We start from the raw sequence: 57671 nt of genomic DNA, 5'->3' as shown, positions 1-57671 counted from the left end.
CCGATATCGTGAATATTGATGAGGATGATGAAGAAGGTATAATGAGAGGTATTTCTCAATTTCAAAACATTCTAGGTACAGGTCGCATACACAACCAAGTGCATACAATGACCTCTTCTTTAAGAGAATTATCCACTACAACTACAGAAGAGGAAAACTCTTAAAGAAAATCTTAACAGTCTTTTAGATAGCACCTTTAATGATTCTATAAGAAAACTGAACCTCTTCTCCTGTATTACCCTCTTATAAACTACAAAATATAAGAGAAGAGACTTTTCTTCGCGTCCACAGGAAACTCAAATCTATCTTTTTTTACTTCCCGATAAAATCAATAGGCAAGAAATAGCGCAAAATGCCAATGCTGATGCCATGGGAATCGTAATGAACCCAAAGATAAATAATTTTGTTGAGCAAGAAACTCTGCCACAAATATCTATTGTCATTCCAGAAATCTCCTGAAGACAAATCTGATAAACGGCAGTTATCATGCCTATAATAGATAAAGGTAAGGCGTAAATCTTTATCGTATTATCTTCACGATATGTAGCAATTCCCAAAATAATCGATAAAGGAAATAAGCAAATTCTTTGATAATAACATAAAACACAGGGCTCTATGTTTAACAGATAACTGTAATAAACACTCATTACTGTCCCTGTACAACAAATCAACCAAGCAAAATATAAAGCATAATTACGAATGAATCTAATCATCGTTTTCCTCTGTAGCCTGTAAATGGCGGATTTGTCGAATGACACGTTCTAGCTCATCAAATGTGGGATCCTCAATCAGATAGTCTCCAACTACAGCTGTTGGTGTTGCTAACTGCCCCCCAAGAACCTGAGAGCCATAAATATTGTTCTTCTTAATTTGCTCTTCATATTGCTGAGAATCCACACACTGTATTAATCCCTTAGGATTGATACTGCGACCTGAATGCGTTTTCAAATTCTCAGTAAGCTTAGTTAATACTTCAGGAGTTGCCCAACGTTTCCCCTCTTCCTTAGGATAAGTAAGTAACCTATGAAAATACTCAATATAAGCCTCTATATCAGGCTGACGTGGATCATGATGGTAAACACAAAGTAATGCTTGAGCAGCCGGCATCGATCCTCGAATAAAACATACAGGAATTAACGTAAATGACACCTCACCGGTATCAATGTAGTTTTTCTTTAATAGGGGGAAAACCTCAGTGCTGAACTCCGCACATGCGGAACACGAAGGTTCTTCAAACACTGTAATGTTAATCGGTGCATAAGGATTGCCAAGAGTTGGAAAATGCTTAGCATTCGTAGGGATATGAGCTTTAGGAGGCAATATCGTCTGCTTTTTATAAATCATTAATCCAAAGCATAGTATGAAAAAAGCACTGGTAACTATGGCTAATATCTTTTTATTCAATGATCGTTCTCTTCTCTTGTAAGGCTCACACAAAACTAAGAAATAGAATAAAAAAATAAAAATTTAAAACTATTTTTTTACACAAAAAGTCTAGAGCATCCTCTCTTTGTCTTTCATTTATATATTGAAATGATATGAATTTGATAAAAAACCTTTTAGTTTTATTATTCTCATTCTATTTAGAAAGAAAGATCCCAATGTTTTTCTTTTTATGGATAAAGAAACCTTAGCAAATATTTATAAGCACTTCCGTTATCGATTTTTTAAATTAAGTATTCTTCCTGCATTTTTAGGACTACTGCTTATATGCACACCAAATACTTTGAACTATCAAGCACCAAGTGTCATCCTTTCCGATAGAGTTTGTGGAAGCCTGTTAATCATTTTAGCTCTGATATCTTTTTATAGACGTTCTGTACTTTGGTTTGGTGTATTCATAGGTATTTGGGTAACTCTTTTCCCTTGTTTCCCAGAACGTTCCTCTATTGTTTTTGCCAATGATACGCTCATAGGGTTTGCTATCTTTGCGGTTGTTTGTATTCCTCCTACACGACCAGAAGCTTTGGAAGTTGGTCCCACTCTTCCTGAAGGAATGACTTATAATCCATCTTCGGGGGGACGAAGAGCTGCTGTCTTAATATTAAGTTTATTAGCTTGGCTGCAGTCACGCTTTTTAACAGCATCCGCATTAGGAATCTCTAGAACTGCTTTTGAATGTGATTTTCTTGTCTATGCAGCAATGATGACTGCTTATTCGCTACTTGTTGTACTGTCTTTATCTGGAGGAGAACGTCGTTGGCATACACGACCAAAAATAGTATTAGCCACCGCAATCACCTTACTATCTGCTATTATCCTAACCTTTATCCCTATTGTATCAAAACAGATGACCTTAGATTGTTGGATATGCTTATCTCTAACAATACAACCCGCTCTAGCCTTTGTTTTTGCTTATGATGAATTTAGAGCAACATTCACATATCTAGGACAATTTGTTGGGAAAAAACGCGAGCTAATTCGCATATCACTATTTGGATCAGAATACTATAGAGATTCATTGTTTTGGGAAGAACGCACTGTTCTTCCTTTTATAAAAGCGTGTAAGCAAGCTTTCCAAGGGATTTCCTTTCCTATTAATCTTCTAGTCGCTGTTTGCATAGCGATAGGATTTATCAAAGTAAGTGATGAGTTTGCTGTTACAGATAAACTGAGAAATTATATCGATATTTGCTGCTGGTTTATCATCGTATTAGCCATCCTATCTTTCGCTAACAGTCTTCGCCATCTTAGATGGTTATGTGTAATTTTCTCAGCAGCAATTCTACTTTCTCCTGTATTCTTCCATATTCCTCTACACTCTCCTATATTGATTCCAACAATCGCAATAGGAATTGCTCTGATTTTTCTATCTGTAGGAAAAATAACACAGAAAAAATAAACAGCCTTCACTAAGTTAGTACCGAACTAATTCCCGATAAGGTTTCTCTTTGCTCCACATCAGCAGTTTGATCCTCTTCTTCTTCAGCTTCTAGACGATCTCGTTTTTCTTTGTCATACTCACTTGCATAAATATCATCTCGAGCACGATCTATGCCCTCAGCAATAACAGCATCATGAACAGAAGTATGCGGAGAATCCTTATCAGGAATAACCTTTATAGTCTGTAATAAGGTAACATAGGAAAATCTCTGAGGATATTCAGGAAGTAGCACTTGAGATTCAATAAACGCCGCAACCTCTTTTTTCGTAAATTTGCCTCTTTGACTATTACAGTAATTCAAAATTTGCAGATAATTACTCTCTGCTAGTTGTTTGTGTTTACTTAATGCTCCTTTATGATGCTGGAAGGCATACATAATTAAAGGCACGGAAATCAATACTGAAGAAAGAATTCCAGGAAGAATGAAAGGAAGAAATACATCTAAAGCAAAAGAAAATCCCTCTAAAGGATATCCAGCTAAAAGAGATCCTATCAATAACAATACTGTAGAACAAACAAAAACAATCGTAGCGACAACTACAAGAGGTGAACCTTTGCAACGATGAGAATGAATACCGCTATAGAGAGAGAGCTTTTCATTTGAGGAAAGTAGGGTATAGTCTAACTGTGAAGATTGTAAATTAGCAAGCGGTAACGTCATGTTAAAAGACACTCCCGGATATCCTCTACAAGCATATGGACATTACCGGAAGAACGCGTTGAATCATTAAAGAATACAGGAACAAGTCCACGATTTTTAAGTACATAAAATGTATCTCCAAGAAAGGCTACATCACGAAAATCATGAGTAACAAGCACCACAGTTTTATAGTCTTTTCTTGCCAGGCGGAGAATGTATTTATACAATAATTCCTTAGTCGTAATATCTAAAGAAGAAAACGGCTCATCTAAAAGTAATATTGGTTTAGGAGATAAACATTGACAGGCTAAAGATACTCTTTGTTTTTGTCCTTCAGATAATTCATCAGGATAACAATCCAATAAATTACCTATATTAAAGCTCTCTACTACTTCAGCCAACTTCTCAGAAAATATAGAGAAACGTTTGTTCTTTACTCCCAATTCAGAACCGAGATAAATATTTTTCAATACGGTTCTCCACGGAAGTAAAGTTTGCTTTTGCTGCATATAAGCAACATCTGTTTGCTGAATAGGCTGGCCAAGCCACAAGATTTCTCCTTCTGAAGGAGATAAGAAATTAGCAATTAAACGAAATAGGGTAGTCTTCCCTATTCCAGAAACGCCTAGAATAATAGAAATCTTTCCTGGATGCGCAGTAAAAGAAGCTTTTTTAAAAATCAACTTATTCGAATAAGAATAGCTAAGATCTTTGACTTCTAACATGTAGAAACCATGATTTTTGGGAGGAAGACGGCTTGCGGTTACCAAGACTTGAACTTGGGACCTCGACATTATCAGTGTCGCGCTCTAACCAACTGAGCTATAACCGCGAGTTTGGAGACTAGGAGAGTCGAACTCCTGACCTTCTGAATGCAAATCAGACGCTCTACCAGCTAAGCTAAGTCCCCGTTTATTCTTCTCTTATTACTATAGAAAAACAAAAAGTTATCTTAATGACTAAGAGATTTAACCTCAACCAAAGAATTATGAAAAAAATGAATCAATGGCTTAAACAAATTTCTTTGAGGACACTTTTTAAAAGAGAATCCATGTAAAATTTACTTGTTTCACTTTGAAGTTGTAGCCAGCTTGTATTACTTGACGACTCAAGAGGATGAGGAATAAGAATATTGACCCCTAAACAAGGAACATCAAACTCATAACACACCTGAGAAACAGCTCCTCCAGCACTATCAAAACCTTGAATGTCGGAATGAACTTTTTGAAGAGAAAGAAAATAATTCTTAGACATTGTAAACGCCTCTCCAGTAGCTATTAAACCCTCAGTAAGATCGTGTTCTGTGGACGTCATAGGTTTCAAGTAACCGTGCATCTTTAATAAATCTTCTATAGCTTTTTTATGAGCAGCAATAAACTGTCTTCCTCCATTCTTTGCGGCTTCTCTATAGGCTTCGCTTGTGGCGAAAATGCATTGATTGATATCTGGTATTTCGAATCTTTTGAAAAACGGACGAACGTCGGAATCGTAATTAACATAACCATTCGAAATTAAAACATTTCCAAAACGACCAGTTTCCGAACGTGAATAGCATGTGCCAATAATTAAAATAAGCTCTACACGATGCTTTAGAATCATATTACAACTAATCATAGCTGCAGAAACTTTATTAGGCCAGAAAGAAGACATCACCAGATACTTTCCAAAATAGTCTCCAGAATAATATGTCCTTCTTCCTTCCACAGTTTTCTTGCTATTGGCAAACCACGGTATAGGACATTCTGCGTCAGAAGACTCAGAAATTTCAGGAAGGGCGAAAATGATTCCTATACGAGATAAAGGAGCATTCTTTTCATTAAAAATATCAATAGGTTCTGCTTTTAAAGAGATAAAAGGACAACAAAGAATTGAGGCAAAAAAAATGCGAAGAACCATAAAAATTCCATCTATAGAATCTTGGTTCCTTATAGAAAAACGAATTGTTAAAGAGAATGAAAAAGCTAAAAGTGAAGATAGCCCTTTCGACTCTAGAGGTAGCGAAAAACTAGACTCGAAAGAGCAAACCTTCTATGAATCTTTATTCATAACAAAGAGAAATACTCGTTTTTCAAAGTCTAACTTTCTTTTTTAAATCTATAGTTCTTGCTTCGCGCACTTTGGTAATCTTAAATGATTTCGTGAACGTTTCGTATTCTTTATCCAAAGCTTTAGCATCTTTATTTTTATAAACCATGAACACTTGATAGAGAGTATGGTTTACTGAAACTAACATCCCTCTAAAATAGATATCCTCACAAGATATCCAAAATTCTAAAGCTTTATGTCCTTGTACCTCTTTTGCCTGCATGAATAGGACTTGAGACTCTGGTAGAGCCTGTAGCATTCCTGAAAATCCTTCCTGAAGATTTAATTCTGGACGACTGACATCAACTTTCTCAGGATATTCCCATACAGACACAACATATACAGTATTGTCTGATTGTGTTTCTGTAACGTATGTATCATAGCGTATGGTAAGTTCAGATTGAGGTATTTCTATGATCTGACCAGAATGATCTGGATCTCCTGGAAACTCTGCAGAAAATCCACAATTTTTCGTATAGTCGTATCGTTTCCACTTGAGACTATCTTTAATTTGAGAAATGGAGACATCTCGGTCTTTGATCTCTTGATTAGAGAACCAGTTCTTCATCTTAGAGAGGAAACCAGTCTTCGATTCCCCGGCAACTAATGAAGCTGGGCATAAGGCTTGAAGAGACATTAATACGGTTAATATGAACTTACTTAATTTTGAAAGCATAATAAAAATAAAATACGTTTATTAATTTAATAATATAACTTCCTCGACTTTTTATTATAAACAAAACACAAAAAATCAAAATCATCAAAAAACCTTGTGTTTTATAAAATCCATAATGATAATCCTGCTTGTTAAAAAATCTTAGAAATTAAGAGTTATAGCGCATATGGAAGAGCAAGTATTTGCTAGTAAGAAGGTTGGAGTTTTGCCAGCACGGTGGGGTAGCGTCAGATTTACTGGGAAGCCCCTAGCAAACATCCTCGGAAAGTCTTTAATACAAAGAACTTATGAGAACATTAATCAAAGCACAACACTAGATATGGTGGTTGTAGCTACTGATGATCAACGCATTATGGATCATGTCTTAGAATTTGGTGGTCATTGCGTAATGACAAGTCCAGAATGTGCTAATGGAACAGAACGTACAGCAGAAACAGTAGCGCGTTATTTCCCTGAAGCTGAGATTATAGTGAATATCCAAGGAGATGAGCCGTGTTTGCAGCATACCGTTGTTGACGCTCTTGTCAGAAAACTCGAAGAGTTCCCTGAGATTCAAATGGTTACTCCAGTTGCTAAAACTACGGATTCACACGAGATCTTAACAAATCAAAAAGTGAAATGTGTTTTCGATAAAAATGGAAAGGCTTTATATTTCAGCAGAAGCCCTATTCCACACATCTTAAAGAAAGAGACACCGATTTATCTTCATATTGGCGTATATGCATTTAGAAGGAATGCCCTATTCAATTATATTGCATCTTCCCCTACACCGCTAAGCCAAGCTGAAGATCTTGAGCAACTACGTATACTCGAACACGGTGGGTCTATTCACGTATGTGTAGTGGAAGCTAAGAGCCCCTCAGTTGATTATCCAGAAGATATAAATAAGGTGGAAAAATACTTAACATGCCATTCAAGTGCATCTTTTTAACAGGAGGGGTTGTCTCTTCCTTAGGCAAAGGATTAACCGCTGCCTCTTTGGCTCTATTATTGGAGCGTCAAAACCTTAAAGTTGCCATGTTAAAACTGGATCCTTATCTTAACGTTGATCCGGGAACAATGAATCCTTACGAACACGGTGAGGTCTATGTTACCAACGACGGCATAGAGACGGATCTAGATCTTGGTCACTATCATCGATTTTCTTCAGTAAACTTATCTAAATATTCTACAGCGACCTCAGGACAAATCTACGCTCGCGTGATTAAAAGAGAACGCGAAGGGTTCTATCTAGGAAGCACTGTTCAAGTTATCCCTCATATTACTAATGAAATCATTGAAGTAATCCTAGAGTGTGCTAAGGAAAATCAGCCTGACGTATTAATCGTAGAAATCGGTGGTACCGTTGGTGATATAGAATCCCTACCCTTTCTTGAAGCTATTCGACAATTCCGCTATGAGCATGCTGATAGTTGTTTCAGCATTCATATGACCTATGTCCCTTATTTGAGAGCTGCTGGAGAGGTTAAAACAAAACCTACCCAACATTCTGTTCAAAGTTTGCGAGGTATTGGAATTATTCCAGACGCTATTCTCTGTAGATCCGAGACTCCCCTAAGTAGCGAAGTAAAAAAGAAAATTAGTCTGTTTTGTAACGTGCCTAATAACGCAGTTTTTAACGTTATAGATGTTGAACATTCAATCTATGAAATGCCCCTGATGCTCTCTCAGGAAAAGATCTCTACATTTATTACAGAAAAATTAGGGTTATTCACAAAACAAGAAGATCTAAATGATTGGAAAATCTTAATAGAGCGTCTACGTAATCCCCTTCCAAATAAAGTGCGCATAGGTTTAGTGGGTAAATATGTACAACATAAAGACGCCTATAAATCTGTTTTCGAATCAATTACCCACGCTGCATTAAGCTTAAATTATTCTGTGGAAATTCTTCCTTTAGATTCTGATGACCCTTATTTCCTCGAAACCTTAGAACAATGTGATGGTTGCCTAGTTCCTGGAGGTTTTGGAGCTCGTGGATGGGAAGGAAAAATTAAAGCAGCTAAGCTCTGCAGAGAAAGAGGAATTCCTTACTTTGGTATTTGCCTAGGTATGCAAGTTCTTGTTGTGGAATATGCTCGCAATGTTATGCACTTAGAAAAAGCAAATTCGACAGAAATGGATAAAGATACACCTGATCCTATTATCTGTATGATGGATGGACAAGCATCGCTAGTCGCTACAGGGGGGACAATGCGCCTTGGAGCTTATCCTTGCACATTATCTCCAGGGACCAAGGTATACGAGGCGTACGGAAAATCAGAAATTATGGAACGTCATCGCCATCGTTACGAATTGAATTTTAACTATGTGCAGCAATTAAAAAACTGCGGTCTGAATATTGTAGGTATATGTCCACAACAAGGACTTTGTGAAATCGTAGAAATTGAAGATCATCCATGGATGGTCGGCGTGCAATTCCATCCAGAATTTCTGTCGAAATTGATAGCTCCTCATCCACTATTTGTAGGTTTTATTCAGGCAGCAATTCTATATTCCAGGAATAAAAGCTATGTCTAATCCTCAAACAACAAAAATCTTCCTGGGCATAGACTATGGACAGAGGCGTATAGGCCTTGCTTATGCAGCCTCTCCTTTACTCATCAGCTTGCCTATAGGATTTATAGAAGCAGGAAAAACACTAGAAGCAACAGCAAAAATTCTCGCTAAAGTTATTCAAGAACGCAATGTCTCTTGCGTAATTTTAGGGAATCCTATTCCTATGCAAAAAGGTCAAAAATCTGTTCTACAAGAAGAAATCATCAAACTTTCTTCTTTAATTCATGAATCTTGCTCTGTTGAAGTTATCCTTTGGGATGAAAGACTTTCATCAGCACAAGCAGAGCGTATGCTAAAAGGTGATTGCGGATTAAATAGGAAACAAAGAAAAGGGAAAGCTGATAGTATTGCCGCGACTCTGATCCTCACAAGTTTTTTAGAAAGTTCACCTCAAATATCCTCCTAACCATCCCCTCACTACAGCACTCATTGATCATATTGATAATTCCTTAAGAATTAAGAATTAAAATCTATTTAGATAATTAATTAAACAGCTTATGTATATAAATTATTTCAATTGGATAATGAATAAATTACTTTGAACAAAAAACTAAAAAATCTTAACCTCCTAGCTTTGAAAATCTCAGTCCCACCTATAATCTAAAAGATTTTCAAAGTTGCCAATCTGACACGACCTGATAAATTATTGTGTCTCTTCTTTAAAAAAATACAATAAGGATGTTTGCCTTTTATATGATGTACACATGGTGGCTGTTTGCTGTTGTCTTCGCGTCTTCAATTTTAGGAGGCTGTTTTCCAACAGCTTTGAGATCGTCAAAAACTCTCACAATTGCCATTCATGATGATCCCGCATCTTTGTCTCCAGAACAAGCAAAACGCGCCTTAGATCTTTCTATCTCAAAACTCATTTTTGAAGGGCTCACAAGAGAGAATCCTTATAAAAACGATCATGTGGAATTTGCGCTAGCAAGCCATTATACAGTATCAGCTGACGAGAAAACCTATACATTTTTCATAAAACATGATGCGTTATGGAGTAATGGTACTCCAATTAGATCTCAGGATATTGCTAGAGCCTGGGAGCACGCAAAAACATTTTCTCCTCATCATCAAGCTTTTGAGGGAATTAATTTTAAAATCTGTTCACCATCCAGTATCACTTTAACCCTAGACTCCCCAAATCCTAAGCTATTACAATTATTAGCATTTCCAGCATTTTCTGTTTTTAATCCTGAAGATTTAAATATATCCAGTGGACCTTTTCACTTAATAACTCATAATCCTGGTCACTGCCTGTTATTAGAAAAAAATCCGCACTATTATGATAGAGAGAAAGTCAATATATCCTGTGTTAGTCTACTAGTTATTCCAGACTTATATACTGGGGCACTTTTACTAAATCGAGGTAAAATTCATTGGTTAGGACAACCCTGGCATCAAGGACTAACTAAAGAACTAAAAGAAACTACACCCTACCACTATACTAGTTATCCTGTAGAGGGAGCTTTCTGGCTTATACTCAACACAAAAGATCCTGTCCTATCTCAAATCCATAACCGCTATAGATTAGCAGCAGCTATTAATAGAGAAGAAATTATCGATTATGCTCTGCAAGGAAACCAAGAGCCAGCCTATACATTATCAAGAAATACTGCTCCCTACTATCAATATAAAAAACAAAAACTCATTACTCCTACAGAAAAGCTGACCCTGACATATCCTTCAAACATTTTAAGATGCCAACGCATTGCAGAAATTCTTAAAGAACAATGCAAATCTGTAGGTCTTGATCTATTTTTGGAGGGGTTAGAGTACCATGTTTTCCTAAGCAAAAGACAGATGTGTGATTTTACAATCGCTACAGCAACAGGAGTAGCTTACTATCCCAACGCCTCACTCCTTCCTCAAGCTGAAAGGCTTATGAAAAATTTGGAAATCGTTCCTATCTACCACATGAGCTATGATTATATTACACTATCTCCAATAGAAAAAATCCTTCACAACGCCTCTGGAGCCGTTGATCTTAAATACGCACGTTTGCCTTAAAACTTGTTAATAGGATGAAGGAGAAATAAAAATCTTGGTTTTATAGATCCAAGATTGGAAATTATTTTTTTAATCAGTAATCTAACCTTAATCTACTATTCAACTTCAGGACAACCTCATGACGAATAGATTCAGAAAATACTATGCTATTTATTTCCTATCTCTTGTTAGTGTGTTTCTAATTAGCTGTCATGAACAAGCTCCCCAAGATACGGCGAAGTGCTTAAGAATCGGCATAGCATATGACCCCCTTTCATTGGATCCTAGATGTACCTATTTAAAAAAAGATATCTCATTAGCGAAAGCTCTTTATGAAGGTTTAACTCGAGAACGCATTTCCAATGATCTTGTGATCTTGGGAATAGCTAAAGATTATAAAGTGTCTCATGAAGGCACTGTGTATACATTTAATCTGAAAAATACAAAATGGAGTAATGGAGATCCTGTAACAGCTTACGATTTTGAAAAATCAATCAAACAAATTCATACAAAAAATCTTCCCATATCCTATCACAACCTTCTCTATATTATCAAAAACTCCAAAGCGATTATGGAAGAGCAATTGCCCATAGAACAACTAGGAATTAAAGCCCTAGATTCGAATACACTAGAAATCACTTTGGAGCATCCCTCATCAAATTTTATAGAGATTGTTTCCCATCCGTTATTTTTCCCTGTCCACAGATCTCTTAGGGAATATTATAAAAATCCAAAAATCAAGCCTGTCTATATCTCTAATGGACCTTTTACATTAGATGAGTTTCAACCACAAAAACATCTGATAATGCGAAAAAACACTCACTATTATGATATTGATAAGGTGAAAATCGATACTCTAATCTTTAAAGTCATGTCCGATTCGCATACAGCAGCCAAATTCTTCAAAAATAATCTCCTTGATATTCTTGGAAATCCTTGGATATCTAAAATCCCTCAAGAGATGTTAAATAATACTCCCACGGAGATAAAACATATATATCCCGTATGCTCAACTTCTATACTTATCTATAATCTAGACATGCCTGTGCTGCAAAATAAAGCCTTAAGAAAAGCTCTCGCCTATTCCATTGATAAAGAATCTCTAATCCCTCTACTCAATTCAGCAAGAATTGCCAATTCCTTTCTACCACCAGAACTATCTGAAATTCATGATCGAGACGTGCTTAAAAAAGAGCAACGAGAGAAAAAAGCCCAGGAATACTTCCAAGAAGCAAAAACTACTCTATCAGAAAAAGAAATCTCCGAACTTTCCCTTATTTATCCTCAAGAATCTGGAATTTTTTCTCTTATAGTTCAAGAACTTCAACAACAATTCAAAAATGTTCTCGGTATTCATATACCTATTCAAGGTATCGAATACTTCTGCTTCTTAGAAAAAAGAAGTAAAGGCGATTTTTATTTATCCATGGGGGGATGGATTGCAGAATACCTCAATGCTAGAAATTTCCTCACAATACTTGGAAATCCAGAAAACAAAGAAACAAGTCATCAATTAGGGAAATGGAATAATAAACAATTTGATGAGATCTTAGGCAAATACCATACCCAAGCATTTACAAGAGAAGATCAAATATTAGCAGAAAAACTTATTGAAGAAGATATTCCCGTATTTCCCCTATACCACTTTAACTATATTTATATTACACAACCACGAGTAAATAATCTCTACGCTTCTCCTTTAGGACATGTAGACCTTAAAGAAGTGGAGCTTCTCCCCGCCATGTAATGTAAATTACATCAAAATATTTCTTAGAAATGAAAAAGTGTACAAATCAAACATATAGCTTTAAAATGTCTAATGAACCCATTGATTCAGCGACTCTAATTACATAATTGAGTAAAATGAAACCGGGATCAAAAACTTCGAATAAGCATGCGAAATGCTTCTTAACCATATGACAAGAAAACTGCATAAGCTTCTAACACTTACTCTATCAGCCCTCCTTTTTTTAGGAACTTTTCCGTTATGCACAAGTTGTCACGCAAATATTTCTAAAAATCAAAATTCTTTAAAAATAGCGATTAGCCATGATCCCATGTCTCTAGATCCGAGAAGTGCTTGCTTAAGTAAAGACATTTCAATAGCTCAAGCACTTTATGAAGGTCTTGTAAGAGAACGTCCAGGGAACCCCGAACTTGCTTTAACAAAATGCTATACAATATCTGATGATCAGACTGTCTATACTTTTTACCTTAAAGATGCCTTATGGAGTAATGGGGACCCTGTAACAGCTTACGATTTTGAAGAATCAATCAAACAAATTCATAAACTTGAAGTCACCTTATCTTCTAATTTCCTTCCTCGGGTGATTAAAAATTCCCAAGAAGTAATAAGTAAGAAACTACCTATTGATACTTTAGGTATTCGAGCATTAGATAAATCAAAATTAGAAATCACTCTAGAAAAGCCTGTCCCCCACTTCTTAGAACTTCTTGCTTATCCTATTTTCTTTCCAGTACACAAATCCTTAAGAAATTTTTATTCCTCCGGAGGAATGAAACTTCCTAATATCTCTAATGGACCTTTTGTCATTCAAGATTACCAACCACAAAACCAATTAATTATTAAAAAGAATCCGTTATATCACGATAAATGTTCGGTTCATCTTGATACCATTATATTTCAGATTGTTCCTGATACACATACAGCAATGCAACTTCTACAAAAAAATCTTATTGATTGGGTAGGCTCTCCATGGAGTTCTCCTATTTCTAAGGAAGATCAGCATCATATTCCTAAGGATAAGCTTCATAATTATCCAGTACTTGGAACAACAGCACTAATATGCAATTTAAAAAATAGCCCTATAAATAATATAGCGCTGAGAAAAGCTCTAGCTTTTGCTATTGATAAAACAACTTTGCTACAGTTTATTAGCCATGGGAAGGTTGCTGAGCATTTTTTACCCCCAGAATTATCAAAAATCTCCAAACGGTCTTATCTATCGCAAGAAGCACGCCAGGAATATGCTCGGGAATGTTTTAAAGAAGCACAAAAAGAGCTATCTCAAAAATATATCTCAGAATTATCTATTATCTATCCTTTAGAGTCCGCTTGTTTAAATGCCGTTGTTCAAAAAATACAACAACAAATCAAAAATGTCTTAGGGATCCATATTACAATCCAAGGCATGGAATATCATTGTTTTTTAGATAAAAGACGACGTGGAGATTTTACTCTAGCTACAGGACGATGGGTGGCAGATTATCCAAGGCCTACATCCTTTTTGGCAATTCTTGGAAACTTTAAAAGTGATGAACCTACAAAATCTCTAACAAAATGGGAAAACGAAAAATATAACCATATTCTCGACTCCCTTCTTTCTCCAGGAGAAAATTCTCTAGATCAAATTCTAGCTGAAGAACTTATTGAAGACGAGCTCCCTATTATTCCTCTATATCATTTCGAATACACTTATGCAGCCAATCCTAAAATTCAAAATTCCTATACCTCATTATTGGGGCATATTGATTTGAAGGAAACAGAACTTTCAAAATAATATTCACTGTTTAAAGCCTCTAAAAACTTCTCCAGACTTTAACCTAAGTCAAACAAAATATTGACTTAACTTGAAAAAAAATGCCTTAAAAGCGACTCTCCACACGAATCAATGAATTATTTTATATTGAAGCTACGATAAATCAGAGATATAATATTTTAGTTTGGTCAAGATTCTAAATCAGGAATCCTTGCCAACTTATCAAAGACATTAAGGGTGTAGATAATGTTCCGTTATATAAAGAAGCGCCTAATATTTAACTTGCTTTCTTTATGGATCATCCTAACCTTAACTTTCCTTGTAATGAAAACTATTCCCGGCGACCCATTTAATGATGAAAGTAGCAATACTTTGTCGCAAGAAACTTTGCAAATTCTTAAGTCGCGCTATGGATTAAATAAACCCCTGTACCAACAATACATTCATTATTTAAAATCTTTAGTAACTTTAGATTTCGGGAATTCTCTTGTTTACAAGGACCGCAGCGTAACAAGTATTATCTCTACAGCATTTCCCGCATCAGCTATACTCGGACTTGAAAGCCTTATTCTTTCTATCTCTGGAGGAATCTCGTTAGGAACCCTAGCAGCATTAAGAAAGAAAAAACAAGGACGCTATATCCTGCTCTCCTCTATCTTACAAATTTCTATTCCTGCATTTGTCCTGGCAACTATGCTACAATATATTTTTGCAGTGAAAATACCTATTTTCCCCATAGCCTGTTGGGGGAATTTTTCTCATACAATTTTGCCATCTCTAGCTTTAGCAATCACACCTATGGCATTCATAACTCAACTAACTTTTTCTTCGGTATCTTCAGTCTTAAATAAAGATTACGTACTACTTGCCTATGCTAAAGGGTTATCACCAATAAAAGTTGTACTTAGACATATTCTCCCCTACGCGGTATTTCCTACTATTTCCTATGCCGCATTTCTTGTAACTACGGTCATGACAGGAACATTCGCCATAGAAAATATCTTCTGTATTCCAGGTTTAGGGAAATGGTTTGTCTGTAGTATTAAACAACGCGACTATCCAGTGACTCTAGGATTATCTGTATTTTATGGGGCGTTCTTTATGTTAGCCTCACTACTATCAGATCTCATACAGGCGATGATAGATCCTCAGCTTCGCTACTCTTATAAAGAAGTTAAACCAGAGACAAACTTTTCCCAAGAAAGCGAACATCTCTAACGAAATCCATAGAACTTAGGTGACGAATAAACAAAACTAAAAGAAACAAATAAGGCGATCGAAAAACTTCATGGATATTCCTTTAAAATTTTCTCAACCCACTCTTTGGCAACGTATGAAAGGAAATACCATGTTTATGGCAGGAATCTCCATACTTGGGACTTTAATCCTCGGTGCCATTCTTCTTCCATGGATTTATCCTAATTACGAACAAACTTCTTTAGAACATACTTTAGCCCAACCAGGGAAAATGTTTCCTTTTGGAACAGATTCTCTAGGACGTTGTATGTTGGCTAGAACTATTCAAGGTATTCGCTTATCATTACTGATTGCTGTAACTGCAACTCTCATAGATGTCTTAGTGGGGCTTCTTTGGTCTACGGTAGCCCTATCTTCGGGCAAAAAAGTTGCCTTTCTAATGATGCGTATTACAGAAATTTTATTTTCAATTCCTAGAATTCCTGTAATTATTCTTCTTCTTGTGATTTTTGATCACGGGATTCTTCCCTTAATTCTCGCTATGACACTTACAGGATGGATACCCATAGCACGAATTATCTATGGACAATTCTTATTATTAGAAAATAAAGAGTTTGTACTTTCTGCAAAGACCATGAACGCGTCTACATTTCATATTCTGAGGAAGCATCTTCTACCCAATACACTTACTCCGATTATCTCTACGCTCATTTTTACTATTCCTGGAGCAATATATACAGAAGCCTTTATTAGCTTTTTAGGCTTAGGAATCCAACCTCCTCAAGCTAGCTTAGGAACATTAGTAAAAGAAGGTATTAATGCTATTGATTACTACCCCTGGCTGTTTTTCATTCCATCATTTTTCATGATTACACTCTCAATAAGCTTTAACCTAATCGGAGAAGGAGCGAAAGCTCTATTCATAGAGGAAAACTCTCATGCCTAACACGCTACTCAACATACAAAACCTTACGATAGCATCCAATAATCCACGTAGATTGCTAATAGACAATCTTAGTCTTACTATCAAAAAACAACATAGCTTAGCTTTAGTAGGAGAGAACGGCTCTGGGAAAACAACAATTACTAAGGCAATTCTTGGTTTCCTTCCAGACAATTGTGAAATTGTAGAAGGGAATATCTTCTTTGAAGATCAGAATCTAAAAACAATGTCGTATAAAAATTTCCAAAAAATTCGAGGGAGGAAAATAGCTACGGTATTACAAAATGCCATGGGATCCCTCACACCATCTATGCGTATAGGGGCGCAAATTGTAGAAACCTTACGACAACATAATCCTATAACGAAAAAAGAAGCTTATTCAAAAGCTATAGAACTATTAAGAAGTGTACGCATACCTAATCCAGAACGTTGTTTTCATCTCTATCCTTTTGAATTAAGTGGTGGTATGCGTCAACGCACAGTAATCGCTATATCTTTAGCTAGCTCTCCAGAACTTATTCTTGCTGACGAACCTACAACAGCTCTTGATTCTGTATCACAAGCTCAAGTATTGCGTATATTGCGTAAGGTTCATAAAGAGAATAACACAGCGATGTTGCTAGTCACCCACAATCTAGCACTAGTAACAGAACTCTGTGACGATATTGCGATTATTAAAGATGGCCAACTTATAGAAACTGGAAGTGTGAAAGAGATTTTTTCTTCTCCACAACATTCCTATACAAAACGTCTTCTCAAAGCTGTATCGAAAATTCCTCTCACAGCCTCTTCCTCGCCTATTTTAAAAGCGAAGCTTGCAAATTTAAGAAATACAGATACCTTACAGACAATCCATGACTAATTTAGTAACTATAAATAATCTCTCCATTGCGATTAGGAAACAAGTTATTCTTAACGACATCAATCTCCAATTAAAAAAGGGAGAGTGTCTGACAATTGTTGGCGCCAGTGGATCAGGGAAGTCTTCATTAGCTCTGGCTATTTTAGGATTAATGCACCCCAATCAAGGTACTATCACCTTTCATGTTGATCCTAAAACACCAAAAGCAAAAACAGTACAAATTGTTTGGCAAGATGTGCACTCAAGTTTAAATCCTACAATGAGTATCGAAGATCTCATTTTAGAACCTCTGCATATCATAGGAACGTACTCTAAAGAAAAACAGAAAGAAAAAATCCAACGTGTTTTACAACTCGTTAATCTACCGCTATCTGTACTGCGCTTAAAACCTCATAAACTGAGCGGGGGTCAAAAACAACGTGTAGCGATTGCAAAAGCTTTAGTATGTGAACCCGATCTCCTTATTTGTGACGAACCAATATCTGCTCTAGACACCCTGAATCAATCACTCATATTAGAACTTTTTCAAACAATAAAGCAGCAATGCGAAAGTACGCTACTCTTCATCACACATGATATGTCGGCAGCTTACTATATTGCAGATACTATTGCTGTTATGGATAAAGGATCCCTTATAGAATATGGCCCTAGAGATAAAATTTTCTTAAACCCCAAACATGAAAAGACCCAAGAGCTTCTTGATGCCATTCCGATATTTTCTCTAGAAGATACCGAATGCAGCTCATCTTATACATCTCAAGAGAAAGCACTTGTTTAAATTAAACAAAAAAAATTAGACGGGACCTGAATATCTAAAGTTCTTTGTAGTATGTGAAGAGTTATGTATACTGCGATGCATACTCATCTTACGATTTGTCTTAAATTACATGATTGTGAAACAACAATTACAAAGATAAAAATAGTCTTATACATCACCTAGAGAATTGCCTCTCAATAGCATGTAAAAATCGTTATCGAGCGCTTTAGGCGTTATGTGTAAATCATTGACAGGAAGAAGTTGAGCATGCTACGAATCAAACTAACAGCCATTGAAATGGAGCATCATTGACGATGGAAATTTCTCATATCTTGGAAGACCTCGCTTACGACGAAGGGACACTTCCCAGAGAAGCTATAGAAGCTGCTATCGTCAAACATACGCAAATTACTCCCTATCTACTTCAGATTCTTGAAGACGCTACGGAACGCGTACCAGAATTAATCAACGATGGTAGTTACCAAGGGCATCTCTATGCTATGTATTTACTAGCACAGTTTCGAGAAAGCCGAGCTCTTCCATTAATCATCAAACTTTTTTCCTATACTGATGATACACCCCACGCAATTGCTGGTGATGTTCTTACCGAAGATCTTCCAAGAATTCTTGCTAGTGTGTGTGACGATGAATCTTTGATTAAAGAGCTTATAGAAACTCCTAGGATCAATCCTTACGTAAAAGCTGCAGGAATTTCTAGCCTTGTACATCTTGTAGGAACAAAAAAGATCTCTAGAGATACAACTATTCGTTATTTTGGAGAATTGCTAAATTATAGATTAGAAAAAAGTCCTTCTTTTGCTTGGGACAGTCTCATAGCTGCTATATGTGCATTGTATCCCGGGGAATTATTCTATCCAATTAGCAAAGCTTTTAATGCCGGTCTCGTAGATGTAACTTTCATCAGCATGGAAGACGTAACGAACATTATAAATGAAGAAACTATTGAGTCCTGTCTTCAAGAACTTCTATCCTCACCAGAACTCATTAACGACACCCTAGAAGAAATGGAAAAATGGCTCGAAGATTTTCCTATAGAGCCTTAACCCCAAGGGATTTTCCAACAGACCATAACGCAAAGAGGTCCCAAGTGAATAAACAAAAACGTTTCCTATCTCTTTTATTCCTCACTCTCGTACTCTTAGGTATATGGTTTTGCCCTCACCCGGAAGCGATAAACCCTAATGCTTGGCATCTATTCGCTGTATTTACAACGACAATTTTAGGAATTATTCTACAGCCAGTGCCTATGGGAGCCATAGTCATTATTGGGATTTCCACACTTTTACTTACCCAAACCTTAACCCTAGAACAAGGGTTGTCGGGATTTCATAATCCAATAGCCTGGTTAGTCTTCTTATCCTTTTCCATAGCGAAAGGTATTATTAAAACAGGGCTTGGAGAACGTGTTGCTTATTTTTTCGTCAGCATTTTAGGAAAAAATCCTTTAGGATTAAGCTATGGTTTAGTAATCACGGATTTCCTGCTAGCCCCTGCGATTCCCAGTGTAACAGCACGTTCCGGAGGTATTCTCTATCCTGTAGTTATGGGATTATCAGAATCATTTGGAAGCTCTGCAGAAAAAGGTACAGAAAGCCTAATTGGATCCTTTTTAATTAAAGTTGCATACCAAAGTTCTGTAATTACTAGTGCCATGTTTCTTACAGCCATGGCCGGTAATCCTCTAGTAGCAGCTCTAGCAAGTAATGCTGGAGTCGCTCTAACTTGGGCAACATGGGCAAAAGCTGCGGTAATTCCTGGATTACTTAGCTTAGTGCTTATGCCTATAGTACTTTATAAGCTCTATCCACCAACAATTAGTTCCTGTGAAGAAGCAATCCGCACAGCAAAATTACGTCTTAAAGAAATGGGACCTTTGAAAAAAGGTGAGAAAATCATCTTAATGATTTTCATTCTTCTTGTTGTTTTATGGACATTTGGAGACTTATTAAGAATCTCAGCAACAACAGCAGCCCTAATCGGTTTATCCCTACTCATCCTTACGAATATTTTAGATTGGCATAAAGATGTTATGGCCAATACTACTGCATGGGAAACTTTTATTTGGTTCGGTGCTCTAATTATGATGGCATCATTCCTGAATCAACTCGGTTTTATTCCTCTAATTGGTGATTCTGTAGCTGCAGGAGTTGCAGGATTATCTTGGAAAGTAGGCTTCCTAATCCTCTTCCTTATGTACTTTTACTCGCACTATCTATTTGCAAGTAATACAGCACATATCGGAGCAATGTTCCCAGTATTCTTAGCAGTTTCTATATCATTAGGAACAAACCCAATTTTTGCCTGCCTAGTACTTGCTTTTTCAAGTAACTTATTCGGGGGGCTCACGCACTATGGTTCAGGACCCGCTCCCCTCTATTTTGGCTCCCAACTTGTTTCGGTCAAAGATTGGTGGAGATCTGGTTTTGTGCTCAGCATTGTAAATATCGTCATTTGGATCGGTATTGGCAGCTTGTGGTGGAAAATTCTCGGTCTTATCTAAACTGAATATTCCTTAACAACGAGATAAATAAACCTTCTAAAAGAAGGTTTTCTCGTTGTCGATAAAGAAAAACACAACTAACTTACGAAAATAACCGTATCCATTAATTGTTATGCATCCAAACTTTAGCGATCTCAATGGTGTAGTTATTCCAGGCACACCCCCTTTGCCTAGAGAACTACAAAAATTCCCCTCTTTGATTCCCACCAACGATCTACGTTTTTCTCCTAAATTTGATGCTGATGTGGCTAAACTTTTCCCTAATACTTATGACAGCCCCTATTTAAAATTCACCTCAGGAACTGTACCACCTATATATCCATTAAAAGTTGGTGTGATGCTGTCTGGAGGACCTGCTCCCGGTGGGCATAATGTCATTTGGGGATTATTACATAGTTTAAAAAAAATCCATCCAGATAGCTCCCTAATAGGATTTCTAAATAACGGTCAGGGTATTCTTAACAACAACACGGTAGAGATTACCGAAGAATTTATGGAATGCTTTAGAAATTCTGGAGGTTTTAACTGTATAGGAACAGGGAGAACGAATATCATCACCGAAGAAAATAAAGCTGCGTGTTTAAAAACAGTGCAAGCTTTAGATCTTGATGGTTTAGTAATTATTGGTGGGGATGGCTCGAATACAGCAACCGCGATTCTTGCAGAATATTTTTCTCAGCATCACCCTAAAACGTGTGTTGTAGGGGTTCCTAAAACTATTGATGGAGATCTCCAACATTTATTTTTAGACCTTACTTTCGGATTTGATTCAGCAACAAAGTTTTATTCTTCAATCATTAGTAATATCTCCAGGGATACACTATCTTGCAAAGCACATTATCATTTTATAAAGCTTATGGGCCGATCAGCATCCCATATTGCTTTAGAATGTACCCTACAAACCCATCCAAATATCACGCTTATTGGCGAAGAAATCGCAGAAAAGAATGTTCCCTTAAAAACGATCATTCATAAGGTATGTTCTATCATTGCTGATAGAGCCGCTATGGGAAAATATTACGGAATTATTCTTATTCCTGAGGGCATTATCGAGTTTATTCCTGAGATTAATAATCTTGTTAAAGAAATAGAAAGAATCCCCGAAGATATGGATAAATTCTCATCATTATCTCGAGAATCTCAAAAATTATTAAAAAGCTTCCCTGAAGCCATTGCCAATCAACTTCTCAATGATAGAGATGCTCACGGAAATGTCTACGTATCTAAAATTAGTGTAGATAAGCTTCTCATCCATCTTGTAGACAATCATTTAAAAAAACATTTCAAAAATGTTCCCTTTAATGCGATCTCACATTTTCTAGGTTACGAAGGAAGATCCTGTTTACCCACAAAATTCGATAATACTTACAGTTATGCTCTAGGTTATGGTGCAGGAGTTCTAACATTTAACCGCTGTAATGGTTATCTCACAGTTATTGAGTCTCTAATCAATATAGTGGATAAATGGCGGCTACGTGCCATGCCTATTGTGAAAATGTTTACAACAAAGAAAAAATCAGACAGAACCATAAAACCCCTAATAAAAAAGAGCTTGATAGATATAAGTAGCCCAGCTTTCCTTAAGTTTAAGCTATATAGAAAAATCTGGGCTCTTGAAGATTCCTATCGCTTTTTAGGACCCCTACAAATCGATACACCACCAAACGCACATTCCGATCATTTTCCTCCGCTGACCCTACTCCTCAATCATAATGAATGGCAAAAAAGATGCTCAATCTGTATGGAAATTCCTGACTGTGATTACTAATCTCATTATTCCTACGTCCTTAAAATTAGAAAATAAGAAGCGGAGTTTCTTCTCGACGAATTCTTTTTAAAAAATTAAATTAACATTGTGAAAGCCTCCACAAACTTAGGAGAAATATAACCGAATGAGCACTACATGCCACAAACATGAACAACGCCATGTTATAAAATTTAATATTCTCAATAACATCACAACTTTTGGTGTTCTTCATACACCTTTGCAGGCTTGTGCTCCCTACCCATTGGTGATTACTCTTCATGGATTAGCCTCAAGTAAAATTGGCTCCAAACGCACTCATGTGCAGCTTGCTGAAAAACTCACAGAACATGGTATCGCTGTTTTACGTGTTGATCTTCCTGGACACGGTGATGCCGAGGGTTCCCTATACGACTTCTCATTTAGTGATTATATCACTAGTGCAAATGAGATTGTTTCCCATGGTTATGGCTTAAATAATATCGATACGAAAAATATTGCCGTTTTTGGCTCTTCATTAGGAGCAACATTAGCTTTATTAAATATGCCTACTCTACAATATGTAAAAAGCCTTGCTGTATGGGCACCAACAATTCAAGGTGCTATATGGCTACAGGAAGCTATCAATATTCCTAATAATCTTATCGCTCATGCTCCATCCTCTGAAGATATTCTCTATGCAGGGATGCCAATAAACAAAACATTTTGTTCACAATTCATTGAAATGGATGTGACTAAAGAAGTTCCTAAATTTTCTGATTCTCTATCTATACTACATATGCAAGGAGAAGATGATACAACTGTATCTCTGCACCATCAGAAACTCTTTGCCAAGGCTATGAGTCATAAACCGAATCTTTGTGAGATCCGTACATATCCAAATACAGGACATCATATTCCTCGGTCTTGCTCTATGTTACTAGAACTTGTACAATGGTTAAAACATCAACTTATTCCCTAGGAACTACCTATGGAGCTTCTCTCTGTAAATAAAAGTTACTTTGAATTGCAACGCTTGCACTATCGTCCAGAAACTCTAAGTTTTTTAAACGGTATCACATCGCTACATATTATAGATTCTACAGAGCCTCCATCTATCCCTAAAGATCTTCAAGAATATATTCCTAATTTATGTTCTATTCCTGAAGTAACTATAGAAAAAGGAGAAACCTCACCTTCACGACCATTAAAGATTGGTGTTTTACTTTCTGGAGGTCAGGCACCTGGAGGCCATAACGTAGTTATAGGACTCTTTGAAGGCTTACGGGCCTTCAATCCTAAAACAAAGCTCTATGGGTTTATCCAAGGCCCTTTGGGATTAACGCGTGGATTGTACAAAGATCTCGATATTTCTGTAATTTATGATTATTACAATGTTGGTGGTTTTGACATGCTCTCTTCCAGTAAAGAGAAAATCAAAACCAAGGAACAAAAAAGCACAATTCTCACTAATGTGAAAAAGCTTAAGCTTGATGGTTTACTCATTATAGGAGGAAATGATTCTAATACTGACACTGCAATGCTCGCTGAGTATTTCCTTAAGCATAACTGCAATATTCCTATTATAGGAGTGCCTAAAACTATTGATGGAGATCTTAAAAATTTCTGGATTGAAACACCATTAGGCTTTCATACTTCTTGCCGCATCTATTCAGAAATGATCGGAAATTTAGAAAAAGACACTTTATCTATAAAAAAGTATCATCACTTTGTCCGTCTCATGGGACAAAAAGCTTCCTATACAACTTTAGAATGTGGTTTGCAGACCTTACCTAATGTTACTCTCATTAGCGAACATATCGCTATGAGAAAGATTTCCCTACAAAAACTTAGCGAACATATCGCTATGGGCTTAGTAAACCGTTACAGGTCGGGGAAAAATTATAGTACGATACTTATTCCTGAAGGCTTGATCGAACATGTATTTGACACAAGAAAGCTGATTAATGAATTGAATGTCTTATTGTTAGACAACAATCTGAATTTAGATAATATAAATAAAAAGCTTTCTCCAGAATCCCTGAAGACATTTTCTTCTCTACCTACAGAAATTGCTCATCAATTACTCATTGCTAGAGATTCTTATGGAAACGTACGTGTATCTAAAATTGCCACCGAAGAACTCTTAGCCGCATTAATAAAAAAGGAAATCCAGAAAATAGAACCAAGCATGGAATTCCAACCTGTAAACCACTTTTTTGGCTATGAATCTCGAGCAGGATTTCCTTCAAATTTTGATGCAAATTATGGACTAGCCTTGGGCATTATTTCCGCTCTTTTTCTCGTTAGACAACGGACTGGTTATATGGTAACCATCAATAACCTGGCTCGTTCCTATAGTGAATGGATTGGTGGAGCTACGCCCCTATATAAAATGATGCAATTGGAACATCGCTTAGGAGAAGATACTCCGGTAATTAAAACTGATTCTGTAAATCCTAATGCTCCAGAAGTACAATATTTACTAAATCAAAGTGATACATGCTTAATGAAAGATCTTTATTGTTTCCCTGGACCGCTGCAGTACTTTGGAGAGGAACGTTTAGTAGATCAAAGGCCACTAACATTATTATGGGAATAGAAAGTAGAGGAGAAAAATAAGCACCTTTTAAGGCAACATAGCTGGCTACTTCAAAAAAACTACTCTCTAAAAAGATGCTTATAGAAGAAAAATAGCGGTAGTCGGACTTGAACCAACGACTCGCAGATTATGATTCTGCTGCTCTAACCATCTGAGCTATACCGCCACACTAGATGGTAAAATTAATAGCGGGAGAAGGATTCGAACCTCCGACCTTTGGGTTATGAGCCCAACGAGATGACCACTACTCTATCCCGCGATAAGTAAAAGACTTTAGCAAAGTTCTATATTTTTACACAAGGGATATATCTCTTAAAAGATTCCCAGGTACAATCAAAAGCCGCTCTTTCTTCATGCAAGAACGTATTCCCCTTCTGAATATAGGCAACTCTTTCTTCAGGGTGATCAAGTAAAGAGGTTATCACCTCTAACATGTCTTTCTTTTCTAAACAGCAACCAGCTCCTATCGATAATAGACGTGTGGCTAAATCTGATTGAGATTTAATATAGGGGCCAAAAATTAATGGGACACCGCATTGCAGAGGTTCTAAAAGATTATGTCCCCCTATCCTATCATCAAATGTACCACCGACAAAAGCAAGATCGGCAGCAAAATATAGTTGTTTTAACCAACCTATAGCATCGACAATAATCGCATCATTGTTATCAAATGTAGCTTCCAAGCTCCATAATCCATAAGAAATATTTTCTTTTACTAAGAGACTTTCTAATTCTTTAGTTCTCTCGATATGACGAGGCACCCAAAGCACTTTGAGATTTCTATGACGAAGTTGACGAATTACAGGAATCCAAGCATCAACATCCTTAGGATGTGTCGAACCTAAAACAAGCAATTCTGCATCGTGAGATATTTGAAGCTTCTCTCTCCAATAACTCCGTTTGTTATTTTCAGACGAAGTTTCCGTATAGGTTTTAATATTTCCTGTGACTGTTATCTTCTTCTCATCGACACCAAGACGTAAAAAACGCGCTTTATGTTGATCGTCTTGAAGTAAAAATCCATCTATAGGAGAAAAATAGTTCCTACCAAACCGTTTTAAAACTGTGAACCATTTACAAGAGTTTGCGGAAAGCTTGCCATTAATTACGATTGCTGTAGCTCCTACTTTCTTTGATTCTTCAAGAAAATTTAACCAGCAATCTCCTTCTGAAAATACAAGCAGAGATGGTGAAATAGCTCTAACGACAGGTTTAATAATCAAACTTAAATCTAAAGGCAAAATGAAGGTTGTAACTCCTATAGGCCCGAATAACCTTTCCGCATTCTCATATCCAGATTCAGTACAGGCAGTGACAACACAACGCCAATGGGGATAATCTTTCATGAACTTCTGTACAACAGGGACAAGAAGAGATACCTCACCTACAGAAGCGCCGTGAAACCAAACTACAGGACCTTCTCCAGGTAATTGAGGTTTCGTTAAACCAAAACGAATTTTTAATGCTTTCTTATATTTACCATGAACGAATCTTTTATAAAGAATTCTAGGAAGCGCTATTGTAAACGCCAAGATTAAAAAACAATCATATAGAAAAGTATGTAACTTAGTCAGTCGACGTTTAATCATAGAACAAAATTCACCAATCTATTAGGAACAAAAACTTCCTTTTTAATTTCTTTATCTTCTAGATATTTAGCGACAGCTTCTTTTGCTAAAGACAGAACATCTTCCTTAGAAATTGACTTATCGATATCTAAGCGTGCACGTAGCTTTCCGTTTACCTGTATTACAAATGTGACTGAAGTATCTTCCAAATATTTAAGATCTACTTTCGGCCACCCTGCGCTATCTATACCGGGAGCATAACCTAAGACTGTCCATAGCTCCTCACTAATGTGTGGGGCTATAGGAGCCAAAGTCTGCACAACCATAGCTAAGGCCGATTTAGGATAAATATCAAGCTTCATAAATTCATTTATGAATTCCATAAAAGAAGATGGAATAGTATTTAAAGACATTTTTTCAATATCTTCACTCACCCGGTGAACCAATCTATGTGCTAAAGCTATCCCTTTAGGATCATCAATATCTTGAACCAAAGACGATGTTGCCATTTCATAGAAACGATTGAGGAAGCGTCTGCAGCCAGAAACACCTTGATTACACCAAAGTTTATTTTTATCTAAAGGTCCAGAAAACATGGCGTACATACGCAATGCATCTGCACCAAATTCATCGATAAGGATTTGAGGATCTACTCCATTTAGCTTGGATTTAGACATCTTTTCTTGACGCACTTCTAGTTCTTCTCCGGAAGTACTTGTCCAAACACCATTATCTTCACGAGCATCTTCAGGACAAACGTAACCCTTACCAGGAATCCGATAAGAAGTTGCAAGAACTAAACCTTGATTTATTAGCTTTTTAAACGGCTCCGCAGTAGAAACCATACCAGATTCATAAAATACTCGATGCCAAAAACGTGAGTATAACAGGTGTAAAACCGCGTGTTCTGCCCCCCCAATATATAGATCTACGGGCATCCAGTATCTTTCATTTTCATTAGACCAAGGAGCTTGAGAATTATGTGCATCACAAAAACGTAGGTAATACCAACATGATCCTGCCCATTGTGGCATAGTATGCGTCTCACGTCTACCTAAGCGGTTAGTTTTTACATCATGAATATCCACCCACTCTTTTACTTTTGCCAAAGGTCCCTGACCAAAACCTTCAGGACGATAATCCTGCACTTCAGGAGGCAATAAAGGAAGCTCATCGTCTTCTAAAGGACGACAAGTGCCATCTTCAAAGTGAATAATAGGAATTGGTTCTCCCCAGTATCTTTGTCGGGAAAACAACCAATCACGCAACTTATAAGCAACTTTAGCTTCCCCTAAATTTTTCTTTTGCAAATAAGCAATTATGTAGTCTTTAGCTTCTTGATCTCTAAGCCCATCTAAATGAAAGTCTCCGTGGTTACTATGAACACAATATCCATCTTGATCAAGAACCTCACAAATAGGTAACGAGAAGGTTTCAGCAAATTCTCTATCTCTTTCGTCATGGGCAGGAACCCCCATAACCACACCAGAGCCATAACCCAAAATCACATAATCTGAAATCCAAATAGGAATATCTGCTCCAGTTACAGGATGTTTAGCGTATGTTCCTGTAAATACGCCACTTTTTACCTTAGTCTCACTTATACGATCTCTTTCACTTTTACTTTGAGCAGAACGAATATAGCCCTCTACAGCTTCACGACGATTCTCAGAAATTAATTGATTAACCTCAGGATGCTCTGGAGCAATTACTAAAAATGATACACCGCATATGGTGTCGGGACGCGTTGTAAATACTTCTAAAAAGTTTTGGTTACTCACTTCAAAACGAACAAGAGCTCCTTCGGACTTCCCTATCCAATTTCTCTGAAGCTGCTTAACATTTTCTGGCCAATCAAGATCTTCTAAACCCTCTAAAAGCTGATCTGCATAAGCTGTAATACGTAAAATCCATTGGCGCAACATTCTGCGCTCTACAGGATACCCTCCTTCTACAGATAAACCATTTTCCACTTCTTCATTAGATAGAACTGTCCCTAGCTCTGGACAATAATTAACTGCCATATCTGCCATATAGGCAAGACCCTTTTCATAAAGAAAAAGAAATAATTTTTGTGTCCAACGATAATAATCCGGATCACTAGTGGCAAACTCCCTACCCTCATCATAAGAGAATCCCATAGCAGAAAGCTGCTTTCTAAAATTTTCTATATTCTTCTGTGTGGTTTCTCTGGGATGTGTACCCGTCCTAACAGCGTACTGTTCTGCAGGCAATCCAAAACTATCCCAACCCATAGGATGTAAAACTGAATATCCCATAGCTCTTTTATACCGGGCTACAATATCTGTAGCGGTATAACCTATCAAATGGCCAACATGTAATCCTGCTCCGGAAGGATAAGGAAACATATCTAATACATAATATTTTGGTTTATCGCTGGCCTCATCCGCCTTGAAGCTTCTGTGCTCCTTCCAAAATTCCTGCCATTTTTTTTCTATTAAACTGGGATCGTACCGCATAATATCCTGACAAAGAGATCTTTTTAAAATAAAATAAAGGCTAGTGTATCGTTCACTTGATGAAAAGACAAGTATCTTCTATTTAGGGGTCCTAAAAGATTAAAAATTTTTATAAAAAACAACTTATGTTATAGTTTTGGCCCGCTTTTCCTTTACGCCCCATTGACAAAAAAAATATAAAACCCTATTTTAATTATCTTTTAGTTAGGTTGTCTTCCATGTTAGTTAAAATGCGTAAATTATCCGCATTTATTTCTTTGTTTTTCATAATAGCAAATGCATCATACGCCGAAGCCGTAAAAATCCCTGGTTTCCCAGAAATTCCCGACACCCTACTTATTATCAATAAAACAAAGACTCCGAAAAATGAAATCTGTCGAGCAGTCAATATACAAAGTGGTGAGCATAATCTTGTAGGGACCCTACACTTACCGACAACTCCAATGCCAAAAGACGGTTACCCTATGGTTATCCTATTTCATGGGTTCCGAGGCAGCACAGTCGGAGGATTAACAGGATCTTATAGAAAAATCGCACGCTCTTTAGCTCAAGAAGGAATTGCTAGTGTACGCTTCGATATGGCCGGATGTGGCAACAGCGAAGGTATCGCTACCGAAGTACCTATTAGAACCTACTTAAGAAATGGTGAAGATATTCTTTATACTGTAATACAGTATCCTGAAATCAATCCGCATAGATTGGGTATTGCTGGTTTCTCCCTGGGCTGCCATACAGCGTTTCATTTAGCAAGTTTTTACAGCCCTAATCAGTTTCAGATTCGCGCCATAAGTATTTGGGCACCGGTTGCAGATGGAGCTATTCTATTTAAAGAAATGTATGAAGCTGTAAAAAACAACACAAATATTGTGGGTAATCTTGGAAAAGATTTCGGATTTGGCCCAGCTCCTCTAGTAGTATGTGAAGAGGATGTAAAAGATTTTCTTTCTCTTCAAGATCATATTGTTTTAAATTCTCTACCCGTGAGAATACCTATTTTACATTTACAAGGTCTTGAGGATAATTTAGTTTCATTAACTCAACGGGATTTATTTAAAAATACCGCTCCGGGAAATACGGAATTTAAAACCTATGAAAATACTGACCATAATCTGGGTTCATCTCCACATTTAGCAGTCATTATTAGCGATATTGTCGAGTATTTTCAATCCATTTTATAAACGTATACGATCTAATATGTGTATCTAAAAATACTTCTCAGGAAGAAACGGGTTAACAAGCTTTTTCAAATCATTACCTGCTTGATTCATCTGACCCTTTTCCTTATACTAGGTTTATTCGTGTCTTCTACTTATAGAGATCGATATGACAGATGTGTTAGTCATAGGTGCAAACCCCACGGGTCTCATTTTAGCAAACATGCTAATTCAGCATGGCATTCTTGCAAAAGTTATAGACCATCGAGATTCTCCAGATGATCCCAGTTTTATAGACTGTAGGGAATTGCCTGTTATTTTATCCTGTTCTTCTCTAGAACTTCTAGATAATGCGGGTCTATTAGATAATTTCATAGAAAAGGGTCATAAACTCTTTGGCGCCCGTTATCACTGGAAGAAACGCACCGTTTTGTTTAAATTTAGCCAAGCATCGGAATCACGTTTCCCTTTTGCTTTATCGACCTCTTATCAAGAACTAACCAAGCACCTTATCCATAAGTTTGAAGAACAAGGGGGAGCTATACATTGGGGTACACGTCCGGTTACTCTAGTAGATAACAGCATTTTTATTGAAAGTACTAAGACATCACAAAATTTCGAGAATCGAGAAATTTATAATCCTAAGTGGGTAATTGCTGCTGAAGCTGACGTCGATCCTGATATTCGAGATCTCTTTAAAACTCAGTTAAAACTACGCAAACAATCAAAAGAAGTTCTTTTTGTTCACTGTGATGAAGGCGAACCCTTTGAAGAAAGCCATGTTCATCTTGTGCCCAGCTCAAAAAGTTTCTTAAATTTTGTCTTTTATAATCATGAGAAAGGATCCAAGCAGCTTTGCTTAACAAATACTCCCTATCCTCTATCAGTTAAACACAAGCAAAAGCTTCTCTATAATTATAATCTTGCTGTTGCGGATGAACATTATCATGTAAAATCTGTTTTCCATCAGTATCCTACGGACTACAGCAATTTCTTGTTTGTTGGGAATCTAGCCAATAACTTGAATTTCTCTTATCTTACAGGAATAAATTCAAATATCCATGCTGCCTTTAACTTAACATGGAAGCTTATTCCTGTTGTAAAAAAGGCTGCTTCAAAATACCTCATAACAGCTAAAGAAAATGAAAGTGGGAATATTCTTCCCCATCTTAGTGAGAAAAGACAGAGACGCGCTAAAAATCTATTGTTTTCCAATCTTTATGCACCAGCCCTTATGTATTATTTCTTAAAGGGCTGCCGTCAATTGGATGTTTCCGGAGGAGAATACTACTATCCTCCCCACAAGGCATTGAAATATCAAAATAGTGATATTATTAAAATGTCTTCTCAAGATAAAGAAGTCCTTGGACCCGGTCCTGGAATGCGTGCTATTAATGCGCAGCTTGAAAACGGGAGTTATTTATTAGATGGTTTGAAGAGTACGAAGCATCTTCTGATCTTCTTTAAAGAACGTAATGACCTAGAACAGGCTCTCAAAGAAGAGTACGGGGAATGGTTAGAAGTAATTGTTACCAAAGATCAAAAAATTTCTAATCTTTATCATGCAAATCCGGATTCATTATTTATTATCCGTCCCGATTGCTATATCGGTTATAGAACACATAAGTTCAAATTACACGAGCTTATTTCCTATCTATTGCGGATATTTGCCGCTGAGAAAATAGATTAAGAGAATACTGTATCTGAAAATTTCTGGCTTTCCAGGTACAGTAAACTCCCCTTTTTCTATCTAATTGTCAATCTCATCTGAGAATAATCTATCTCGAAGTGAGGATTTTTCTTGAACTAGTTGCTGTTTTCTTGTCTGCAAATCTTGAAGTATCTGTGATAAATTTCGTAGTTCATCCTCCCAGGATGCGCGACTTTGAGCAAACATCTTATCCTTCTCTTCAACTACACTGGAAACTTTGATGAGCTCCTTCTGCATTTCTTTAACATCCTGTATCTTTTGCGTGGTCAATAGAGCCTGAACTTTGAAATCCTTTATTATACGCATTAAAATGTGCTTAGGAAGTTTTACTAGTTTCCCATACAGCTCGCGCAGCTTCTCTTGATTATCAGAAGAACTAGAGCTGTCGTAAGCCTGAATACCCTTTAATACACTAGAAATCAGATTTTTATTTTCTGTTTTCTCGACCTTCTTATTTATCCATCTGTCGATTCGTTTCATGGCTAAAGAACATAGATCATGGCGACCCAAGGTGATATTGATGCCAACGATCTCCTGAAGAGATTGTTTCTCTCTCATCATTTGAATGCTTTTAATAAAGTTCTCGTCTCCTAATAACGTTCCATAAGCTAATGGAGATAGTTGCCTTTCTAGATCTAAGTAAGAGGAAAGAAGTCTTTTTGACTTCTTATACTCTTCGGAAGAGATCTCATCTCCAGAATCTACCTTCAATTTGAGAAGTTGAAGCTCTCTCAAAGCATCTTGAGCCATAGAACTTCCTTTCCCATAGATAGTAGAGGAAGAAAATTCTAAGAATGGAGAGATATAACTCACACCTAAGAAATCCAAAGCTCTCTTACGTACTTCGAGTTCTTGCTCACCAACTATAGACCTTTGAGACATAAAACGTGGTCGTTGCGATCCTGCATCTTCCCCAGGTAGAGAAGCTGCCCTAGCAAGATGAAAGCGAGAAAGCTGATCTCTACGTGTTTGATCTAACCTTACGTCGTTATTTCCTACACATGCAGATACCTCTAACGCATCTTGGAGATCTTGAAGATTTCCTCTATCAGCAGCTTCTTTAACCAAATTGTCAAAGTGCTGCTTGGATCCTTGTACATCATTAGCACTGGTATTTGGATTGTGAATTTTAAACATTAACTGAAGAAGAACATCAAGCTTATTGTTAATTTCCTCAGGATTCGTTTGTGCAGCAGGTACTTGTGATAGCGCTTGGGTAAACATATCTACCATGCCTTGGCTCTCTACAAGATTTTTTTCCAAAACAGAAAATTGTGCTTTAGCCTCGTCAAATTTCCTCTGCAACTGATTGCGATAAGCAGATTGCTGCTCATAACGTGTCATCTCCACGCCATAGCGGAGACGATAATCTACTATCTTATTCTCCTCTTCCTCTATGCGGGAAATCTCCACTATAATCTGGTCTAGACGATGCTGACGTGCAGCTATAGAAGCCTCTCTAGCAGGATCTGAAGGTTTTGTAACTACTCTATTTATTGCAGGAGTTTGTCCTTGTTGAGAAGAAGCATCTGATTGTGTCTCCTGAACAGTTTCTGTAGCAGACTTTTTACGATCTATAACACTTTGTAGATCAGTAGTTCCGAAACGTTTCTTAATACTTTTATTTAAAGATTTCGACGAGTTTTTAAGTTCTTTGATCGATTTTTTGAAATCATCTTTCTTATCAACAGGAGAACTGTCTAGATCTTTAATAATCCCTTTAGCCCAGGCCTGCTCATAACCTTCTAGCTGCAAGATATCTTGAATCTGAGAAAGACGCTGAACATCTGGATTATCGAATTCTGAAGCAAGAATTTTTGTCGAGGGAAGCATATCTTTTGCCAAAGATGCCGCGCGTACATCAAAAGTCTTTTTCTCAATCATATGATTAAAGAACATTGGAATGATCTGCAAAACAAGAGCGACAGCACTGATACCTACAGGCAACCACACCATCTGTAGTGATAATAGGGATAAACTGACAATAAGAAGAATCAAACCTGAAACAAACATGACGATAGACTGTCCCATGTTCCATTTATTGGCGATTTTTTGTACCTGCTTTAAGAAGCTATCTAAATCCTTATTACGTGTTTCCCAGAAACTCTTACCAACCTTCTGAGCGTCACTAACTGTCTGCGAAGTACTTTCTGCAGCCCCTCTTTGCTCTGTAGCTGATGTATTAACAACACCTTCACTACGTATGGATAATAATTTTTCTAAATCTCCTAGTTTAGTAGATTTAGGACTATGCATTACTGAAAATAGATGGTTAGATGCACGAACCACCTCTTCAACAACAATATTGTCAGGGTCATTTAAAGACTGCTCTAAATCTCCCATACCTCCAAGAAGAGCCTGTATCTGAACAATACCATCATTAAGCAGCGTAGCGATACTTTCCTGAGATCCAGAATGCTGTCCTTTAATTGTGGCTGTGAGTTCTGCTGCTTTTTTCTTGGAGGCGGCTTTTAAAGACGACTCTTTGCTAGTAATTGCCTGTAACAACATTGATTTCCCTGAGGTGCCCTCAGTTTGAATTCTTTGTCCTGTAGCCTGAATACTAGGAATTACGCTGTCTAATTCGTTAATTAGAGTTTTAAACTCTTCGGACCATGCGGTGATATCTTCTTTAGTAGGAAGGTTTTGAGAACCTCCAAGAGCACCATAAGTGGTATCTAAAAATCTACGACAACCATCTATGAAATCCCCAACATCAGAGGCCCGATGATGTGTTTTTGATAACTTATCAATTTCAGACTCTATCGTAGAATAACTTTCAGAAAAGTCATGCATTAAGACTCGGGTCATCTTCTGAGCTTTAAAGTTATTGTATTTCTCGCTCCACTGATCAACCTTTTGTCGTGCTTTTTCTAAATCTTGTTTAATCTCATGCTTTTCTTTGAGAATCTCTTCTATGGATTTCGCAGATACAGCTCCCCAACTATCTCTGTTTACCAAGTCTAATAGCTGATCTATAGAGCTTAAAATTCTAATACGTTGATTATCAGGATGTCTCTGGATAGCCTTTTCCATATCCATGCGGACAAATTTTCCAAGCTGTATACATTTATAGATCTTGTCAAATAAAGGAGTCAAATTCCCTAAGCTTGCAAGATAACCAATAAACTCTCTTTCTACATTATTCAATAAATCTGAAGGATTCGCGTGCTTATTCCCCAAGGATTTACACATCTTCTTGAATTCTATTTTTATAGATGCTTGAAGATCCACGTTTATTCTATCTACATTTACCGAATTCCCAGATTGATATTCTGTGATCATAGCTTCGAGCTGAATAAGGATATTTCTCACCATAGCCTGGCGAGGTTTATCTATCCCCTCATGAATATTGAGCTTATTTGCACATGCTACAATTTTTTTATGTAGATCAAAATCCGCAGGGTTTGCAGCTAAAGCACAAACATCCGTTTTCCAATTTTCAAACTGCACTACCCAATCGGCAAACTGTACTTTATTGATATGGGTTTGCAGCTTTGTGAACATATCTAGGGTAACATCAACAGTTTGTCGTTCCTGAGATAAATATAACCGTGTTGCGGGAGAAACATCATATAACCAGGAGGCAAGCGTCTTACTATGTAAATACGTACGCTCATATTGATCGATGGATTGGCGGATCTCTAAACCAACTTTATTCCCGAATCCACAGATGCTCATTAAAGACTTAGCAAGATCTATGAAATCCATTCCTGGAAGTAATGTAGGTAAGTCTACCCCAGTTTCTTGCAGGGCAGAGTTAGAAAGACCTCGTAAAGCTGCATAGGCAGAATTATTTTTTAATAATTCCACTTTAGCATTCAATACATCAGTGAGACGTTTTTGCCACGCCGCATCATTGACATTATCCACGCCTAAAAGTGCTTCACACTGATAACGTGAGTTTATTTCACCTGACAAACCTAAATTCTGATCTAAAGAGGCGCCTCCATCAAACGAATTTTGATGCATATCTGGACGCAATTGAGCGAGTAGCTTTTCTTTTAATGATCCCCCTTTAGGAAGCTCAATATGATACTTAGATAAAGTAGAGCTTTTGAGATCTGGATGTTTGCTAAATAAATGTCTACGATAGACCTGTAGTGAACGATATTTTAATCTTATTTCCTCACAACGAGATCTTAGCTTATTGGTGACAGCTGCACTAATTAAAGATACTCCTAAAGTAATCACGATAGGAATCCACATAGATACATTGAAAACCATAGCTACTGGCAGGACAAAAAGAATCGCCATCCCAATCACTGTCAGAATAACAAGAGCAATCTTATATAAACGCATCTTCTTCAGATCCGTCTGCTCCATAGAGGAGATCTCCCCCTCTACAGTATCTAAAAGAGCTTGTTGAGTAGTTAGGGAAGCACGCAGCCCCGTAGCCTCCGGGCTCAATGGAGATGCTGGGGGAACCGGGGAAAAAGACGGCCCCCGAGGGGTTTGATTAGTATCTCCGTTGGCTAGGAAAATAGACACAGACTACCTCGAGATATAACAATATTAAAAATATGTTTAATTTTAGATAAACATTATAACCTCATAAGAATTTATATTAAATCATATAAGAGAAGAATAGAGAGGTTATTTACTTAATAATGAAAGTTAAGAACTTAACAAAAAGATAAAAAAGCGAAATTCTAGCTAGGGTAAAGGATTTTTAACAAATCACTTTCGGTTAAAATAGGGATCCCAAGTTCCTGAGCTTTTTTCAATTTAGACCCAGGGCCCTCCCCCACAACAAGATAATCGGTACTTTTAGAGACCGAAGAACCTACTCTACCTCCACATTTGCGAATAGAGGCCTCAGCCTCGGATCTTGTCATTTTTTCAAGAGCGCCTGTGATAACAAAGGTTTTTCCTAAACATGACGCTCTTTCCCTATGATACGGCAAAATATTTACCCCTAGAGAGAGCATTTTTTGAATCTCTTCAATATTGTCTTCTTGACTAAAGTAGGCAACTATAGACTCAGCAACCTTATCTCCAATCCCTTCGATAGCCTTTAGTTCCTCTAAAGAAGCACCCATGACAGCTTCTAAATTAAAAAAATGCTGAGCAAGAGCGGTGGCTCCTCCAATACCAACATAAGGAATTCCTAAGGCCGCAATAAAGCGATCTAGAGGAGCCTTCTTAGCCTTCTCTATGCTTTTAAGAACATTCTTCACAGATTTATCTTTAAATCCCGGCACTTGAAGGAGATCTTCTTCAGTAATTTGGAAAATATCACAACATCCATGAATTATCCCGAGGTCAAAGAGCTTTGTGATTACTTTTTCCCCGAGATGATCAATATCTAGGGCTCCTCTTCCAACAAAAAAACGAATTTTCTCTATAGCTCCCGCTGAACACGAAGGATTAGCACACCGGACAGAAACCTTGTCAGATTCACGGGTTACTTTTCCATGACACACCGGACAGTATTCTGGCATCATCCATGGTCGCGTACCTTCAGGGCGTTTTTCTAAGCATACACCAACGACTTTAGGGATAATTTCCCCGCCTTTTTCTACATATACAGTATCGCCTATACGGATATCTTTTCGTTCGATTTCTTCCTCATTATATAAAGAAGCTCGTGAAACCCTTGATCCTGATAAAAATACTGGTTGTAGCTTAGCCACAGGAGTTAATACTCCCGTTCTACCTACTTGAATTAAGATATCTTCTAAAATAGTCTCGCCCTGCTCTGGAGCATACTTATAAGCCAATGCCCAGCGATAATGTTTTGCTGTCATTCCTAAGGCTTTCTGAGCTTCGATATTGTCTACTTTAATTACAACACCATCAATTTCCATAGGAAGCTGATCACGAAGAATTTCCACCTCATCAAGAGATTTCACCACTTCATCTATAGTTTTACACTTTTGTGGCTGTCCAAATACAGGAAATCCCCACGCCTCACATAGTGTAAGATTATCATAATGCGATTCTGTATTCTCATTACACAAGGATCCATAAATAGAGATCTCTAGATTTCTTTGTGCCGCTTCTTTAGCAGATAAAAGCTTTAGCGTACCTCCAGCAGCATTTCTAGGATTAGCAAACTCTGGCTTTTCAGCTTGTCTTTGCGCGGCATTTATCTGTTCAAAAATCACTCGTGTAAAGAATACCTCACCACGAACTTCAAGAAACTCCGGGGCCTCTTTTGGCAAGCGGAGAGGAAGAGAGCGTATTGTACGGATATTTGCTGTAATATCTTCTCCCTTACGACCATTTCCACGACTTAAAGCTTGAACAAGAATTCCCTGCTCATAACGGATAGCTACAGCAATACCATCAATTTTCAGCTCAAGAGTATATGCGGGATTATACCCTAGAGCTTTCTCTACACGAGAAAAGAAATCATTAAGTTCTTCCAGAGTATAAGCATTAGCAATAGAGAGCATGGGATGAGAATGCGTAATGACAGGGAAACTTCCTGAGGTGCGATCTCCAAGACGCATAGATGGAGACCATAATGCCTTCCATTCGGGATGCTGAGCTTCTATAGCAAGAAGCTTCTGCATTTTCATATCATAGTCATAATCTGAGATTATGGGATTATGAAGAACATAATAACGATAATCATCTTCTTCGATATCTTTACACAGAGATAAATACTGTTCCCTGGAATACGTACTTTGCATGCAGTGTTTACTTAACTCCTTTTGCACAGCGGAAACCATAAGTACTATTTACCGCGCCAGGATTATTGCGATGACGATGAGCACAACGAAGATCGTCTTTTAAGCTCTTCCAACATCCCCCTCTCAATACGCGATATACACCTTGAGCAGGGCCTTGAGGAATATGTGATTCTTGAGCAGAGATTTCATAGAAATCATAGCCGTACCAATCTTCACACCACTCATATACATTTCCTGCCATATCGTACAGTCCATAAGGATTCGCAGGATAGCTCATCACTGCCGTTGTATCCGAGCTAAAGAAGTTTGCCTGACTTTTATCTATTTCTTCACCACAAGGATAACGCAGCTGCGTCACTCCTCCACAAGCAGCAATTTCCCATTCAGCTTCTGTAGGAAGTCGTTTCCCCACCCAAGCGGCATAACCTGAAGCTCCGTACCATGTAACACCAACAACAGGATGTTTAGCATAACCAGGTTCTATAACAAGCTTGCCAGAACGACGTTGTATTCGTGAATCCTTAAGACGAATAAGCTCATTATAATACTTATCTTGTTCGCTCCCTGAACATTCTAAGTAACGAACAAACTGCTCATTCGTGACTGGATGGATATCTAAGAAAAAGCTCTGCAAGAAAATCTCGTGTATAGGATGTTCATCGCGTTGTCCTTCACGACTTCCTCGTGTAAATTCTCCGCCTTCGATAAACACCATTTCTGTAAATAAAGGCTGAGGCTTTACTTCCTCTTTGTCTTCTTCTACATAACGGCTAACAACCGGCTCACGTATTAATAATGACTGTAGAGCGTTAGAATAACTTTCATCTTCCCTAATAATCTCTTCTGTAGAATCTACAGAAGTATTCATAGCTTCGTCTATAGATTTCGCTTCTACAAGCACAAATTCCAAATGATCAGCAACTTCTTCAATTACTTGATTTCCACCCTCCTGCAAAATATTTGCTACACTCGGAATTTGAGGATCTTCTTTTATCTCTCTTAAATCTTCTTCTTTACATTGCGTCTTAGCAGTAAAGAATTGTTCTCCCAACGTCTTTTTCACAATTAAAGGAGCCAACTTCTTAGGTCTTTTCTCTATCGCATAACTTAAACAAGATTGAACTAATCGATCCCAATCATAAATATAATCAGGAAAAGCTTCGGAAGATAAAGGAAATACTCCTTGGGGAAGCTGTCGGAATAAAAGAAAATATATAATCACTCCGAATGCATAGACATCTTCAGCAATAGTACCCGAAGTGCTTTCTGGAGCTTGAAACAAAAGTATCTGCTTTAACTTATCAAAAGAAGATTTCTCAGAAGAAACTGTTAAAAGATGCTGAGTATATTGATCCTTAAGCAAAAACGAAAATCCCAGCTCCGGAAGAAATACCTTTGGGGATTGTCTAGAAAGATCTATATGTACAGAATCTAAACTTAAACCGCCGTGAATTAATCCATTCGAGTGAGCATAGTCTAAAATTTCAGAAAGCTGACTGGCAAGATCCTGAACTTCTAGTTCTGATAACCCTTGAGGACAACTAGAAATATATTGTGCTAAAGATAGGGTGGGGACTTCTTTCTCTTCAGTTACTAAAAAATACTGACCATCTGCTTGCGAAACATTCTCTATAGAGATAATCCCAGGATGTCTTATTGTTGCCAATTTAATAATAGCTTCATGAAAAGCATTCATAAATACTTCAGATGAGGAAAGCTCGAGATGAAGCAATTTTAAAATGTACCGTTTTTTTATAAAACGATGCTCGGCAAGAATATCTTGGCACCACAAGCCCTTTCGCAAATAACAGAGAATCTTATAGTCACCTAAAAACTCAACTCCTATATCTTGCTCGCCTTCCATGGGGCAAACTCCTTGCCTTTTTGAGATTTTCTATCTTCAGCTTATATTGAGCTAACTATAGTAAGGGAAAGGGATGATTGCAATATACAAGAATAACAAAAAAGGACCCAGGGAAGATTTCCCTAAAGTCCTTCTTTGTTTAAAGAATAAATGAAACACTATCAGATTTCTTATTTACAACTTTCTCTTAACTACAGTTAGTTACGTTCTAATATCATTAGCATTAGAAAAATACTACAGTCTACTCATTGATAATGGATTGACTAGTATTTGCAGGTTCTTCTGTAACAAGAGTCCTTGCTAGGGGTTCTTTAATTATTTTGCCAACACCACATAAACGAAGAATCATTATCACAACCCAAGATAAAAAGAGGATGCCTAGTACAATCGCGCATCCACCTGCCAATGCTGAAGTTGGACAACATAAATTCAAAGTTGTAACTCCAAGGACTAAAATAGCAATAGCAAATATAGCTCCAATAAAAGTAACAATAGCTCTGCTAATATCCACACATTTACGCTCTGCTCGAAAAGCAGGGATTTTTTCTACAGATAGATCACAGCGTCCTAAACCACCAAAAACATCTTTTACATTCTCAATAAAAGGCATCAAAACCCCTCTATTTGCATAAGTATCTAGAGACAGCTTACAGATTATATAAACAGAATTCAAATATTCAATCAGAGATTCCTCTCTGATTGAAAATCACCAAAAAGAAATAATCTTGCAGAAGATAATCCCACTGCAAGACTTTTTTATTTAGATGCTCTACATCAAAATAAACTTATGTTTCTTATTTCATAAAAAATCGCCTATATCCAGAAACACAGGACATAAATGCTACTAAATTTATGAAAGGCTAGGATCTTCTATATGATATCATTAAAAGATCCCTTAGAACCTATTCTTAGGAAATAGTTTTCATTAAGAACAAGCTATCACACAGGAAAGGATTAATGTTAAAACAGGAAAATTCCAATCTATAAGATTAAAGAGACCTTAAAGAAACATTAATCTCACCTGCATCATAAGGAGACATGACTTTTTCAAAATGAATAATTTCGCAATCCATTTAAGTCTATTTTGTATTTGCTTAAAAACACATGAAAATCTCTTATGATTTTTTATCAAACATACGTCTTAAGACAATAGCAGCCCAAGAAACACCAAGTAGAGACAAGGCAATAGTAAGCAAACCACAGTATAGAGATGTTCCACCAGCAGCGCAACAAATACAACCGACTATAATTGATGCAATTGCCATAATAGCTACTAAAGCACAAAGAACAACTCTAGTTATACTTGCGCATAGGTGTTCTTTTTTCTTAAACGCAGGAATAGCTTCCTTAGAAAAATCAACTTTTCCTAATCCACTACAAACCTCTTTTACATTTGCCATACAGCTCATGATTATCTCCTATTTTTTTAATTTGAGAAGAACGATATAGGATGCTGATTTTTAAGTACATAAAAACAGAAATCGCTCACATCCCTTACATAATTGAAATCAACTTGAGAGGGCAATTTTAAAAGATAATGACAAAGAGGAGATTGCTTATTAAATAGATATATTCCACTCACACATATCTAAGAGCATGTTTCTTATATTTATATACATCAAGAACTACGTACAAACGGGAACTTCTAATAAAAAAACCGCTCTATAACCTTAAAGATTACAGAACGGTTATCACAAATTTAAGCTATTTATCTAAAGATATCTTAAATAACAGATTTACAGTCTAAGGCCGTATTAGACGTGTTGGATAGTTCCAGGTAGTGGGGCTTTTCTAGCCTGAAAACTAGCGAATACACCATAACTCCAGTAACATGCCAACATTAGCATAACTAATCCTAAAGCTATAGCGGCTCCACCAGCTAATGACATGGCCATAAAGGATGCCGCTGTGCATGTACCAATACCACAAATTAAAGCACCGAAACCAAGAAGCAGGGTCACAAGTGTCATAATAACCCGAGTAATATTCACAGATAGTTTCTGTTTCACAAGATGCTTTGAGCTAAAACCATTAAAACCCAAGCCGTCGCGTATGTCTGACATAACTTGTTTACAAGACATAAAATACCTAAAACATTGATTAATAAAATTCTTGCGAAATATCTTAAGCTGGGCAGATAAATATGCGCCAATAAAAAAATTAACTAGCTATTTAACAAGAATGTACACTTTCAGAGGAGGACAAAGAAGCTGACCCTCGGCTTCTTTTATGTTTCGCGGTTTCAATAACGTGTTGTAAATCATTTGCGAAATAGTTCCAACGCATTGCATGACTTCTCCAACTTCTTTCGAGCTTTAATTCTCCCTGTCTCAAAAGCGCTGATGTAATCGCAAAGGTTAACAAAGCTGAGCCTAAAGCAAATCCTGTAGGGACTAGCCATATACTACAGCTGACAATCAAAAGTCCGGTAGCAAGAGCAACGGCTAAAGCAAAGCACGCGGCTCCTAAAATAGCGGTTGCAATCTCAATAACGAGCCTACATGTAGGGACAACCCGAACTCTATTCATTTCTAATGTAAGATTATCACATCTAGTACGGATCTGCTGGGTAGACATTTGAACAGGAGTCACCGTCCTATCTATATTAGTACTCATAAACACGTGATTCACAAATAAAAAGATAATTAAGTATATAGTGAATTAATATTAATCTCAATAAATCAAAATATTAATATTAAGGCGCTATTAAAAATATTTTTTTACGGATTTCATGGTATAGAGTGAAGGATCTTTCATCTTCATATTGTAGCCCCTTCTCCTCTAGATTTTTTTGCGCTATTAAAAAATATTTTTGAGCTTTTTCATAATCATGACGGTCACAAAGAACCTTGGATAATTTCAAATGTAGAGCGATATCATCAGCAGACTCTTTAGCACACTGCTCTAAAAGAACTACACCTTCCGCTGTTTTCCCAAGATGTAGTAATACAGAAGCAAGTCTACGGCGAGATTCGCAACATTTCGGAGAACGCTGTATAGCTTTCTTTAATGCTTCTTGATACGAAACGACCTCATCATAGGTAGATCCTGGGTGAGTAAACAACAATTTTAAGGTTGCTTTATCAATATTGCCCTGCAAATAATCATAAGCTACCGACCCGACAGATTGCGCTTGAGAAGACCCCTTAAGAAGAATCTCTCCCGCCTTCTTCTGGCCTTTTAGGATTTTTACAACACCCAGAAGTTCTTGAAGTTCATCGTCATCTATATATTCTTTAGCTCTTTCGTAAGCGAGATCAGCTTCATGATATTGTTGCTTTTGCAAAGCAAAAGACCCCTGGTTGATAAATGTTAATCCTATCAGATCTTTTGCGGAACGCACCTTTAATTCATCAATATTCAAACATTCACAGTATTGCTCCGTAGGGAGATGCCTGCCCCCAGCGGTAGTTTCGATATTGATTTTCCCTCCACCGTATCTCAAATAGATGTGGCCTGGAGGTGTGACAGATTCTAAAGGAAGCTCCAAGCGTTGAGACAAAGACAAATATAAGGAAGACACGCCTAAGCAGACTCCAAATTTTCTATCCGCAACTGAAGATAAGAAAGAAAATTCATCAGAAAACATTTCATTTTTTGATGGATAACGAATCCCTTCTTCATAAAAAAGAATCGTATTCAAAGCTTCTATCGTTGCTCTGTGATAGGCGTCTGATCCTAAAGCACAATGTTCCTTATCCAAGTACCTTTGCCGTTCAATATACGCACGTAATGCCAGAATATCTAGATAACGGGTATAATGCTCTGCCTTACATATCTCCTCTTCTCCAGGAAACTCAGCAAGAACTAAAGCCCGGGCAAGATCTTTTTCAGGAGGGCTATTACCATCAGAATTACATAAAAAGACAACCCCTGGAAGAGATAGTTTTTTCATAACCGAAATATCTTCAGATGAGAAAACATAATCAGGATTTTTAGATAATAAAATGCAGTTAGATAGAGTGGTCAACTCATCAGTGATTAATTGAGGGAAAAAATTCGCCAGCTTCTGTCTACTTTGATGATCGCCATGTGTTATAAAATACGCACATAAACTCTCCAAACAATAAGGATCAAGATTCCAAAAGTCCTCATGTTTATTTTTTGAACCAGCTATACCTTCACAAAATATCTTTGCCCCAAATCCTTCTATACCAATGATAAATACAAGAAAAGCGCAAAGCAACCTTGGCATCATAAACGTTCTTTCCTAGGTATCTTTAACCCGATATTCAAACTAACACAATAACTATACCAGACTATTGCTGATATTTTGATTCTTTATTTGTTAAATGCCTAACTTAACAATAGATCATGAAAAGAAATATTAGATAATTCCTATTTTCAAGATCTTCCGAAAGGCTCTCTATCTTTTCAATGATAAATACACACTCATGAGGTTGTCATCTCATGAAAGCAGAGCCAACCCCCTTGACTTTTAATTATTTTTGTGATCGGTTAACGCTATCTCAATTCACCCAGAGCATGAAAACATGAAACATCCAGTTTACTGGTTCTTAATATCTTCGGGGTTGATGGCCTCGACCTCCTTGAGCTTCGCAGCTGCAAAGGAAGAAACTCTGAATTCCTCTAATAGTTATAATGGCAATACTGCAGGAAATTCTACCTTTACTCCTAAAGTAAGCAACGACGCAAACGGAACAATTTATAATTGTGAAGGAGATATTTGTATTGCGTATGCAGGGCAAGGACAACCTCTATCAAATAGCTGTTTTTCAGACACTACCGGAGATTTAACTTTTACAGGAAAGGGGTATACCCTTTGCTTTGATAATATCAATACGACAGCTAAACCAGCTGCCATTAATGTAGAAGCCGATAAAACATTAGCAATAACTGGATTCTCATTGTTTTCATGTTCTTTCTGCCCTCCGGAAAATAAAGGCCAGGGCGCTGTTAAGTCAACAGGAACAATTAATTTTGATAACAATACTATGTTGCTTTTCAAGAGAAATTGCTCAACAGAGAACGGTGGCGCACTTAGTTGTAAAACTTTAAATTTAAAAAACTCATCAGGATTAGCAAGTTTCATAGAAAATGCATCTGATAAGAAAGGCGGGGCTATTTACTGTAGTGATGGGGATTTAAAGTTAGAAAACAATCAGAAAATAATCTTCGAAGGCAATACTTCCAAAGATGAAGGAGGAGCTATCTATGCAAAAAAGCTTACGATTTCTTCGGGAGCTCCTATAGTATTTTTCAACAATTCTGCTTCTAAAAATGCAAACCCAAAAGGTGGAGCAATATCTATAGCGAGTTCTGGGGAACTTAATCTAGAAGCTAAATTAGGAGATATCATATTTAATGGGAATACTGTCGTAACTTCTGTTGCACAACCTACAACGAAAAGAAATGCTATCAATATAGACTCCAGTGGAAAGTTCATGAAATTAAATGCCAAAGAAGGTTTTGGCGTATTCTTCTATGATCCAATTTCAAATTCCGGAGACACCGCTTCTACTATAGAAATTAATAAGACTGATGGATCTACAACATATTCAGGTAAAATTGTTTTCTCTGGAGAAAAACTCACAGAAGAAGAAAGAAAAGTCGCAGACAACCTCAAATCTACATTCAAGCAAACAGTCAAATTAGGCTCTGGTTCATTAGTTCTTAAAGATGGTGTAGCAGTAGAAGCGAAATCCTTAGAACAAACGGGTGGTTCTGTTGTGATGGATCTAGGCACTACATTACAAACCCCGTCCACAGACGGAGATGTTATTACCTTAACAGATTTAGCCATTAACGTTGCCTCATTGGGGGGGGGGGGGGTATTCCTTCACCAGCTCAAATCTCAGCTGGCACAACCGACAAAAATGTTACAATCCAATCTATTAATCTAGTCGATTCCGACGGGAACGGCTACGAATATCCTGTTTTCTCCACAACACAATCCTTTTCAGCAATAGAAGCTAAAGCTAATGGCAATGGAACAGCCACAAAACCAACAACCAATCTAACTAACTATGTCCCACCCGCCCATTATGGTTATCAAGGGGACTGGACAACAACTTGGAAACAAGGATCAACCACTGCCACACAAACAGCTACCCTGGACTGGAAACAAACTGGCTATCTCCCTAATCCAGAACGTCAAGGTCCATTAGTTCCTAATACATTATGGGGATCCTTCTCGGATGTACGCGCTATTCAGAATCTTATGGATGTTAGCGTTAATGGTGCTGACTATCAGAGAGGCTTCTGGGTATCAGGATTGGCTAACTTCTTACACAAAAGTGGGACAGAAACAAAACGCAAGTTCCGTCACAATAGTGTAGGATACTTGTTAGGAGCCTTTGCTCAAACGCCTTCCGAAGATATCTTCAGTGCTGCTTTTTGCCAACTCTTTGGAAAAGACAAGGACTATCTTGTTTCGAAAAACTCTTCTAACATTTATGCAGGATCTATTTACTACCAACATACCTCATTCTGGAGCCCTTGGGATAGACTGCTACAAAATACTATCGGTGCTCAAGCTCCTTTAGTTCTTAATGCACAACTCACCTATAGTCATACTTCTAACGATATGAAGACTAATATGACTACGAAATACGCTCCGCAAAATGTCGTCTACTCAGAGATCAAGGGTGATTGGGGCAACGATTGTTTCGGAGTGGAACTTGGCGCTGTTGTGCCTATCGAGTCTCAATACTCTACCCTATTCGATATGTATTCTCCATTCTTGAAGTTCCAGCTTGTTCATGCTCACCAAGAGGACTTTAAAGAAAACAGCAGTAGTGAAGGAAGATACTTTGAGAGCAGTAATCTCACAAACATTGCTATGCCCATCGGCGTGAAGTTTGAGAGATTCTCCGCAAACGATAGTGCTTCTTACAACCTAACTCTGGCCTACTCTCCAGATATTGCAAGAAGCAATCCTGATTGTACAACCTCTCTATTAGTTAGCCCAACAACAGCTGTTTGGTTAACTAAAGCAACAAACTTAGCTAGACAAGCCTTCATTGTAAGAGCTGGAAATTACTTATCTTTCAGCCCAAACTTTGAAGTCTTTAGTCAGTTCGGTTTCGAGCTCAGAGGCTCTTCTAGAACCTACAATATAGACCTCGGATCTAAAATCCAGTTCTAACTCACCTCCACCTCCCCTGCCCACCACCACGGGGCAGGGCCTATTCAGGCCCTCTAACAATGCTGATCTTATAAAGAAAAAGACCCTCTATCATATGAGAGAGGATCTAAAACAAGAAATAAATAGCGATTACTTTAAAAAACTAACCTTCTACTTTTTTGAATAGCAAGACGTCTTTAGACATCGTAAGCTCTATAGAAGTATCAGATTTGATATCACCTTTAAGCAAAGCTTTTGATAATAGCGTAACTACTTTTTGTTGAATTAGCCGTTTTAAAGGCCGCGCCCCAAAAGAACTATCATAACCCTGCTCACTTAAATAAAGGATCACAGAATCATCCCAAGTTAACGTTACCCGTCTTTCCAATAAACGTTGTGCAACCCTACGCATTTGAATACCGACTATTTTAACAATATCTTCGGTATTTAAAGGAACAAAAGGTAGGATATCGTCAATACGGTTGATGAACTCTGGGCTGAAGTATTTTTTTAATGTGGGAGCAACTACGGATAATACGGTTTCCTTACTTACCTCACTCCCTTTTTTCGCACAGTAATCAGCAAGTTCTTGAGAACCTATGTTTGAAGTCATAATAAATAAAGCGTTTTTACAGTTTACCTTACGCTTCTTACTATCTGTAAGAATTCCTTCATCAAAAATTTGTAGGAGAATATTAAAGACTTCCTTATCTGCTTTTTCGATTTCATCGAAAAGCACTACGGAATAAGGGCGTCGGCGTAAAGCTTCAGAAAGACTTCCTCCTTCTTCATAACCCACATAACCTGGAGGAGATCCTATCAATTTAGATACGGAATGCTTTTCCATATATTCAGTCATATCGAAACGCACCATAGCTTCTTCTTTATTAAACAAAAGATCAGCTAGAGCCTTGGCAAGCTCTGTTTTTCCTACTCCTGTAGGTCCTAAAAATAAGAACACTCCTAAAGGACGTTGCGGATCACTAAGTCCTACACGTGCAGCGCGTATAGAATCACTAACTGCTGCAATGGCAAATGGCTGACCTACAACACGCTCCTCCAAAGATTCTTCCAAAACAAGAAGTTTTTCAGCTTCACCTTCTAACATCTTTTGAATAGGAATTCCTGTCCAATTTGCCACTACTTGAGCAATAAGACGTTCATCCACCTCTTCTTGAAGCAAACGATTATCTCTTTGATTTAAAGCTTCCTCATCTTGGCGTATTTCTTCTTCAAGAGCGGGAATTAAGCTATAACGTAGCTCCGCAACACGATTGTAGTCCGCAACACGTTCAGCTTCTTCTTCAGAAAATTTCATATTTTCTAAAGAATTTTTCTTTTCTTTAAGACCTGCAATGAGTTTCTTTTCCTCATCCCAACGCAATCGTAAAGCTGCGAGCTCTTCTTTAAGTTGCTCTATAGACTGTTGCATAGCCTCAGCTTCTTCTTGATATGACGGAGCTTTTTCACGCTTTATAGCTTCTTGCTTAACAATCAAAGCCGCAAGTTCTCGTTCTTTCTCATCAATTGGCAGGGGTAGACTACCAATTTGCATACGAATCAAACTTGCGGCTTCGTCTATTAAGTCAATTGCCTTATCGGGAAGAAAACGATCTGGGATATATCTATAGGAGAGAAGGACAGCAGCATTTAATGCTCCCTCAGTAATACGTACGCCATGGAAAATTTCATACTTCTCACGAAGACCGCGAAGAATGAACACCGCGTCTTCTAAAGAAGGCTCTGTTACAAAAATAGGTTGGAAACGCCTTTCTAAGGCAGCATCTTTCTCAATATACTTCTGATATTCATTAAGAGTTGTGGCACCAATGCAATGCAGGGTGCCACGTGCTAAAGCAGGCTTTAATAAATTTGCAGCATCCATAGCTCCGTCAGTAGCACCAGCGCCCACAAGAGTATGCACTTCATCAATAAATAAAATACTCTCGCCATCAACAGATTCTACATCTTTAAGAACACTTTTTAATCGTTCTTCGAATTCCCCGCGATATTTTGCTCCTGCAATTAACGCCCCCATATCTAAAACATAAAGCTGTTTGCCTTTTAAGCTTTCTGGTATATCCCCCTGAACAATACGCAGAGCCAATCCCTCAGCAATTGCTGTCTTTCCTACTCCTGGTTCACCTATAAGCATGGGGTTATTCTTAGTTCTTCGCGATAACACTTGAACAGTACGACGAATTTCTTCATCTCTACCAATCACAGGATCTAACTTTCCTTCTTTCGCTAATGAAGTTAGATTCTTACAATACTTTTCTAGGCCCCGAAGATTATTTTCCGCGCTAGGAGAGTCCATACGATTGCCACGCCTTATATTAATAATGAGTTTTTTAAGATCGTCTAAGGATATTTTTACCGTTTTTTTCCAAGAAGCGAAAGGCTCCTTGTTGGATTTCCAAAAAGCTAATAACATATGATCTCCAGAAAGGTATTCATCTCCGAGATCTTTAGCCTCATGCTTCGCATCTAATAGTAGACTTTGCAGTCCTGGTGAAGGCTTAGGCATTGCGTCTCCTTCAACAACTGAAGGTTCTAAAGAAAGCGCTTCATCTACTGCAGAAATAAGTAATTTGGGATTGCTGTGAATATCCTTAATTATCAAATAAAATAGCGATTCCGTATTCTCTAAAAGACATTTGAGGAAATGGTTTTCACTTACGTAAGGATTTTTTGCTGATTTAGCGAGCTCAAAAGCTTTTTCTAGAGCCTCGCTTACCGCATCCGATATCTTATCCATAAAATAGCCCTAACACTCGGCTGAAACATTTTCTTCATTGCATAGAAAAAACAAAAAATCTACCTATTTTCCAAAGCGATTCCTTGCTGCTCACAATTCTGTTTTTTCTTATCTTTTACTCTCTGCTGTTTTTTCCATTGCGAGTTGTACTGATATAGTAATCCGTAATCTTTAACAGCAGCAGTAATATCCTTACAATCTTCCATTAACCCATCGATACGTCCGATACGTGCACTATCTAAACAATCCGCTAATCTATTAGCGCTCTTGTGTATAGATTCTGTTGCTAATCGAGCCTGTTTCACTAACGAAGAATCTTTTTCTTCATCGAGTAAAGTTGATATTTTAGAATAGAGATTCACAGTTTCAGCTTCTAGTTTCCCTAATGCCTTATCCGCTTTATCAACAAATTGTATCAATTTCTCAATAGGATCAATATTATGTCCGTAAACTAAATCCTGAGTATAAAGACGATTATACTCTCCTCTTGTCTTCCCAGGAATAATGTTTACAATAGACTCTCCTATGATTTTGGGGGAATACATAGCAAAAGTATCATCTTTATATAGAGAAACTCCTGAATCGATTTTTAATACCAATTCATAACAATAAAGCTCTCCAGACTTTCCAGAGATCCCTCTATCCATAATGTTTTGTACAGAAGCTACGGAACCAATTATCTTCCCTGCAAGACAAACATTCATTCCCTTGCTCACACCACTAAGATGAGTAAAAGCTACATGGATTTCTTGCTTGCCATCTCCGCGACTTTTAGGAGTAAATAGCATTACAGAAAACAAACCTAACATCCCCACACAAAGAAATAATCCAAAAAATATTGATTTACGATCTTCTTTAGACACTAGCCCTCCTTAATCGGCATGTTACATTGACTAGCAAGAAATTGCTTTGCCAGCACATCCTTTGTCTGTATAAACTCTTCCTTTGTATAGATATGGGGAATTGTTCCTTCATGATGAATAGCGATACGATCTGCAAGAGTTAATGCTAATGCTATATCGTGAGTAATAACAATTCCTCCGATTCCCTGTTCCTTACGCAAACGGAAAATCAGATGAGTCATTTCCCGACTCGTCATGGGATCTAATCCTGCTGTAGGCTCGTCATAAAGAACAAGTTTAGGAGAATAAATCAAAGAACGTGCTAAAGCGACACGCTTGACCATGCCTCCCGACAACTTGTTTGGCATAAACTCCGAAGCATAACTTAATCCTACGTTCTCTAAAGCTTGATCTACTTTAGCGTTTATCTCACCTTTAGAAAATATCTTATGACGTTCATTATATGCATGAAGACCGAAAGCCACATTTTCTCTCACAGAAAGAAAATCAAAAAGGGCGCCACCCTGAAATACCATACCAATGGTGAGATCTTTTAAACGTCCTTTATGAGTAAGTTCCTTGGCATAACGTACCTCTCCAGAATCAGGAATCTCTAATCCCATAATATGACGAAGAAGGACACTTTTCCCAGTCCCAGATTTACCTAAAATCACTAAGAGCTCGTCTGGAAATACCTGCAAGGAAATCCCATGCAATACCATATGACCTTGACCTTCGGTATTGCAATAACTCTTATAAATACGATCTACAGAAATCCAGGGCTCTACCATACCTTCCTCTCTCCCTAGTAACCTAGAACATGAAAGAATGATGTAATCACGCAATTAGCAAATAAGATAGAAATATACGAAGTAACAACTCCTGCTGTAGTCACCTTCGCCACATTTGTAATGCGACAATGCTTCCCTAATCCCTGATAACAGGCTAAAGACGTAATAATAAATCCGAATACTAGTGATTTAACAATTACCATTACAATATCGGATACAAATACATTTCCAGATACCATATGTAAATAGACCTGAGCAGGAAGTTGGAAGGCATAACGACATAGTAAATAGCCACAAAAAATTCCTGACCACACTGCAGCAATTACCAACGCGGGCATAGCAATAATGCCCGCAATGATTCTTGGTAGTGCAAAATAGGCTAAAGGATTCACCCCTAAAGTTTCCATAGCACTAACTTGTTCAGTCATGCGCATAGTTCCTAAGAATGCAGAAATTGCCCCTCCTACTCTTCCAGAAAGAGCAAGAGCAGTCAGTACGGGACCTATTTCCACTAGAATACTTTTTACAACAAAAAATCCTATAGCACAGGATAAGCCATGAACACCTAATTGATAATAGGATTGTAGAGCTAAAACAACTCCCGTAACAGCTCCTGTAAGCATAACTACAGGCAGGGAGGCAACACCAATATCATACCCCTGTATACTTGCAGACTGAAATAAACTTTTCTTCCATGAGAAACTTTTTATTACCGCACAGGTAAAACCTATCCATCTGCCTAATTCCAAAGGAAATAAACATAGTATACGGAAAATACGAGAACGTTTTTTTGCCTCCATGCTCATATCCTCAAAACCTTGAGAAAACCTTTTATCTTAAATGCTTTCGAATGTTTTCACTAAACTATCAATAAGCACATTTTGCGTATAGGCTAGATTTTCTTTACTATGTACAGCAGAAATGAAACTCGCTTCCATAGAAGCAGGAGATAAATACACCCCTTGAGAAAATACATACCGATAAAATACACCGAATGTTTCCTGGTCACATTGCTGCACATCATAGAAATTCTTCGGAGGTGTTTCTCTAAAGAATAATGAGAACATAGAACCCGCTTTTACTAATGTGACTGGGAATCCTTTAGAACGGATTGTATCTTCTATAGGAGATAAGAACTCTTCTGCGAGCTTTTTCAACCTGGGATAAAAATCTATCTCCTGGCAAAGCTCCACAGACGCTTTTCCTGCAGCCATAGCAATAGGATTTCCTGATAGAGTTCCTGCTTGAAATACTGTTCCCAAAGGCATCAAATAATCCATAATACTTTCATGAGCTAAGAGTGCAGCGACAGGCATACCTCCACCTAAAATCTTACCATATACAGTAATATCAGGAATCGCATCGAGGATAGAACGCATGCCCTGAATTCCCATACGAAATCCTGTGACGACTTCGTCCATAATCGATAAAGCTGAATAACATCGACATGTAGTTATAATACTCTCAATCCATCCAGATTCTGGAAGAATAACACCCATATTGATGGCTATAGGTTCGAAGATCACGCAAGCAACACGTTCTCCTATTTTCTGCATTACTTCTTCAAAAATTTTTACATCATTGTAGGGTAAAATTAACGTAAGAGGTAGACAAGGATCCGAAGAAAAGTATCTATCTACGATAAGAGAAACTTCCATAAGGTTACTCTCATCTATAGAAATTCCTTTTAATAGAATATCAGAATGTCCGTGGTAACATCCCAAAAATTTAATAATCACCGAGCGTTTAGTTGCTCCACAAGCAAGACGTACAGAGGTCATTGTAGCTTCCGTTCCTGAAGAAACAAAACGTAGTTTATGATCTTGTAACTTCAAACAAGACAGTAAGGTAGCTGCTAGAGAAATTTCATTTTCTGAAGTGAGGCCATAAGAGGTCCCTTGAGATGCTGCAGTACAAATCGCATCTAAAATTTTTGGATGGCTATGGCCATGGATTAATGATCCCCAAGATCCACAAAAATCAATAAAATTTTTTCCGAAACTATCTATAAAAATATCTCGAGAAGCACTATAGACAATGGGAGGAACAATCCCTACAGGAATGCATGCACGTATTGGAGAATTTACTCCTCCAGGAAAATAGCGACAAGCATCAGCATATGTCATTGTTGTTTCATCAATAACCGCCATATAACCCCCTAAAAAATCCGGGATTATTCTGAGCCATAGCCGCTTTAAAACCTAGAAAAAGACTTACTAAAGATTAAATAAAACTAAAGTCTAATTCAGCAAAAGATTTTCAGGGACTGTTGATAGCGATGCATATTTCCCTCCCAAATCTTTAAGAATCATAGACCAAAGATTTTCAGGATTATCAGCAAATACATACTCATAACTTGCAGGAGCTAAAAACCAATTCCCGTCTAAAAATTCCCTTTCTAATTGTCCTGCCTGCCAACCACTATAACCAAAACATAAATTTATCGTAGGCCCCGTATCACTAGCAGCGATCTCTTGTAAAAAAGATAGATCTCCTCCCAAATATACAGAAGGACAGATTTCTAATGTTTGTTCAGGAATTTCAGAACAGGAATGCAAAAGCATCATTTGATTCGCCTGTAGGGGACCTCCCATACAAAAACGGATATTGTTATTAGACACCTTATCAAAAGTAAAAATATCATCTGATATCTCCAAGCCTAATGTCTTATTTAAAATCAGTCCAAACGAACCATTAAGACTATGCTCACATAATAAAATTACACTGCGAGCAAAGACCCCCTGATCCGTATCAGGAGAAGCCAATAACAATGAACCTTTCTCTAAAATAGCATAGGGAATTTTTGCCATAAGATACCGTGATATTTTATTCTTCGTAAGCTACGACAGCATCAAATACAGATTTCACACAAAGAATAGGAACTTTGTGTGTAAGCGCTAAGGGAATACTGTCGCTAGGGCGAGCATCAACATCTGTGATATAGAGAAAATCTCCTTGTTTTTGCTCTAAAAACATGCGTGTGTAAAATACATTATCTTTGTAATCACTTATGACAACACGCGCTACATGAATATCAAAACCTGAGAAAACAAAATTTAGGAGATCATGAGTTAGTGGTCGTGATAAAGAAAAGTGTGAGGGATCAGAATTCTGAAATGCTTGTCCCATCGATACATGTCCGTATATCGCAAATTTCTTCTCATCGGTACCCAAGATAATTCCTGCGTAATGACAAAAGCTAACTAACTTGTAAAAGTTAAGTAAAACCAAAGGGGTATCTTGGAGCAATTCTTTCTCTATACTCATACTTTACCAGTAATCTTCTTACCAATCTGACCGTTGGTATAACCAAACCATACCTCTACATTTGCTATAACAAACCCCACTTCAATAATACCATGAATTTGTAATAGCTTCAGAAGATCTTCCTCGGGATGAGGATATACATTCGGGGTATGAATATCGTAAATATAATTCCCGTTATTAGTAATAAAAAGTCCTCCGCGAGGATTCTTTCTTAAATTCCCCTGATATCCAAGATTTGCCAACGCAGCAACAATAGAAGACCTTCCAAAAGGACTAATCTCGACAGGCACACCAAATTTTCCTAAGACCTCAACACTTTTACTCTCATCAGCAAGTATTAAACATCGCCGACTCGATTGTAGTAGAATCTTTTCTCGAAACATAGCTCCACCTCCACCTTTGATCATACGCAGTTGGGGATCTATCTCATCAGCACCATCAACAGCAAGATCTGTTTCAGTGAATTCTTCATCATCAATCAAAGGAATACCTAAACTACTTGCTAGAGAGTAGGATTCTTTTGAAGACGCTACAGCACGAATATCTAGGTTTTCCCGTTTTTGCTTTGCAGAAACAGCCTTAATGAACTCTCTAGAGGTTGAACCACTCCCCAATCCCAAAAGCATTCCGGAGGTTACTAAAGCAGCAGCTTCACGAGCTAAATGTCTTTTTACTTCTAAATAGGGATCTTCTTTCACAACACCTCTATTTGTTTCATTCTCCATAGCTTTTATATCGAGAACTCTCGACATGTCAGATAAAAAATAAAAGCCGAAGTCATACTAATATAATCATATTTGCAAGGTCAAATGAGGATATTGGTAAACCGCATATAGGTTAAAAAGTAGCTTTGATTATCTTGAATATTATATCAAAAATATAACTGCTTTATACCCACTCTTCCCAGGTTTTATAAGCAAGGCTAGGTTGAAATTCAACATCATCGATATCTGTAGATATATCTAAAATACGATTCCAAATCTGTTTTTTTGAAAATTTATTTAAGTACTGACCTTTACGATCGCTAAGATCTTTTAGCAAAGCTTTTGCTTCTGTATTTAACGTACAAATCCCTAGTCCTGAATATAGCCAAATCAGAAACTCTTCTCTATCTGCTCTAGATAAAGAAGGTTGTGTGGCCAAGGCTGTATCTATTATGGCTTTTACATTAACATCTTCTTTCCAGATAGTATACATGGATTGATCCATAGCTGCAGATAATGTTCGATAGTCTTGCATGCTTATTGAAGAAAATACCGGTAAATATTGAGGGTGAAAAATTCCTGAAAATGCCATCTGTCCAGTGATTAAACTATTTAAGATATCACTGTTATAATCTTGAAGCACCTTAGAAGAAAAAGTTTCCAGCCAATAACATGGGCAATTTTCTTCAATAATAGAATCTAAATCCAATTCACCATTACGCATTAGGGTTTTCAAATTTTCTCGAGATTCTTGAGATAAACTATTAAAGGCTGCGATTAATTCTTGAGAATCTGTAAAGGGATCTATATCTGCTCCCGAAGCTAAAACCCCTAATCTATAAAGCTGAGCAAATGATAAATTGTATTTATCTAACACACAAACTGTAGCTGTAGAACCATCTTGCTTATTTATATGAGATACGAAAGCTCGAGGATATTTAGCAAAAATTCTCTCACGTAATTTATTAGGGATGTTCTTATTTTCGACAATACGGTTTCTTCTATGCGCATGAATACGCTGTAGCCCAATTAATGCAGTAATACAGCCAAAAGCTGCTGCAGCAATTAAAGGCAGCCCTAAGCTAATTGTTAAGCCCAATACAGGAATAGCAACAGAAAGAGCTATTATCCCAATGGCAAATAGTGTGACTAATGTTATTAAAGCGTAGGAAATTTTAGATTTAGCAAATGTATTAGAAACAGAGGGCGTGGTAGCTCTATTTCCTACCTGAGAGCCCATAGGTCTTTGATTATCTAGTCTCATTTTCAATGCTAACACAATATCTTTAGGTATAAATTATGTATTAATCACTTAGGAGATAAAATAGTAATTGATAATAGAATAATTTTTTTGAGCCTAGATATAAAAACTGATTCTTAAATACTTAAGAAAATCAATACTAGAACATCAAGTCAGAGTCACCATTCCTATTTAATAATGGTTGCTGATTAGCGATATCTTACTCCCGTATTTGGATCCATGAGATAGTAATGAAGATGAAACGAAGAAAGTTTCGGTTTTTGTAGATTATGTTTACTGTGTTTGTTAAAAAATTCCAAGACCCCCTTATGAAAACCGTAAAGACGATGCGAGTCGTGGCGATAGAAGTGCATCCATTCTTTCAATGTAAGTAAAGTAATATGAGGGTCAAAATCTTTTATATTCTCCTCATTGATGTATTGAGAAACAACGAGTAATAGCTCCATAAGAATACCTCCAACACGAGATGTATCGAAAGTGTGAAGGAAGCTGAGTTGGCAACATTCTATATCTTTAAACAGCTGTAATTGCTCCCATGTAATCCCATGTTTACATAATGCCAGCAACCAAGGAGCTCGAGACCCATTGAGATCCTCTAATAACCATGA

Annotated in this window: 47 protein-coding genes, 4 tRNA genes and 1 pseudogene (2 of these 52 cut by a window edge); 22 read left to right on the top strand and 30 right to left on the bottom strand. The window is 37.3% G+C overall.

The features are described 5' to 3' along the window. Positions 1–164 carry the 3' end of a hypothetical protein gene (locus tag O1W70_RS05260; protein ID WP_213241051.1) on the top strand. Its footprint begins 634 nt before the window's first position, so 164 of the gene's 798 nt are visible here — the last part of the coding sequence; its start codon lies off the left edge, out of view; the stop codon is at positions 162–164. Between the two features lie 138 nt (positions 165–302). Here the strand turns inward: O1W70_RS05260 and O1W70_RS05255 are convergent, their stop codons facing one another. Then, complete coding sequence (locus O1W70_RS05255; RefSeq protein ID WP_332381474.1) at positions 303–713, bottom strand: disulfide bond formation protein B; 411 nt, start codon at positions 711–713, stop codon at positions 303–305. Continuing rightward, the gene (locus O1W70_RS05250; protein ID WP_332381678.1) at positions 706–1344 is read right to left on the bottom strand and encodes a DsbA family protein; all 639 of its coding nucleotides are present in this window, start codon (positions 1342–1344) and stop codon (positions 706–708) included. The genes O1W70_RS05255 and O1W70_RS05250 overlap by 8 nt, the downstream gene beginning before the upstream one ends. Positions 1345–1615: 271 nt before the next feature. Between O1W70_RS05250 and O1W70_RS05245 the strand changes: the two genes are divergently transcribed. Next, entirely contained in the window at positions 1616–2842 is a 1227-nt protein-coding gene (locus O1W70_RS05245) for a hypothetical protein (protein WP_332381475.1), read from the top strand. A gap of 10 nt (positions 2843–2852) precedes the next feature. On the opposite strand, the gene O1W70_RS05240 is transcribed toward O1W70_RS05245, so the two are convergent. The 6 genes from O1W70_RS05240 to O1W70_RS05215 all read right to left on the bottom strand — a co-directional run bounded on the left by O1W70_RS05240 (position 2853) and on the right by O1W70_RS05215 (position 6285). Further along, the gene (locus O1W70_RS05240; protein ID WP_332381476.1) at positions 2853–3557 is read right to left on the bottom strand and encodes a hypothetical protein; all 705 of its coding nucleotides are present in this window, start codon (positions 3555–3557) and stop codon (positions 2853–2855) included. Then, the gene (locus tag O1W70_RS05235) at positions 3542–4249 is read right to left on the bottom strand and encodes an ABC transporter ATP-binding protein (protein ID WP_332381477.1); all 708 of its coding nucleotides are present in this window, start codon (positions 4247–4249) and stop codon (positions 3542–3544) included. Before O1W70_RS05235 ends, O1W70_RS05240 begins: the two co-directional genes overlap by 16 nt. A gap of 33 nt (positions 4250–4282) precedes the next feature. Further along, a tRNA-Ile gene (locus O1W70_RS05230) sits at positions 4283–4356 on the bottom strand. A 5-nt stretch (positions 4357–4361) separates the two neighbouring features. Then, positions 4362–4434: transfer RNA gene (locus O1W70_RS05225), tRNA-Ala, on the bottom strand. 92 nt (positions 4435–4526) lie between these two features. Further along, positions 4527–5420 carry a 5'-methylthioadenosine nucleosidase gene (locus O1W70_RS05220; protein WP_332381478.1) on the bottom strand — a complete coding sequence of 298 codons (894 nt, stop codon included), beginning with the start codon at positions 5418–5420 and terminating at the stop codon, positions 4527–4529. Between the two features lie 172 nt (positions 5421–5592). Then, on the bottom strand, positions 5593–6285 hold the full coding sequence (locus O1W70_RS05215; protein WP_332381479.1) for a hypothetical protein: 693 nt from the start codon (positions 6283–6285) through the stop codon (positions 5593–5595). A 166-nt stretch (positions 6286–6451) separates the two neighbouring features. Here O1W70_RS05215 and kdsB point away from each other — a divergent pair, with 166 nt between their 5' ends. From kdsB to O1W70_RS05140, 15 genes are all read left to right on the top strand, one after another. Next, positions 6452–7216, top strand: a complete 765-nt coding sequence (gene kdsB / locus O1W70_RS05210; protein WP_332381480.1) for a 3-deoxy-manno-octulosonate cytidylyltransferase — start codon at positions 6452–6454, stop codon at positions 7214–7216. Then, positions 7192–8805, top strand: coding sequence for a CTP synthase (locus tag O1W70_RS05205; protein ID WP_332381481.1), 1614 nt, complete (start codon positions 7192–7194; stop codon positions 8803–8805). Before kdsB ends, O1W70_RS05205 begins: the two co-directional genes overlap by 25 nt. Beyond that, entirely contained in the window at positions 8798–9250 is a 453-nt protein-coding gene (ruvX, locus tag O1W70_RS05200; RefSeq protein ID WP_332381482.1) for a Holliday junction resolvase RuvX, read from the top strand. The genes O1W70_RS05205 and ruvX overlap by 8 nt, the downstream gene beginning before the upstream one ends. Positions 9251–9537: 287 nt before the next feature. Then, complete coding sequence (locus tag O1W70_RS05195) at positions 9538–10851, top strand: ABC transporter substrate-binding protein (RefSeq protein ID WP_332381483.1); 1314 nt, start codon at positions 9538–9540, stop codon at positions 10849–10851. A gap of 118 nt (positions 10852–10969) precedes the next feature. Continuing rightward, positions 10970–12577, top strand: a complete 1608-nt coding sequence (locus O1W70_RS05190; protein ID WP_332381484.1) for a peptide ABC transporter substrate-binding protein — start codon at positions 10970–10972, stop codon at positions 12575–12577. A gap of 181 nt (positions 12578–12758) precedes the next feature. Next, entirely contained in the window at positions 12759–14351 is a 1593-nt protein-coding gene (locus O1W70_RS05185) for a peptide ABC transporter substrate-binding protein (RefSeq protein WP_375797327.1), read from the top strand. 225 nt (positions 14352–14576) lie between these two features. Continuing rightward, positions 14577–15548, top strand: coding sequence for an ABC transporter permease (locus O1W70_RS05180; protein WP_332381485.1), 972 nt, complete (start codon positions 14577–14579; stop codon positions 15546–15548). A 70-nt stretch (positions 15549–15618) separates the two neighbouring features. Then, the gene (locus O1W70_RS05175; protein ID WP_375797224.1) at positions 15619–16473 is read left to right on the top strand and encodes an ABC transporter permease; all 855 of its coding nucleotides are present in this window, start codon (positions 15619–15621) and stop codon (positions 16471–16473) included. After that, entirely contained in the window at positions 16466–17332 is an 867-nt protein-coding gene (locus O1W70_RS05170; protein WP_332381486.1) for an ABC transporter ATP-binding protein, read from the top strand. The genes O1W70_RS05175 and O1W70_RS05170 overlap by 8 nt, the downstream gene beginning before the upstream one ends. Next, positions 17325–18110, top strand: a complete 786-nt coding sequence (locus O1W70_RS05165; RefSeq protein WP_332381487.1) for an ABC transporter ATP-binding protein — start codon at positions 17325–17327, stop codon at positions 18108–18110. Before O1W70_RS05170 ends, O1W70_RS05165 begins: the two co-directional genes overlap by 8 nt. 287 nt (positions 18111–18397) lie before the next feature. After that, on the top strand, positions 18398–19153 hold the full coding sequence (locus O1W70_RS05160) for a DUF1186 domain-containing protein (RefSeq protein WP_332381488.1): 756 nt from the start codon (positions 18398–18400) through the stop codon (positions 19151–19153). Positions 19154–19197: 44 nt separating this feature from the next. Next, positions 19198–20610, top strand: coding sequence for an anion permease (locus O1W70_RS05155; protein WP_332381489.1), 1413 nt, complete (start codon positions 19198–19200; stop codon positions 20608–20610). Positions 20611–20722: 112 nt separating this feature from the next. After that, positions 20723–22378 carry a diphosphate--fructose-6-phosphate 1-phosphotransferase gene (locus O1W70_RS05150; protein WP_332381490.1) on the top strand — a complete coding sequence of 552 codons (1656 nt, stop codon included), beginning with the start codon at positions 20723–20725 and terminating at the stop codon, positions 22376–22378. Between the two features lie 124 nt (positions 22379–22502). Continuing rightward, a complete protein-coding gene (locus O1W70_RS05145; protein WP_332381491.1) occupies positions 22503–23315 on the top strand; it encodes an alpha/beta hydrolase in 813 nt (270 codons plus the stop codon). Between the two features lie 9 nt (positions 23316–23324). Further along, the gene (locus O1W70_RS05140) at positions 23325–24935 is read left to right on the top strand and encodes a diphosphate--fructose-6-phosphate 1-phosphotransferase (RefSeq protein ID WP_332381492.1); all 1611 of its coding nucleotides are present in this window, start codon (positions 23325–23327) and stop codon (positions 24933–24935) included. A gap of 92 nt (positions 24936–25027) precedes the next feature. On the opposite strand, the gene O1W70_RS05135 is transcribed toward O1W70_RS05140, so the two are convergent. The 4 genes from O1W70_RS05135 to leuS form a co-directional block, all read right to left on the bottom strand. After that, a tRNA-Met gene (locus O1W70_RS05135) sits at positions 25028–25101 on the bottom strand. Positions 25102–25121: 20 nt separating this feature from the next. Continuing rightward, positions 25122–25194, bottom strand: a tRNA-Met gene (locus O1W70_RS05130). A 25-nt stretch (positions 25195–25219) separates the two neighbouring features. Next, entirely contained in the window at positions 25220–26524 is a 1305-nt protein-coding gene (gene waaA / locus O1W70_RS05125) for a lipid IV(A) 3-deoxy-D-manno-octulosonic acid transferase (protein ID WP_332381493.1), read from the bottom strand. Beyond that, positions 26521–28983, bottom strand: coding sequence for a leucine--tRNA ligase (gene leuS / locus O1W70_RS05120; protein WP_332381494.1), 2463 nt, complete (start codon positions 28981–28983; stop codon positions 26521–26523). Before leuS ends, waaA begins: the two co-directional genes overlap by 4 nt. Positions 28984–29213: 230 nt before the next feature. Here leuS and O1W70_RS05115 point away from each other — a divergent pair, with 230 nt between their 5' ends. Continuing rightward, positions 29214–30161, top strand: a complete 948-nt coding sequence (locus tag O1W70_RS05115) for an alpha/beta hydrolase (protein WP_332381681.1) — start codon at positions 29214–29216, stop codon at positions 30159–30161. Between the two features lie 145 nt (positions 30162–30306). After that, positions 30307–31827: an FAD-dependent monooxygenase gene (locus tag O1W70_RS05110; RefSeq protein WP_332381495.1), complete on the top strand. Its 1521-nt coding sequence runs from the start codon at positions 30307–30309 to the stop codon at positions 31825–31827. A 60-nt stretch (positions 31828–31887) separates the two neighbouring features. Here the strand turns inward: O1W70_RS05110 and O1W70_RS05105 are convergent, their stop codons facing one another. From O1W70_RS05105 to O1W70_RS05070, 8 genes are all read right to left on the bottom strand, one after another. Next, on the bottom strand, positions 31888–36339 hold the full coding sequence (locus tag O1W70_RS05105) for a hypothetical protein (RefSeq protein ID WP_332381496.1): 4452 nt from the start codon (positions 36337–36339) through the stop codon (positions 31888–31890). Between the two features lie 161 nt (positions 36340–36500). Continuing rightward, positions 36501–38489 (bottom strand): NAD-dependent DNA ligase LigA, encoded by a 1989-nt coding sequence (gene ligA / locus O1W70_RS05100; protein WP_332381497.1) that lies wholly within the window; start codon positions 38487–38489, stop codon positions 36501–36503. A 7-nt stretch (positions 38490–38496) separates the two neighbouring features. Then, entirely contained in the window at positions 38497–40353 is a 1857-nt protein-coding gene (locus tag O1W70_RS05095) for an SUMF1/EgtB/PvdO family nonheme iron enzyme (protein ID WP_332381498.1), read from the bottom strand. A gap of 241 nt (positions 40354–40594) precedes the next feature. Beyond that, on the bottom strand, positions 40595–40963 hold the full coding sequence (locus tag O1W70_RS05090) for a hypothetical protein (RefSeq protein WP_332381499.1): 369 nt from the start codon (positions 40961–40963) through the stop codon (positions 40595–40597). Between the two features lie 505 nt (positions 40964–41468). Further along, positions 41469–41762, bottom strand: coding sequence for a hypothetical protein (locus O1W70_RS05085; protein WP_332381500.1), 294 nt, complete (start codon positions 41760–41762; stop codon positions 41469–41471). Between the two features lie 345 nt (positions 41763–42107). Beyond that, complete coding sequence (locus O1W70_RS05080; protein WP_332381501.1) at positions 42108–42434, bottom strand: hypothetical protein; 327 nt, start codon at positions 42432–42434, stop codon at positions 42108–42110. A 91-nt stretch (positions 42435–42525) separates the two neighbouring features. Then, positions 42526–42930: a hypothetical protein gene (locus O1W70_RS05075; RefSeq protein WP_375797326.1), complete on the bottom strand. Its 405-nt coding sequence runs from the start codon at positions 42928–42930 to the stop codon at positions 42526–42528. A gap of 118 nt (positions 42931–43048) precedes the next feature. Further along, on the bottom strand, positions 43049–44551 hold the full coding sequence (locus O1W70_RS05070) for a transglutaminase family protein (RefSeq protein WP_213241113.1): 1503 nt from the start codon (positions 44549–44551) through the stop codon (positions 43049–43051). Between the two features lie 295 nt (positions 44552–44846). Here O1W70_RS05070 and O1W70_RS05065 point away from each other — a divergent pair, with 295 nt between their 5' ends. The 3 genes and pseudogenes from O1W70_RS05065 to O1W70_RS05055 all read left to right on the top strand — a co-directional run bounded on the left by O1W70_RS05065 (position 44847) and on the right by O1W70_RS05055 (position 47461). Continuing rightward, positions 44847–46217 (top strand): chemotaxis protein, encoded by a 1371-nt coding sequence (locus O1W70_RS05065; protein WP_332381503.1) that lies wholly within the window; start codon positions 44847–44849, stop codon positions 46215–46217. Further along, positions 46130–46378 (top strand): annotated as a pseudogene (locus O1W70_RS05060) (autotransporter domain-containing protein); the annotation flags it as partial. The gene O1W70_RS05065 and the pseudogene O1W70_RS05060, both read left to right, overlap by 88 nt. 156 nt (positions 46379–46534) lie before the next feature. Continuing rightward, positions 46535–47461: an autotransporter outer membrane beta-barrel domain-containing protein gene (locus tag O1W70_RS05055; protein WP_332381504.1), complete on the top strand. Its 927-nt coding sequence runs from the start codon at positions 46535–46537 to the stop codon at positions 47459–47461. A gap of 142 nt (positions 47462–47603) precedes the next feature. Here the strand turns inward: O1W70_RS05055 and O1W70_RS05050 are convergent, their stop codons facing one another. From O1W70_RS05050 to O1W70_RS05005, 10 genes are all read right to left on the bottom strand, one after another. Beyond that, a complete protein-coding gene (locus O1W70_RS05050; RefSeq protein ID WP_213241115.1) occupies positions 47604–50198 on the bottom strand; it encodes an ATP-dependent Clp protease ATP-binding subunit in 2595 nt (864 codons plus the stop codon). A 59-nt stretch (positions 50199–50257) separates the two neighbouring features. Next, positions 50258–51061 carry an MlaD family protein gene (locus O1W70_RS05045; protein ID WP_213241118.1) on the bottom strand — a complete coding sequence of 268 codons (804 nt, stop codon included), beginning with the start codon at positions 51059–51061 and terminating at the stop codon, positions 50258–50260. After that, positions 51061–51831, bottom strand: coding sequence for an ABC transporter ATP-binding protein (locus tag O1W70_RS05040; protein WP_213241120.1), 771 nt, complete (start codon positions 51829–51831; stop codon positions 51061–51063). The genes O1W70_RS05045 and O1W70_RS05040 overlap by 1 nt, the downstream gene beginning before the upstream one ends. A gap of 14 nt (positions 51832–51845) precedes the next feature. Then, positions 51846–52631, bottom strand: a complete 786-nt coding sequence (locus O1W70_RS05035; RefSeq protein WP_213242001.1) for an ABC transporter permease — start codon at positions 52629–52631, stop codon at positions 51846–51848. Positions 52632–52667: 36 nt separating this feature from the next. Continuing rightward, positions 52668–53981 carry an aspartate aminotransferase family protein gene (locus tag O1W70_RS05030; protein ID WP_213241122.1) on the bottom strand — a complete coding sequence of 438 codons (1314 nt, stop codon included), beginning with the start codon at positions 53979–53981 and terminating at the stop codon, positions 52668–52670. Positions 53982–54071: 90 nt separating this feature from the next. Next, positions 54072–54641 carry a YqgE/AlgH family protein gene (locus tag O1W70_RS05025; RefSeq protein ID WP_213241124.1) on the bottom strand — a complete coding sequence of 190 codons (570 nt, stop codon included), beginning with the start codon at positions 54639–54641 and terminating at the stop codon, positions 54072–54074. A 16-nt stretch (positions 54642–54657) separates the two neighbouring features. Then, the gene (locus tag O1W70_RS05020) at positions 54658–55098 is read right to left on the bottom strand and encodes a bifunctional nuclease family protein (RefSeq protein WP_213241126.1); all 441 of its coding nucleotides are present in this window, start codon (positions 55096–55098) and stop codon (positions 54658–54660) included. Continuing rightward, on the bottom strand, positions 55095–55796 hold the full coding sequence (rpiA, locus tag O1W70_RS05015) for a ribose 5-phosphate isomerase A (RefSeq protein WP_213242003.1): 702 nt from the start codon (positions 55794–55796) through the stop codon (positions 55095–55097). Before rpiA ends, O1W70_RS05020 begins: the two co-directional genes overlap by 4 nt. Positions 55797–55986: 190 nt before the next feature. Next, positions 55987–57066 (bottom strand): DUF1389 domain-containing protein, encoded by a 1080-nt coding sequence (locus O1W70_RS05010; RefSeq protein ID WP_213241128.1) that lies wholly within the window; start codon positions 57064–57066, stop codon positions 55987–55989. Positions 57067–57251: 185 nt separating this feature from the next. Beyond that, positions 57252–57671, bottom strand: partial view of a DUF1389 domain-containing protein gene (locus tag O1W70_RS05005; protein ID WP_213241130.1) — the 3' end only. 825 nt of this gene lie beyond the right edge of the window; 420 of the gene's 1245 nt are visible here — the last part of the coding sequence; the start codon falls outside the window, past its right edge; its stop codon occupies positions 57252–57254.

It is taken from the genome of Chlamydia sp. 16-02 (genome assembly GCF_042235055.1).
GTDB lineage: Bacteria > Chlamydiota > Chlamydiia > Chlamydiales > Chlamydiaceae > Chlamydia.
Note: the sequence above shows the minus strand (reverse complement) of the source record. Positions and strands in the feature narration are given on the sequence as shown.

Bases quoted from the DNA above. Each gene is read 5' to 3' on its own strand.
- O1W70_RS05255 (WP_332381474.1), bottom strand. From the start codon at position 713: ATGATTAGATTCATTCGTAATTATGCTTTATATTTTGCTTGGTTGATT.
- O1W70_RS05250 (WP_332381678.1), bottom strand. From the start codon at position 1,344: ATGATTTATAAAAAGCAGACGATATTGCCTCCTAAAGCTCATATCCCT.
- O1W70_RS05245 (WP_332381475.1), top strand. From the start codon at position 1,616: ATGGATAAAGAAACCTTAGCAAATATTTATAAGCACTTCCGTTATCGA.
- O1W70_RS05235 (WP_332381477.1), bottom strand. From the start codon at position 4,249: ATGTTAGAAGTCAAAGATCTTAGCTATTCTTATTCGAATAAGTTGATT.
- O1W70_RS05220 (WP_332381478.1), bottom strand. From the start codon at position 5,420: ATGGTTCTTCGCATTTTTTTTGCCTCAATTCTTTGTTGTCCTTTTATC.
- O1W70_RS05215 (WP_332381479.1), bottom strand. From the start codon at position 6,285: ATGCTTTCAAAATTAAGTAAGTTCATATTAACCGTATTAATGTCTCTT.
- kdsB (WP_332381480.1), top strand. From the start codon at position 6,452: ATGGAAGAGCAAGTATTTGCTAGTAAGAAGGTTGGAGTTTTGCCAGCA.
- O1W70_RS05205 (WP_332381481.1), top strand. From the start codon at position 7,192: ATGCCATTCAAGTGCATCTTTTTAACAGGAGGGGTTGTCTCTTCCTTA.
- ruvX (WP_332381482.1), top strand. From the start codon at position 8,798: ATGTCTAATCCTCAAACAACAAAAATCTTCCTGGGCATAGACTATGGA.
- O1W70_RS05195 (WP_332381483.1), top strand. From the start codon at position 9,538: ATGATGTACACATGGTGGCTGTTTGCTGTTGTCTTCGCGTCTTCAATT.
- O1W70_RS05190 (WP_332381484.1), top strand. From the start codon at position 10,970: ATGACGAATAGATTCAGAAAATACTATGCTATTTATTTCCTATCTCTT.
- O1W70_RS05180 (WP_332381485.1), top strand. From the start codon at position 14,577: ATGTTCCGTTATATAAAGAAGCGCCTAATATTTAACTTGCTTTCTTTA.
- O1W70_RS05175 (WP_375797224.1), top strand. From the start codon at position 15,619: ATGGATATTCCTTTAAAATTTTCTCAACCCACTCTTTGGCAACGTATG.
- O1W70_RS05170 (WP_332381486.1), top strand. From the start codon at position 16,466: ATGCCTAACACGCTACTCAACATACAAAACCTTACGATAGCATCCAAT.
- O1W70_RS05165 (WP_332381487.1), top strand. From the start codon at position 17,325: ATGACTAATTTAGTAACTATAAATAATCTCTCCATTGCGATTAGGAAA.
- O1W70_RS05150 (WP_332381490.1), top strand. From the start codon at position 20,723: ATGCATCCAAACTTTAGCGATCTCAATGGTGTAGTTATTCCAGGCACA.
- O1W70_RS05145 (WP_332381491.1), top strand. From the start codon at position 22,503: ATGAGCACTACATGCCACAAACATGAACAACGCCATGTTATAAAATTT.
- O1W70_RS05140 (WP_332381492.1), top strand. From the start codon at position 23,325: ATGGAGCTTCTCTCTGTAAATAAAAGTTACTTTGAATTGCAACGCTTG.
- waaA (WP_332381493.1), bottom strand. From the start codon at position 26,524: ATGATTAAACGTCGACTGACTAAGTTACATACTTTTCTATATGATTGT.
- leuS (WP_332381494.1), bottom strand. From the start codon at position 28,983: ATGCGGTACGATCCCAGTTTAATAGAAAAAAAATGGCAGGAATTTTGG.
- O1W70_RS05115 (WP_332381681.1), top strand. From the start codon at position 29,214: ATGCGTAAATTATCCGCATTTATTTCTTTGTTTTTCATAATAGCAAAT.
- O1W70_RS05110 (WP_332381495.1), top strand. From the start codon at position 30,307: ATGACAGATGTGTTAGTCATAGGTGCAAACCCCACGGGTCTCATTTTA.
- ligA (WP_332381497.1), bottom strand. From the start codon at position 38,489: ATGCAAAGTACGTATTCCAGGGAACAGTATTTATCTCTGTGTAAAGAT.
- O1W70_RS05095 (WP_332381498.1), bottom strand. From the start codon at position 40,353: ATGGAAGGCGAGCAAGATATAGGAGTTGAGTTTTTAGGTGACTATAAG.
- O1W70_RS05090 (WP_332381499.1), bottom strand. From the start codon at position 40,963: ATGCCTTTTATTGAGAATGTAAAAGATGTTTTTGGTGGTTTAGGACGC.
- O1W70_RS05085 (WP_332381500.1), bottom strand. From the start codon at position 41,762: ATGAGCTGTATGGCAAATGTAAAAGAGGTTTGTAGTGGATTAGGAAAA.
- O1W70_RS05080 (WP_332381501.1), bottom strand. From the start codon at position 42,434: ATGTCTTGTAAACAAGTTATGTCAGACATACGCGACGGCTTGGGTTTT.
- O1W70_RS05075 (WP_375797326.1), bottom strand. From the start codon at position 42,930: ATGTCTACCCAGCAGATCCGTACTAGATGTGATAATCTTACATTAGAA.
- O1W70_RS05070 (WP_213241113.1), bottom strand. From the start codon at position 44,551: ATGATGCCAAGGTTGCTTTGCGCTTTTCTTGTATTTATCATTGGTATA.
- O1W70_RS05065 (WP_332381503.1), top strand. From the start codon at position 44,847: ATGAAACATCCAGTTTACTGGTTCTTAATATCTTCGGGGTTGATGGCC.
- O1W70_RS05055 (WP_332381504.1), top strand. From the start codon at position 46,535: ATGGATGTTAGCGTTAATGGTGCTGACTATCAGAGAGGCTTCTGGGTA.
- O1W70_RS05050 (WP_213241115.1), bottom strand. From the start codon at position 50,198: ATGGATAAGATATCGGATGCGGTAAGCGAGGCTCTAGAAAAAGCTTTT.
- O1W70_RS05040 (WP_213241120.1), bottom strand. From the start codon at position 51,831: ATGGTAGAGCCCTGGATTTCTGTAGATCGTATTTATAAGAGTTATTGC.
- O1W70_RS05035 (WP_213242001.1), bottom strand. From the start codon at position 52,631: ATGGAGGCAAAAAAACGTTCTCGTATTTTCCGTATACTATGTTTATTT.
- O1W70_RS05030 (WP_213241122.1), bottom strand. From the start codon at position 53,981: ATGGCGGTTATTGATGAAACAACAATGACATATGCTGATGCTTGTCGC.
- O1W70_RS05025 (WP_213241124.1), bottom strand. From the start codon at position 54,641: ATGGCAAAAATTCCCTATGCTATTTTAGAGAAAGGTTCATTGTTATTG.
- O1W70_RS05020 (WP_213241126.1), bottom strand. From the start codon at position 55,098: ATGAGTATAGAGAAAGAATTGCTCCAAGATACCCCTTTGGTTTTACTT.
- O1W70_RS05010 (WP_213241128.1), bottom strand. From the start codon at position 57,066: ATGAGACTAGATAATCAAAGACCTATGGGCTCTCAGGTAGGAAATAGA.